Origin of the sequence: Streptomyces sp. CA-249302 (assembly GCF_050936785.1) — a bacterium.
Classification (GTDB): Bacteria; Actinomycetota; Actinomycetes; order Streptomycetales; family Streptomycetaceae; genus Streptomyces.
The window spans coordinates 4,782,783-4,838,159 of record NZ_JBNJMG010000001.1 but is presented as its reverse complement, the minus strand read 5'-3'; the positions used below and the strand labels follow the sequence as shown (position 1 = coordinate 4,838,159).

At 71.0% G+C, this 55,377-nt stretch carries 54 protein-coding genes (1 of these 54 cut by a window edge); 28 read left to right on the top strand and 26 right to left on the bottom strand.

Annotated elements, in window-relative coordinates:
* The first annotated feature begins 24 nt into the window (after nt 1-24).
* Nucleotides 25-894, top strand: a complete 870-nt coding sequence (gene purU, locus ACQEWB_RS21535; protein WP_432833403.1) for a formyltetrahydrofolate deformylase — start codon at nt 25-27, stop codon at nt 892-894.
* Nucleotides 895-916: 22 nt separating this feature from the next.
* Here the strand turns inward: purU and ACQEWB_RS21530 are convergent, their stop codons facing one another.
* Together ACQEWB_RS21530 and ACQEWB_RS21525 are read right to left on the bottom strand one after the other, a co-directional pair.
* Nucleotides 917-2,218 (bottom strand): MDMPI N domain containing protein, encoded by a 1,302-nt coding sequence (locus ACQEWB_RS21530; RefSeq protein ID WP_432843931.1) that lies wholly within the window; start codon nt 2,216-2,218, stop codon nt 917-919.
* 665 nt (nt 2,219-2,883) lie between these two features.
* A complete protein-coding gene (locus tag ACQEWB_RS21525; protein WP_432833401.1) occupies nt 2,884-3,450 on the bottom strand; it encodes a sigma-70 family RNA polymerase sigma factor in 567 nt (188 codons plus the stop codon).
* Nucleotides 3,451-3,759: 309 nt separating this feature from the next.
* Here ACQEWB_RS21525 and ACQEWB_RS21520 point away from each other — a divergent pair, with 309 nt between their 5' ends.
* Together ACQEWB_RS21520 and ACQEWB_RS21515 are read left to right on the top strand one after the other, a co-directional pair.
* Nucleotides 3,760-4,140: an STAS domain-containing protein gene (locus tag ACQEWB_RS21520; RefSeq protein ID WP_432833399.1), complete on the top strand. Its 381-nt coding sequence runs from the start codon at nt 3,760-3,762 to the stop codon at nt 4,138-4,140.
* 155 nt (nt 4,141-4,295) lie between these two features.
* The gene (locus ACQEWB_RS21515) at nt 4,296-4,808 is read left to right on the top strand and encodes an EF-hand domain-containing protein (protein WP_432833397.1); all 513 of its coding nucleotides are present in this window, start codon (nt 4,296-4,298) and stop codon (nt 4,806-4,808) included.
* Here ACQEWB_RS21515 and ACQEWB_RS21510 read toward each other — a convergent pair.
* Nucleotides 4,787-6,298, bottom strand: a complete 1,512-nt coding sequence (locus ACQEWB_RS21510; RefSeq protein ID WP_432833395.1) for a class I adenylate-forming enzyme family protein — start codon at nt 6,296-6,298, stop codon at nt 4,787-4,789. The two genes, ACQEWB_RS21515 and ACQEWB_RS21510, sit on opposite strands and share 22 nt — an antisense overlap.
* 87 nt (nt 6,299-6,385) lie before the next feature.
* Here ACQEWB_RS21510 and ACQEWB_RS21505 point away from each other — a divergent pair, with 87 nt between their 5' ends.
* From ACQEWB_RS21505 to ACQEWB_RS21490, 4 genes are all read left to right on the top strand, one after another.
* Nucleotides 6,386-7,582, top strand: a complete 1,197-nt coding sequence (locus ACQEWB_RS21505) for an amidohydrolase family protein (protein WP_432833393.1) — start codon at nt 6,386-6,388, stop codon at nt 7,580-7,582.
* On the top strand, nt 7,582-8,700 hold the full coding sequence (locus tag ACQEWB_RS21500; RefSeq protein WP_432833391.1) for an acyl-CoA dehydrogenase family protein: 1,119 nt from the start codon (nt 7,582-7,584) through the stop codon (nt 8,698-8,700). The genes ACQEWB_RS21505 and ACQEWB_RS21500 overlap by 1 nt, the downstream gene beginning before the upstream one ends.
* Before the next feature lie 8 nt (nt 8,701-8,708).
* Nucleotides 8,709-9,641 (top strand): acyl-CoA dehydrogenase family protein, encoded by a 933-nt coding sequence (locus ACQEWB_RS21495; protein WP_432843929.1) that lies wholly within the window; start codon nt 8,709-8,711, stop codon nt 9,639-9,641.
* Between the two features lie 393 nt (nt 9,642-10,034).
* Nucleotides 10,035-10,499: an ATP-binding protein gene (locus ACQEWB_RS21490; RefSeq protein WP_432833389.1), complete on the top strand. Its 465-nt coding sequence runs from the start codon at nt 10,035-10,037 to the stop codon at nt 10,497-10,499.
* 390 nt (nt 10,500-10,889) lie between these two features.
* On the opposite strand, the gene ACQEWB_RS21485 is transcribed toward ACQEWB_RS21490, so the two are convergent.
* Nucleotides 10,890-11,816, bottom strand: a complete 927-nt coding sequence (locus ACQEWB_RS21485; protein ID WP_432833387.1) for a cyclase family protein — start codon at nt 11,814-11,816, stop codon at nt 10,890-10,892.
* Between the two features lie 84 nt (nt 11,817-11,900).
* Here ACQEWB_RS21485 and ACQEWB_RS21480 point away from each other — a divergent pair, with 84 nt between their 5' ends.
* From ACQEWB_RS21480 to ACQEWB_RS21465, 4 genes are read left to right on the top strand one after another with little or no spacing between them, the layout of a single operon-like run.
* Nucleotides 11,901-12,815 carry an SDR family oxidoreductase gene (locus tag ACQEWB_RS21480; RefSeq protein ID WP_432833385.1) on the top strand — a complete coding sequence of 305 codons (915 nt, stop codon included), beginning with the start codon at nt 11,901-11,903 and terminating at the stop codon, nt 12,813-12,815.
* An 11-nt stretch (nt 12,816-12,826) separates the two neighbouring features.
* Entirely contained in the window at nt 12,827-13,975 is a 1,149-nt protein-coding gene (locus ACQEWB_RS21475) for an acyl-CoA dehydrogenase family protein (protein ID WP_432833383.1), read from the top strand.
* Nucleotides 13,975-15,024 (top strand): Zn-dependent alcohol dehydrogenase, encoded by a 1,050-nt coding sequence (locus ACQEWB_RS21470; RefSeq protein ID WP_432833381.1) that lies wholly within the window; start codon nt 13,975-13,977, stop codon nt 15,022-15,024. Before ACQEWB_RS21475 ends, ACQEWB_RS21470 begins: the two co-directional genes overlap by 1 nt.
* Before the next feature lie 30 nt (nt 15,025-15,054).
* The gene (locus ACQEWB_RS21465) at nt 15,055-16,323 is read left to right on the top strand and encodes an MFS transporter (RefSeq protein ID WP_432833379.1); all 1,269 of its coding nucleotides are present in this window, start codon (nt 15,055-15,057) and stop codon (nt 16,321-16,323) included.
* Here ACQEWB_RS21465 and ACQEWB_RS21460 read toward each other — a convergent pair.
* Nucleotides 16,216-17,259, bottom strand: coding sequence for a GlxA family transcriptional regulator (locus ACQEWB_RS21460; RefSeq protein ID WP_432833377.1), 1,044 nt, complete (start codon nt 17,257-17,259; stop codon nt 16,216-16,218). The genes ACQEWB_RS21465 and ACQEWB_RS21460 overlap by 108 nt on opposite strands.
* Before the next feature lie 71 nt (nt 17,260-17,330).
* On the opposite strand from ACQEWB_RS21460, the gene ACQEWB_RS21455 reads away from it, so the two are divergent.
* Nucleotides 17,331-18,650 (top strand): MFS transporter, encoded by a 1,320-nt coding sequence (locus tag ACQEWB_RS21455; protein WP_432833375.1) that lies wholly within the window; start codon nt 17,331-17,333, stop codon nt 18,648-18,650.
* Between the two features lie 10 nt (nt 18,651-18,660).
* On the opposite strand, the gene ACQEWB_RS21450 is transcribed toward ACQEWB_RS21455, so the two are convergent.
* Nucleotides 18,661-18,966 (bottom strand): helix-turn-helix domain-containing protein, encoded by a 306-nt coding sequence (locus ACQEWB_RS21450; RefSeq protein WP_432833373.1) that lies wholly within the window; start codon nt 18,964-18,966, stop codon nt 18,661-18,663.
* Between the two features lie 68 nt (nt 18,967-19,034).
* The gene (locus ACQEWB_RS21445; protein ID WP_432833371.1) at nt 19,035-19,808 is read right to left on the bottom strand and encodes a helix-turn-helix domain-containing protein; all 774 of its coding nucleotides are present in this window, start codon (nt 19,806-19,808) and stop codon (nt 19,035-19,037) included.
* A gap of 321 nt (nt 19,809-20,129) precedes the next feature.
* Between ACQEWB_RS21445 and ACQEWB_RS21440 the strand changes: the two genes are divergently transcribed.
* From ACQEWB_RS21440 to ACQEWB_RS21425, 4 genes are all read left to right on the top strand, one after another.
* On the top strand, nt 20,130-20,627 hold the full coding sequence (locus ACQEWB_RS21440) for a glycine-rich domain-containing protein (RefSeq protein WP_432833369.1): 498 nt from the start codon (nt 20,130-20,132) through the stop codon (nt 20,625-20,627).
* A 75-nt stretch (nt 20,628-20,702) separates the two neighbouring features.
* Nucleotides 20,703-21,332, top strand: coding sequence for a class I SAM-dependent methyltransferase (locus ACQEWB_RS21435; RefSeq protein ID WP_432833367.1), 630 nt, complete (start codon nt 20,703-20,705; stop codon nt 21,330-21,332).
* A gap of 403 nt (nt 21,333-21,735) precedes the next feature.
* Nucleotides 21,736-23,271 carry a caspase, EACC1-associated type gene (locus tag ACQEWB_RS21430; RefSeq protein ID WP_432833365.1) on the top strand — a complete coding sequence of 512 codons (1,536 nt, stop codon included), beginning with the start codon at nt 21,736-21,738 and terminating at the stop codon, nt 23,269-23,271.
* Between the two features lie 355 nt (nt 23,272-23,626).
* The gene (locus ACQEWB_RS21425) at nt 23,627-24,166 is read left to right on the top strand and encodes a hypothetical protein (protein WP_432833363.1); all 540 of its coding nucleotides are present in this window, start codon (nt 23,627-23,629) and stop codon (nt 24,164-24,166) included.
* Nucleotides 24,167-24,210: 44 nt separating this feature from the next.
* Here the strand turns inward: ACQEWB_RS21425 and ACQEWB_RS21420 are convergent, their stop codons facing one another.
* The 8 genes from ACQEWB_RS21420 to ACQEWB_RS21385 all read right to left on the bottom strand — a co-directional run bounded on the left by ACQEWB_RS21420 (nt 24,211) and on the right by ACQEWB_RS21385 (nt 34,924).
* Nucleotides 24,211-24,807, bottom strand: a complete 597-nt coding sequence (locus ACQEWB_RS21420; RefSeq protein WP_432833361.1) for a flavin reductase family protein — start codon at nt 24,805-24,807, stop codon at nt 24,211-24,213.
* 41 nt (nt 24,808-24,848) lie between these two features.
* Entirely contained in the window at nt 24,849-25,637 is a 789-nt protein-coding gene (locus ACQEWB_RS21415) for an enoyl-CoA hydratase/isomerase family protein (protein WP_432833359.1), read from the bottom strand.
* A complete protein-coding gene (locus ACQEWB_RS21410) occupies nt 25,634-27,859 on the bottom strand; it encodes an acetate--CoA ligase family protein (protein WP_432833357.1) in 2,226 nt (741 codons plus the stop codon). Before ACQEWB_RS21410 ends, ACQEWB_RS21415 begins: the two co-directional genes overlap by 4 nt.
* A 135-nt stretch (nt 27,860-27,994) precedes the next feature.
* Nucleotides 27,995-29,485 carry a flavin monoamine oxidase family protein gene (locus ACQEWB_RS21405; RefSeq protein WP_432833355.1) on the bottom strand — a complete coding sequence of 497 codons (1,491 nt, stop codon included), beginning with the start codon at nt 29,483-29,485 and terminating at the stop codon, nt 27,995-27,997.
* Nucleotides 29,486-29,654: 169 nt separating this feature from the next.
* The gene (locus ACQEWB_RS21400; protein WP_432833353.1) at nt 29,655-30,842 is read right to left on the bottom strand and encodes a flavin-containing monooxygenase; all 1,188 of its coding nucleotides are present in this window, start codon (nt 30,840-30,842) and stop codon (nt 29,655-29,657) included.
* A 132-nt stretch (nt 30,843-30,974) separates the two neighbouring features.
* Nucleotides 30,975-32,789 (bottom strand): caspase family protein, encoded by a 1,815-nt coding sequence (locus ACQEWB_RS21395; RefSeq protein ID WP_432833351.1) that lies wholly within the window; start codon nt 32,787-32,789, stop codon nt 30,975-30,977.
* A complete protein-coding gene (locus tag ACQEWB_RS21390) occupies nt 32,782-33,186 on the bottom strand; it encodes an effector-associated constant component EACC1 (RefSeq protein WP_432833349.1) in 405 nt (134 codons plus the stop codon). Before ACQEWB_RS21390 ends, ACQEWB_RS21395 begins: the two co-directional genes overlap by 8 nt.
* A 79-nt stretch (nt 33,187-33,265) precedes the next feature.
* The gene (locus tag ACQEWB_RS21385; RefSeq protein ID WP_432833347.1) at nt 33,266-34,924 is read right to left on the bottom strand and encodes a subtype B tannase; all 1,659 of its coding nucleotides are present in this window, start codon (nt 34,922-34,924) and stop codon (nt 33,266-33,268) included.
* 194 nt (nt 34,925-35,118) lie between these two features.
* Here ACQEWB_RS21385 and ACQEWB_RS21380 point away from each other — a divergent pair, with 194 nt between their 5' ends.
* The 4 genes from ACQEWB_RS21380 (at nt 35,119) to ACQEWB_RS21365 (ending at nt 37,648) form a co-directional block, all read left to right on the top strand.
* Nucleotides 35,119-35,568 carry a DoxX family protein gene (locus ACQEWB_RS21380; protein WP_432833345.1) on the top strand — a complete coding sequence of 150 codons (450 nt, stop codon included), beginning with the start codon at nt 35,119-35,121 and terminating at the stop codon, nt 35,566-35,568.
* Nucleotides 35,569-35,598: 30 nt separating this feature from the next.
* Nucleotides 35,599-35,994 carry a Zn-ribbon domain-containing OB-fold protein gene (locus ACQEWB_RS21375; protein ID WP_432833343.1) on the top strand — a complete coding sequence of 132 codons (396 nt, stop codon included), beginning with the start codon at nt 35,599-35,601 and terminating at the stop codon, nt 35,992-35,994.
* A gap of 23 nt (nt 35,995-36,017) precedes the next feature.
* Entirely contained in the window at nt 36,018-36,620 is a 603-nt protein-coding gene (locus ACQEWB_RS21370; RefSeq protein WP_432833341.1) for a GNAT family N-acetyltransferase, read from the top strand.
* A gap of 149 nt (nt 36,621-36,769) precedes the next feature.
* Nucleotides 36,770-37,648, top strand: a complete 879-nt coding sequence (locus ACQEWB_RS21365; protein WP_432833339.1) for a GNAT family N-acetyltransferase — start codon at nt 36,770-36,772, stop codon at nt 37,646-37,648.
* Nucleotides 37,649-37,667: 19 nt separating this feature from the next.
* Here ACQEWB_RS21365 and ACQEWB_RS21360 read toward each other — a convergent pair whose 3' ends face one another.
* Entirely contained in the window at nt 37,668-38,333 is a 666-nt protein-coding gene (locus ACQEWB_RS21360) for a pyridoxine/pyridoxamine 5'-phosphate oxidase (protein ID WP_432833337.1), read from the bottom strand.
* Between the two features lie 66 nt (nt 38,334-38,399).
* The gene (locus tag ACQEWB_RS21355) at nt 38,400-38,825 is read right to left on the bottom strand and encodes a pyridoxamine 5'-phosphate oxidase family protein (protein WP_432833335.1); all 426 of its coding nucleotides are present in this window, start codon (nt 38,823-38,825) and stop codon (nt 38,400-38,402) included.
* Between the two features lie 58 nt (nt 38,826-38,883).
* On the opposite strand from ACQEWB_RS21355, the gene ACQEWB_RS21350 reads away from it, so the two are divergent.
* Nucleotides 38,884-40,236, top strand: a complete 1,353-nt coding sequence (locus ACQEWB_RS21350; RefSeq protein ID WP_432833333.1) for a hypothetical protein — start codon at nt 38,884-38,886, stop codon at nt 40,234-40,236.
* 30 nt (nt 40,237-40,266) lie between these two features.
* On the opposite strand, the gene ACQEWB_RS21345 is transcribed toward ACQEWB_RS21350, so the two are convergent.
* Nucleotides 40,267-41,448: a thiolase C-terminal domain-containing protein gene (locus ACQEWB_RS21345; protein ID WP_432833331.1), complete on the bottom strand. Its 1,182-nt coding sequence runs from the start codon at nt 41,446-41,448 to the stop codon at nt 40,267-40,269.
* Nucleotides 41,449-41,524: 76 nt separating this feature from the next.
* Here ACQEWB_RS21345 and ACQEWB_RS21340 point away from each other — a divergent pair, with 76 nt between their 5' ends.
* Nucleotides 41,525-42,715 carry an acyl-CoA dehydrogenase family protein gene (locus tag ACQEWB_RS21340; RefSeq protein ID WP_432833329.1) on the top strand — a complete coding sequence of 397 codons (1,191 nt, stop codon included), beginning with the start codon at nt 41,525-41,527 and terminating at the stop codon, nt 42,713-42,715.
* The gene (locus ACQEWB_RS21335) at nt 42,712-43,182 is read left to right on the top strand and encodes a nitroreductase/quinone reductase family protein (RefSeq protein WP_432833327.1); all 471 of its coding nucleotides are present in this window, start codon (nt 42,712-42,714) and stop codon (nt 43,180-43,182) included. Before ACQEWB_RS21340 ends, ACQEWB_RS21335 begins: the two co-directional genes overlap by 4 nt.
* A gap of 12 nt (nt 43,183-43,194) precedes the next feature.
* Here the strand turns inward: ACQEWB_RS21335 and ACQEWB_RS21330 are convergent, their stop codons facing one another.
* Nucleotides 43,195-43,461 (bottom strand): hypothetical protein, encoded by a 267-nt coding sequence (locus tag ACQEWB_RS21330; protein WP_432833325.1) that lies wholly within the window; start codon nt 43,459-43,461, stop codon nt 43,195-43,197.
* A 68-nt stretch (nt 43,462-43,529) separates the two neighbouring features.
* Entirely contained in the window at nt 43,530-44,144 is a 615-nt protein-coding gene (locus ACQEWB_RS21325; protein WP_432833323.1) for a LysE family translocator, read from the bottom strand.
* 82 nt (nt 44,145-44,226) lie between these two features.
* Between ACQEWB_RS21325 and ACQEWB_RS21320 the strand changes: the two genes are divergently transcribed.
* Nucleotides 44,227-44,679: an Lrp/AsnC family transcriptional regulator gene (locus ACQEWB_RS21320; protein ID WP_432833321.1), complete on the top strand. Its 453-nt coding sequence runs from the start codon at nt 44,227-44,229 to the stop codon at nt 44,677-44,679.
* 82 nt (nt 44,680-44,761) lie between these two features.
* On the opposite strand, the gene ACQEWB_RS21315 is transcribed toward ACQEWB_RS21320, so the two are convergent.
* Nucleotides 44,762-45,409 (bottom strand): TetR family transcriptional regulator, encoded by a 648-nt coding sequence (locus ACQEWB_RS21315; protein ID WP_432833319.1) that lies wholly within the window; start codon nt 45,407-45,409, stop codon nt 44,762-44,764.
* 122 nt (nt 45,410-45,531) lie between these two features.
* Between ACQEWB_RS21315 and ACQEWB_RS21310 the strand changes: the two genes are divergently transcribed.
* On the top strand, nt 45,532-46,266 hold the full coding sequence (locus ACQEWB_RS21310) for a VOC family protein (RefSeq protein WP_432833317.1): 735 nt from the start codon (nt 45,532-45,534) through the stop codon (nt 46,264-46,266).
* Nucleotides 46,267-46,445: 179 nt separating this feature from the next.
* Nucleotides 46,446-48,791 carry a PQQ-binding-like beta-propeller repeat protein gene (locus ACQEWB_RS21305; protein WP_432833315.1) on the top strand — a complete coding sequence of 782 codons (2,346 nt, stop codon included), beginning with the start codon at nt 46,446-46,448 and terminating at the stop codon, nt 48,789-48,791.
* A gap of 73 nt (nt 48,792-48,864) precedes the next feature.
* On the opposite strand, the gene ACQEWB_RS21300 is transcribed toward ACQEWB_RS21305, so the two are convergent.
* The 3 genes from ACQEWB_RS21300 to ACQEWB_RS21290 are packed head-to-tail and all read right to left on the bottom strand — an operon-like array spanning nt 48,865 to nt 51,204.
* Nucleotides 48,865-49,638, bottom strand: coding sequence for an enoyl-CoA hydratase/isomerase family protein (locus tag ACQEWB_RS21300; protein ID WP_432833313.1), 774 nt, complete (start codon nt 49,636-49,638; stop codon nt 48,865-48,867).
* A complete protein-coding gene (locus ACQEWB_RS21295) occupies nt 49,635-50,051 on the bottom strand; it encodes a Zn-ribbon domain-containing OB-fold protein (protein WP_432833310.1) in 417 nt (138 codons plus the stop codon). Before ACQEWB_RS21295 ends, ACQEWB_RS21300 begins: the two co-directional genes overlap by 4 nt.
* Before the next feature lies 1 nt (nt 50,052).
* Nucleotides 50,053-51,204 carry a lipid-transfer protein gene (locus ACQEWB_RS21290; RefSeq protein ID WP_432833308.1) on the bottom strand — a complete coding sequence of 384 codons (1,152 nt, stop codon included), beginning with the start codon at nt 51,202-51,204 and terminating at the stop codon, nt 50,053-50,055.
* Between the two features lie 125 nt (nt 51,205-51,329).
* Here ACQEWB_RS21290 and ACQEWB_RS21285 point away from each other — a divergent pair, with 125 nt between their 5' ends.
* A complete protein-coding gene (locus ACQEWB_RS21285; RefSeq protein ID WP_432843927.1) occupies nt 51,330-52,883 on the top strand; it encodes a FadD3 family acyl-CoA ligase in 1,554 nt (517 codons plus the stop codon).
* Nucleotides 52,884-52,973: 90 nt separating this feature from the next.
* Here the strand turns inward: ACQEWB_RS21285 and ACQEWB_RS21280 are convergent, their stop codons facing one another.
* Nucleotides 52,974-53,156, bottom strand: coding sequence for a hypothetical protein (locus tag ACQEWB_RS21280; RefSeq protein ID WP_432833306.1), 183 nt, complete (start codon nt 53,154-53,156; stop codon nt 52,974-52,976).
* Nucleotides 53,157-53,457: 301 nt separating this feature from the next.
* Between ACQEWB_RS21280 and dnaK the strand changes: the two genes are divergently transcribed.
* Nucleotides 53,458-55,170 (top strand): molecular chaperone DnaK, encoded by a 1,713-nt coding sequence (dnaK, locus tag ACQEWB_RS21275; RefSeq protein ID WP_432833304.1) that lies wholly within the window; start codon nt 53,458-53,460, stop codon nt 55,168-55,170.
* Nucleotides 55,171-55,198: 28 nt separating this feature from the next.
* Here dnaK and ACQEWB_RS21270 read toward each other — a convergent pair whose 3' ends face one another.
* On the bottom strand, nt 55,199-55,377 hold the 3' end of the coding sequence (locus ACQEWB_RS21270) for a BTAD domain-containing putative transcriptional regulator (protein ID WP_432833302.1). 2,782 nt of this gene lie beyond the right edge of the window; the window shows 179 of its 2,961 coding nt (coding positions 2,783-2,961); the start codon falls outside the window, past its right edge — the gene reads right to left on this strand; the stop codon is at nt 55,199-55,201.

Here is a 55,377-nt window from a genome sequence, read left to right as displayed (position 1 = left end):
GGCGGATATGGGACCCTGTCCCGCATGAACGAGCAGTCCGCCCAGTCCTCGCAGTACGTCCTCACCCTGTCCTGCCCCGACAAGCAGGGCATCGTGCACGCCGTGTCGAGCTACCTCTTCATGACCGGCTGCAACATCGAGGACAGCCAGCAGTTCGGCGACCACGACACGGGTCTGTTCTTCATGCGGGTCCACTTCTCGGCCGAGTCGCCGGTGACCGTGGACAAGCTGCGGGCCAGCTTCGCGGCGATCGGTGACTCGTTCCACATGGACTGGCAGCTCAACCGGGCCGAGGACCGGATGCGGATCATCCTGATGGTCAGCAAGTTCGGCCACTGCCTGAACGACCTGCTCTTCCGGGCCCGGATCGGCGCGCTGCCGGTGGAGATCGCCGCGGTGGTCTCCAACCACACCGACTTCGCCGAACTGGTGGGCTCGTACGACATCCCCTTCCACCACATTCCGGTGACGAAGGACACGAAGGCCGACGCGGAGGCGCGGGTGCTCGAACTCGTCCGCGAGAACGACGTCGAGCTGGTCGTCCTGGCCCGCTACATGCAGGTGCTGTCCGACGACCTCTGCAAGGCGCTCAGCGGCCGGATCATCAACATCCACCACTCCTTCCTGCCGAGCTTCAAGGGCGCGAAGCCGTATCACCAGGCGCACACGCGGGGTGTGAAGCTGATCGGGGCGACGGCGCACTATGTGACCGCCGACCTGGACGAGGGGCCGATCATCGAGCAGGAGGTCGAGCGGGTCGGCCACGACGTCACGCCGGACCAGCTGGTGGCGATCGGGCGGGACGTGGAGTGCCAGGCGCTGGCGCGGGCCGTGAAGTGGCATGCGGAGCGGCGGATCCTGCTCAACGGCCGACGGACGGTCGTGTTCGCCTGAGGGCTCCGGTTCGCAGTCCCGGTTACATCCGGCTCAATGACGCCGCCGCGAACAGCACGTCCCTGATCGCCTCCCGGTCACCGACCTGCCCGGCGGCAGCCTCCTGCGGCGGCACATGCCCGGCCGCGAGATGGCAGAACTCGACGCCGTCCAGCGCCACATGGGCCACCTCATGCTCCGCGGAGCCCACCGTGGCAGGGGAGTCCAGCGGAATCAGCCACTCGCCGCCACCGAGCCCCTCGATCTCAAGACGGAGGGTACGACCAGGTTCCCCCGCCGGGACCAGGTGCCGCCCCCGCGAAGGAGCCGCCAACCCGCTCTGGCGCCGCACGGCAAGCGCGGCGGGCAGCATGCGGGCCGCCAGGTCGATCATGCGGTGCAGGTGGCGGGGGGAGGGCGGCTCGTACGGGTAGTCCACCGCCTCGGCGATGTCCTCCGCGTGCACCCAGCACTCGAAGGCCCGGTCCAGCATCGCGTCGTGCAGCGGCAGTTCGAAGTCGCCGTACGGGACGGCCAGGCGGGCCGAGCCGGAGCCGCCGGTGAAGGACACGGTGCGGACCAGGTCGTGGGTCTGCTCGCGCCACGGCGCCCGGACCGAGCGGGTCGGCGGGAAGTACGACGTGCGCCAGTACGCCTCCGTGCGGGCCGTCGGGGTGGGGCGGTCGGCGGTCACGTCGCCCAGCGGGTCGTCGAGGCCGAGGGCGAGCGCGACCAGGCCGTCGACGGTGAGGAGGTGGGCGATGACACCGGCCACTGTCGTACGGCGGCTGGTGGGGCCGTCGCCCTCGAACCAGCGCAGCCGCACGGGGGCGTGCCACTCGGCGTCGCCTATGTCCTGGAGCAGCGCGTCGAGCCGGGCCGTCTCGGCGTCGTAGGGGGCCGCCCACTCCGGCACGGGGATGCGCGGCGGCCGCCGGTCGAGGCAGCCCTCCAGGACGCGGGTGCGCAGGGCCGGGTCCAGGTCGAGGCTCTCCGGCGGATGCAGCAGCCCGACGGCCTCCCGCAGCCGCAGGGCCTCGTCGGCACAGGACCCGCAATCACCGAGATGCTCCTCGACGGCAGCAGTCTCCTCGACGGAACACGCGGCCAACGCCCAGGCCCCGAGCAAGGACGTCAGAACCCGGTGCTCCAGGATCAGCGGGGCGGACGAGGACTCTCCAGGAGCCCGCGGCTCGGCAGGCACCGACTGATCCGGGCCAAGCGGCCGAGCACCCGTCGGCCCTCGCGAGTCCCCCCGCCGGGCAGCCGCCGACCCGCCCGCATCCTCCGATTGGGCGGGCGTCGGTTCGGGTTCGTCCGGGTTCTCCGACTGGGCAGCCGCCAACCCGCCCGGGTTCTCCGATTGGGCGGGGGCCGACCCGCCGGCCTCCTCCGACTGGGCCGACCCGCCGGCCTCCTCCGACTGGGCGGGCTCGTCCGGGTTCTCCGACTGGGCGGGGGCCGGCTCGTCCGGGTTCTCCGACTGGGCGGGGGCCGGCTCGTCCGGGTTCTCCGACTGGGCGGGGGCCGGCTCGCCCGGATCCTCCGACTGCGCGGCAGCCGGCTCACCCGGGTTCTCCGGTGGCTCTCCCGAGTTCGTCAGACGTGTCGGCGCCGGCTCCCCGAGGTTCTCCAGCGCGGGCAGCGGTCCGTCGCCGTCCTCCACGGACGCGCGCGGCATCGGTATGCGGGGCGGCTGGTCGGGGTCCTGGCCGCGCCCGCTGCCGCTCGCCGGACCACCCGGCCCGACGTGGCCCCCGGGCCCGCCCGCGCCGACGGGACCCCCGGGACCGCTCTCCGGCCCACCCGCACCGGCACCCTGTCCACTCGCCATGCCCGGAACGCCGTACCCCTCCCGTCGGTCCCCCGTCTCCCCGCCGCTCTTCTCCTCGCCGTCCCCGAGGCCGTCCCGGCTTCCGGCGCCGTCGCGGCCCAGGTCCTCCCGGCCCCCGGAACCCTCCCGGCCCCCGAAGCCGCCGTACCCCTGCCCCTCGTACGCCTCGAAGCCGCTCACACCGCACCCCCGTATCCGGGTGGTGCTCCCGTGTCGTGGGCGGTGGAGAGGAGTTGGAGGCCCAGGCGGAGGCGGCGGCGGGCCTCGTCCTCCGTGACGCCCAGGTCGGCCGCGGTCTGGCGGTAGTCGCGGCGCTGGAAGTACGCCAGCTCCAGGGCGGAGCGGAGCGGGGAGGGCATGGAGGTGACGATGTAGTCGGCGCGGGCGGCGACGGAGGCTCGGCGGACCTTGTGTTCGAGTTCCTCCGTGGAGCCTCCCGCGGTCAGCGCCGCCGTCTCCGTGGCGCGCAGGCGCTGGACGGCGAGGCGGTGGGTGAGGGCCGCTACCCAGGACCGCAGCGGGCCCTCCTTGGGGTCGTACGTCTCCGGGTGCTCCCAGACGTGGGCGAATACCTCGCGGGTGATGCCGTCGGCGGCGCGCTCGTCGCCCAGGACGCGGTGGGCCAGGCCGTGGACCAGCGAGGCGAAGCGGTCGTAGAGCTCGCCGAGGGCGGCCGCCTCACCGCGGGCCAGTCGCTGCTGCATCTTGCGGTCCCAGCGAGGCGGTGCGTCCTTCTTCGCCATGCGGCCCCCTCACCCGTGCCCGTGCCGTTGCCAAGCCTGCGCCCACCGTCACCTCGAATGTAGTCGGCACGTCCGACAACGCACGCCCCTTTGTCGCAACGCGCGCCCCCGCCGATCCGCAGGTGATAGTGGACCTTCACCGACCTGGCACCTGATCTGATCGAACAGGATCGAAGTCGACTAAAACAAGCCTCTTTCGATCGGTTCCCGTTTCTCACGTTGTGTTTCAGGGAACGGCCGCTGGGCAGCCGCGCTGCAAGGAAGCGTAGGAACGACTTCCGTTTGCGGGGGTTCCGGCGAACGAAGGGCATGGTGGTGGCGTTCTATGTGACCGGCGGCGAGCAGGGCGACTGGACCGTGCTCCAAGTGTCGGGCGAACTGGACCTGGTGACCTCACCGGCGCTGCGCCAACGGGTGCACGACGCGGTGGCGGACGGCCGTCACAGTCTCGTCCTCGACCTCTCCGAGGTCTTCTTCTGCGACTCCAGCGGCGTCGGCGTGCTCATCGCCGCCCGCCGGCTGATCCGCTCCTGCCAGGGCAGCCTGCGCCTGATACTCCCGGCGCAGGGCGCGGTCGACGGATCCCACGTCAACCGGGTCCTCGGCGCCCTCGGCGTCCGCCGCCTCTTCGACGTGTACGGCGACCTGGCGCAAGCCGTCGCCGAGGAGGCCGGACCGCTCTCCGCGTAGCGCAGCCGTGACCGCCGCCGGGGCTTCTGCATCACCGTTGTTCCAAAATTCCCCCGGTCTTGGCACAAGCGACGCTTTACCGCGCCCGCGAGGGGTGGCGCGTCGTACGCTCCGTCGAGATACACCTCCGACGTGAGTAAGGCGGCCAGAGAGACATGGTCAGCAGCGAGTACGAGCGCAGGATCGCCGCCCGGTTCGCCACCTTCGACCAGGACGGCAACGGCTACATCGACCGCGAGGACTTCAGCGGGGCGGCCAAGGCGCTGCTCGCCGAGTTCGCGGTCGCGGCCCGCTCCGACAAGGGGCAGGCGCTGTACGCCGGTGCCGAGGCGTTCTGGCAGGGCATGGCCGGGATAGCGGACCGCGACGGCGACCAGCGCATCACCCGGGACGAGTTCGTGAACGGCGCGGTCAAGCGCCTGCGCGACAACCCCGACCGGTTCGCCGAGATCGCCCGCCCGTTCCTGCACGCGGCCCTCGACCTCGCCGACACCGACGGCGACCGGGCGGCCACCGTCGCCGACACCGCGCGCGTACTGCGCATCCTGGGCGTGCCCCGGGAGGCCGCCGAGTTCGCCGCCGCGGCGCTGGACACCGACGGCGACGGCAAGGTGCGGGAGGACGAGATCGTGCCCGCCTTCGCCCGCTACTTCACGGTTCCCGAGTAGCGCTCGCGCAGCTTGTACTTGAGTACCTTCCGCAGCGTCTCGTTGCGCGGAAGGGCGTCCACCACCTCCAGCCGCTCCGGCAGCTTGTGCACCGACAGCCCTTCCGCGCGCAGATACGCGGTTACGGCGTCCAGGGTCGGCTTCTCGGCACCCGGCGGCCGTTCCACCACCGCGCACACCAGCTCCCCGCGCTCCGCGTCCGGCAGCCCGATCACGGCGACGTCCCCGACCGCGGGGTGCGCGGCCAGCAGGTCCTCGATCTCCTTCGCCGAGATGTTCTCGCCCTTGCGGATGATCACGTCCTTGAGCCGCCCGGTGAGGACCAGATGCCCGGACCCGGTGACGAAGCCCAGGTCACCGGTGCGCAGGAACCCGTCCTCGTCGAAGGCCGCCGCCGTCTGCGCCGGGTCCAGATACCCCTGGCACACGGCCTCCCCGCGCAGCCGCACCTCCCCGTCCCCGGCGATCCGTATCTCCATCCCCTCCGGCGGCCGGCCCTCGGTGGTCGCGAGGTTCTCCACGGTGTCGTCCGGCGCCCCCATGGTGATCATCGGCACCTCGGTCATCCCGTACCCGTGCGTGAGCTGCACCCCCATCTCGCGCACCACGGCGTGGTACACCTCCGGCGGCTTCGGTGCCCCGCCGCCCGCGAGCAGCCGTAGCGAAGGGACGACCTTCACTCCCGGCTGCTTGCGCTGCTCGGTGAGGAACATCGAGTAGAACGCCGTCGACCCGCCGGCGACCGTCACCCCGTGCCGGCGGTACCCCTCCAGCGCGTCCGGCATCGCGAACTGCTCGAACATCACCGCGGGGAAGCCGTACAGCAGCAGCATCACCGTGTAGTCGGGCCCGGCTATGTGCGCGTACGGGAAGGCCATCGAGCCCACGTCGTCCGCCGACAGATGCAGGGCGTGCGCGAGACACGAGCCGCCCGCGATCAGCGAACGGTCCGTGTGCAGGACGCCCTTGGGGTCGGAGGTGGTGCCCGAGGTCCAGTAGATCCAGCGCACCGAGGTGCCCTCCGCGGGCGGCGGGGGCAGCACCGCCGGATCGCCGTCCGGGAGGGTGTCGTACGCCTCGAAGACCCCCTTCGCGCCGAGCCGTCGCGCCATCGCGGTGTGGTCGAAGCCGCGCCACTCGCCGGGGACGGCGAAGTACTCGGCCCTGGACTCCCGCAGCGCGAAGCCGACTTCGCGTTCGCGGTAGAAGGGGATGACCGGCGTCTGTACGGCGCCCAGGCGGGCCAGCGCGAAGGAGAGCAGGGCCGTCTCGATGCGGGTGGGGAGCTGCCAGGCGACCACCGTGCCGGGGCGTACGCCCATGTCGTACAGGCCGGCCGCGACGCGCTCGGCACGCGCGTGCAGGTCGCCGAAGGTCAGGGTGCGGTCGTCCTGGAGGAGCACGGGACGGTCGGGGGTGAGCCGGGCGCGGCGGTCCACCAGTTCCCACAGCGTGCGGCTCGAACCCAGGGAGTGCGGTGTCTCGTTCACGTGTGCCCCCTGCCTTGGCTGACGACTCGTCAGGTGACATGCTATCTGACGGGTCATCAGATACGTATCGTCCGGCGGAGGGGAATCATGTCCACCGAACTGCCCCGCATCATCAGCGTCGACGACCATGTGATCGAGCCGGCGCACCTCTTCGAGACCTGGCTGCCGGCCAAGTACCGCGACCGCGGCCCGCAGCCGCTCACCGCGGGGATCGGCGAACTCGCGTACGTCGCCGGCAAGTACCGGATCACGATGGACCCGGAGGGTCCGCCGACCGACTGGTGGATCTACGAGGACCTGAAGTTCCCGTACAAGCGCAACATCGCCGCCGTCGGCTTCGACCGGGACGAGATGACGCTGGACGGGATCACCCGGGAGCAGATGCGGCGCGGGTGCTGGGACCCGAAGGCCCGGTTGGCGGACATGGACCTCAACCACGTCGAGGCCAGCCTCTGCTTCCCGTCCTTCCCGCGCTTCTGCGGGCAGACCTTCGCCGAGGCGCACGACAAGGAGGTCGCGCTGGCCTGTGTGCGCGCCTACAACGACTGGATGGTCGAGGAGTGGTGCGGGGGGAGCGGCGGGCGGCTCATCCCGCTCTGCCTGATCCCGCTGTGGGACGTGGAGTTGGCGGTCGCGGAGATCCGGCGCAACGCGGCGAGAGGGGTGCGCGCGGTGACGTTCTCCGAGATCCCCACCTATCTCGGGCTGCCGTCCATCCACTCCGGGTACTGGGACCCGTTCTTCGCGGTCTGCCAGGAGACGGGGACCGTCATCAACATGCACATCGGCTCGTCCTCGCAGATGCCGGCCGCCTCCCCGGACGCCCCGCCCGCCGTACAGGCCTCGCTGAGCTTCAACAACGCCATGGCCTCGATGATGGACTTCCTCTTCAGCGGGGTCCTGGTGAAGTTCCCGACGCTCAAACTCGCCTACTCCGAGGGGCAGATGGGCTGGGTCCCGTATGCCTTGGAGCGCGCCGACGACGTGTGGGAGGAGCACCGGGCGTGGGGCGGGGTGCGGGATCTGGTCCCGGAGCCGCCGTCGACGTACTACTACCGGCAGATGTTCTGCTGCTTCTTCCGCGACAAGCACGGGGTCGCCTCGCTGGATGTCGTCGGCCGTGACAACGCCACCTTCGAGACCGACTACCCGCACGTCGACTCGACCTTCCCGCACACCAAGGAGGTCGCCCTCGACCATGTGAAGGGCCTCGACGACGAGACCGTCTACAAGCTGATGCGGGGCAACGCGATCCGCATGCTCGACCTGGACTTCGACAAGTAATGGACCTCGCGTACACGCCCGAGGAGGAGGACTTCCGGGCGCGGCTGCGGGAGTGGCTCGGCAAGGCGCTGCCGACACTGCCGCCGAAGCCGTCGCCGGACGACTGGCCGGGGCGCCGGGCGTACGACATGGGCTGGCAGCGGATGCTGTACGACGCCGGGTACGCCGACGTGCACTGGGACGCGTCGCCGACGGTTCGGCTGATCTTCCTCGAGGAGACCGAGAAGGCGGGCGCGCCTTATGTGGGCGCCGGGTTCGTCGGGCTATTGCATGCCGGGCCGACCATCGCGGCGGAGGGGACGGCCGAGCAGCGGGCGCGGTGGCTGCCGCCGATCCTGCGGGGGGAGTCCGTCTGGTGCCAGGGGTTCAGCGAACCGGACGCCGGGTCCGACCTCGCGTCGCTGCGGACGCGTGCGCGGCGGGAGGGCGACGAGTACGTGGTGAGCGGGTCCAAGATCTGGACGTCGCATGCGGAAGTCGCCGACTGGTGCGAGCTGTTGGTGCGGACCGACGCGGAGGCGCCGAAGCATCGGGGGATCAGTTGGCTTGCGATGCCGATGGACGCTCCAGGGATCACCGTGCGGCCCTTGAAGACGCTTGCCGGGTCCGACGAGTTCGCCGAGGTGTTCCTCGACGAGGTGCGGGTGCCGGTTGCCAACAGGGTGGGGGATGAGAACGACGGCTGGCGCGTGACCATGGTGACGCTCTCCTTCGAGCGCGGTACGGCGTTCGTGGGGGAAGTGGTCGCCTGTCGGCGGGTGTTGGGGGAGCTCGCCACCGAGGCGCGGAAGAACGGCCGCTGGGACGATCCCGGGTTGCGGCGGCGGCTCGGCAGGCTGAACGCGGAGTTCCGGGCGTTGTGGCGGCTTACGCAGTGGAACGTGAGTGGGGTGCCGGGGGTCGGGGGGTCGGTGTTCAAGTTGCGGTACTCGCAGGCGCGGCAGGAGTTGTACGACGCGGCGGCCGAGGTTCTGGGTGTCGGTTCGCTTGATCTCGAACGGGACTGGGTGCTCGACCGGTTGTCCTCGCTGTCGTACACCATCGCTGCGGGGACCTCACAGATTCAGCAGAACATCGTGGCCGAGCGGATTCTCGGGTTGCCGAAGGGGAGGGGGTGAGTGGGGTCGTGCGGTTTCAACTGACGGATGAGCAAGTGGAGTTGCGCGCCACTGTGCGGGGTGTGATTGGTCGTCGGGCGGGTGCGGGTGTGTGGGGGCTGGTCGCGCCCCGCGGCGGAGCCGCTGATCGATGCAGCCCCGCGCCCCCAAAAAACGGCACCGCGCGGCCCGGTGACTTCGAGCCCCGTCTCGATCGGGGTCTGTGGCGGGTTCTCGGTGAGCTCGGGTTCTTCTCGTTGCGCTTGTCGGAATCCGATGGCGGGGCCGGACTCGGTCTTCCCGAAGCCGTGTTGGCGTTCGAGGAGGCTGGGCGGGCTCTGGTCCCCGGACCGCTCGTCGCGACTCATCTCGCGGCCGGGGAAGTCCCGGGGGCGGCCGAAGGGGAGGTTGTCGTCGCCGCTGCGGACGGCAGGCTCGTGGAGTGGATGGATGAGGCCGACGTCGTGCGCAAGGGCGCCGAAGGGGCCGTAGCGCTGAAGTCGGTGGATCCCCTGACGCCTCTGCATCGGGTGCCGGCGCCCGCTCCGGCCGATCCCGTCGCCGTCCTGCTCACCGCTGCCGAGCAGCTCGGTACCGCCGTGCGCGCGTGTGAGCTGGCCGTGCAACACGCCCGGACGCGCGAGCAGTTCGGGCAGCCGATCGGGGCCTTCCAGGCCGTCAAGCACCTCTGCGCGGAGATCCTCGTGCGCGTCGAGGTGGCCCGGGTCGCGGTCTATGCCGCTGCCGTCACCGGGGATCGGGGGGACATCGCCGCTGCCCGGCTGCTTGCCGACGAGGCCGCCGTGCGGGGGGCCCGGGACTGTCTTCAGGTGCATGGCGGGATGGGCTTCACCTGGGAGAGCGAGGTGCATCTGCTGCTGAAGCGGGCCTGGGTGCGGGCACAGCGTGGTGGGGGCGGTAGGGAGGGTGAGGAGCTGCTCGCCGCCGACCTGGTCGGCTAGGGGGATGTCGCGGATTGTGGCATACCGGAATCACTGAGCGTTGATATCGGGTTGTGTCCTATGTGTGACCCGTCACGTCCTGGAGTCGGTGTTCCGCTCCGGTACCTTCTGGGGATGCGAGTGGAACTGGCCTGTTCGACTCCCCGCGTAGAGCGTCGCACAGTATGCCGCACGGGTACTCCTTCGCGCTGGAATATGCCCGAAGCGCTTGTTGGGGTGACTGTACGTCAACCATGCTGTCTCGTAAGGGATTCACGTTCCGTGACCCTTGCTCTGGCCATTGTTCTGGCCATGCAGAAAATGGCTACGATCGTGGCCCTCGCTGCGGCGCGTGCGTGGCGAGAGGTCATGTGTCCGCCGGTTCGGATGGTGTGAGCGGTGCAGGTGCTTCAGGTGCAGCTGGAAGTCCGGCCCGACCCCGCTGAGGTGGGGCGAGCGCGGAGGTGGGCCCGTTCGCGCCTGGCCGGGTCCGGCATAGAGGTCGACGAGCCGCTCGCCGAGACACTGATCCTGCTCGTGTCCGAACTGGTCACCAACGCCGTGGTGCACACCGGCTGTCCGGCCGTGCTGCGGCTCTCCCTGCCCGGCGTCGCGGCCGGGTCGGCCACCGTGCGCCTGGAGGTGGCCGACGCCAGTTCCCGGGCGCCCGTGCCGCGCTGCGCGGACGGCGACGCGACCGGCGGCCGTGGACTCGCCCTCGTCGACGGGCTCGCCGACCGCTGGGGCTGGAGCCCCGAGGGCGCGGGCAAGCGCATCTGGTGCGAACTCGACCGCTGCGACCGCTCCGCGCAGACCGCCTCGGGCTACGCGGGCGGTGGCGCGTCGGCGTACGAGGGGCTGGCCTTCGAGGCGGTGTGACCGGCGGACGGTTGCGGAAAGCGCCGTCACATCCGGGGCACGGTTGCAGAAACCGTTGCCACTCCGCGGCCGGTGAGAGGTGGTGCGCCGGGTGCGTGCTTCCGTGCGCGCCTGCGGCAAATAGGGCGTAAGTAATAAATCCTCGTACGGGTGTTGACGCGCCGTGTCCGTTTGATCACGCTTGTGGTCAGCGATTCGCCGTGAGGGGACGACGAGGGTTTCGGTGACGGAAGCCCTCGGCGAGTGTGGGTCGTGATTCGGCGTCGGCTTCTTGCAGGGCCCAGGGAAGTCGGGGCGGGAGCGCCGGAGTCGGTCGGCGGTGCGCGGTGCCGTGTTCGGGGCGGGCGCCGCGCCGCCGGTCGGCGAGGTCGGGGAGCCGCGGCTTCACGGCTAGAGAACGGCCACCGGTGCCACCGGGGTTCCGGTGCCGCCGACGAAGGGCTCGGGCATCGCCGACAGCAGGAACGCGTACCGGCCGCTTTCTCCACAGGCTGTGGACAACTCCTCCAGATTCCAGTTCTGCCCCTGAAGCATCCCCATCTCCACCAGGTCGAGCGCGTGCACGGGCAGCCACAGGTCCTCGATCTCGGGCGGGAAGATCTCGAAGGTCAGGGTGTCGTTGGCGACCGCGGCCACGTCCCGCGCGTGGAACCACTCCGGGGTGCGGACCGAGAGACCTGGCGACGGATAGCCGTAACCCTCCCTGTTCCCGGCGAGATACACCTGGACCTGGCCGGTCCGCACGAGCACGATGTCGCCGGCGCGCACGCGGGTGCCCGCGAGGTCCTCGGCGGCCTCCAGGTCCTCCGGTGTGACGGCGTGCGAGCCGTCGAGGCGGTCCGTGTGCAGTGCGCGGGCCACGTCGAGCAGGACGCCGCGGGAGACGATGTGCCGCGCCTTGTCGATGCCGCCGAACTCGGCGCCGCCGTGCGGGGTGATGGTGTCGGCGGGGCGGCCGTTGTAGAGCCGTCCCGAGTGCGAGGCATGGCTGAGCGCGTCCCAGTGGGTGCCCGACTGCAGGCTCATGGTCACGGCGTCGTCGCTGCACGCGATCGTGCCCGGGCCGAAGAGCTCCTGGTTGATCTGCACCATCGCGTGCAGCGGGTTGACGCGGCCGGGGACCAACCCGGTCTGCACGCCGTCCTGCTTCAGTGGGAGGGCGAGCGGGACACGGCGGCCGGTGCGCACGGTGGCGGCGGCCTCGCGGACCACCTCGTCGGTGATCAGGTTGAGGGTGCCGATCTCGTCGTCGGCGCCCCAACGTCCCCAGTTGTTCACGCGCTTGGCGATCTCGTGGAATTCGGCGGGCAGCGACATCGGACCTCCCCGGGGCTTGTCTCCTGGCATCTGACGGGTCATAAAATCTAACGGTCCGTCAGAAACCGCGGGAAGGGGCCGGGCGTGGGGAACTTCTTGGCAGGCAAGGTCGTCGCCGTGACCGGTGCCGGGCGGGGGATCGGGCGGGCGGTCGCCCTCGGCGCGGCTGCCGAGGGGGCGAAGGTCGTCGTCAACGACTACGGGGTCTCGATCGACGGGGCCTCGCCGACGAGCGAGATCGCCGACGGGGTCGTCAAGGAGATCGAGGCGGCCGGCGGGGACGCGGTCGCGGTGGCCGACGACGTGTCCACCATGGCGGGCGGCGCGCGGGTCGTCGAGACGGCGGTGTCCTCGTACGGGCGGCTGGACGGTGTCGTGTGCGTCGCCGGGATCCTGCGCGAGCGGATGCTGTTCAACATGTCCGAGGAGGAGTGGGATCCGGTCGTCGCCACTCATCTGAAGGGGACCTTCACGGTCTTCCGGGCGGCCTCGGCGGTGATGCGGAAACAGCGGGCCGGGACCCTGATCGGGTTCACCAGCGGCAATCACCAGGGGTCGGTCTCGCAGGCCAACTACAGCGCGGCGAAGGGCGGGATCATCTCGCTGGTGCGGAGCGCCGCGCTGGGCCTGAACAAGTACGGGGTGAGCGCCAATGCGGTGGCGCCGGTCGCCCGTACCCGGATGTCCGCCAATGTGCCGATGGAGTTGGCGGAGATCGGGGAGCCGGAGGACGTGGCCGCCCTTGTGGTGTACCTGCTGTCCGATCGGGCCAGGGAGTCCGGGATCACCGGGCAGGTCTACACGATCGCCGGGCCCAAGCTGGCGGTCTGGGCTCAGCCCCGGGAGTTGCGGTCCGCGTATGCCTCCGGCGGTTGGACGCCGGAAATGATCGCGGAGTTCCTGCCGGGGTCGGTGGGGGTGGATCCGATGCCGATGCTCGAGCGGTTGGCGGCCATGGAGAGGGCTGCGAAGGAAGGCGCTCGGCCCAACGCCCAGTAGAGGAGATCCGCGTGGACTTTGCATTTACGTCCGATGACGAAGCGTTTCGGGGGGAGGCCCGGGCGTGGCTGTCCGAGCATGCCGACGGCGAGCAGGACCGTCGTACCTGGGAGCGCACTCTTGGCAAGGCCGGGTGGATCGGGCTCGGGTGGAGCGAAGCCGGATACGGGAACCGGATCGCCGGTCTCACCCAACAGGTCGTCTGGGCCGAGGAGTACGCCCGGTCGGGTGCGGCTCCGCGGTCCGGGCACATCGGCGAGAACCTGCTGGCGCCCACCCTTCTCGCGCACGGGAGCGACGAGCAGAAGGCCAGGTTCCTGCCTCCGGTCGCCGGGGGCGAGGAGCTGTGGTGTCAGGGGTACAGCGAGCCGGACGCCGGCTCCGACCTGGCCGGCGTGCGGACCACGGCCGTGCGTGAAGGGGCGTACTACCGGATCACCGGGCAGAAGATCTGGACCTCGCTCGCCCATGAAGCCGACTGGTGCTTCGTCCTCGCCCGTACGGAGCCGGACTCACGGCGCCACCACGGCCTGAGCTTCCTCCTCGTCCCGATGGACCAGCCGGGAAGCATCGAGGTGCGGCCCATTCGGCAGATGACCGGGACCAGCGACTTCAACGAGGTCTTCTTCGACGGGGCACACGCGCGTGCGGAGCATGTCGTCGGGGGCGAGGGGGCCGGGTGGCAGGTCGCCATGAGTCTGCTCGGGTTCGAGCGGGGGGTCTCCACGCTGGCCCAACAGGTCGGATTCGCGAAGGAGTTGGGGGAGGTCGTGCGGGCGGCCCTCGACTCCGGTGTCGTGTCGGATCCGGCCGTACGGGAACGGCTCGTGCGGCAGTGGGCCCAGCTGCGGGTCATGCGGTGGAACGCGCTGCGGACGCTGGGGAGTTCGGGTGACGCGGGCGCGCCCAGCGTCGCCAAGCTGCTGTGGGGCGGATGGCATCAGCGGCTCGGGGAGCTGGCGATGGAGGTGCGGGGCGCCCTGGCGAGCGTGGGGCCCGGGGAGTGGTCGGCCTCGCTGCCGTACGAACTCCACGCCTTCCAGCACCTGTTCCTCTTCTCGCGGGCCGACACCGTCTACGGGGGCTCGGACCAGGTTCAGCGCACGATCATCGCCGAGCGTGTGCTCGGTCTGCCCAGGGAGCCCAAGGGGGTCGTCTGATGCGCGGTGTGGTGTACGACGGGAAGCGGGTCGAGGTCGTCGAGGATCTGGACGTACGGGATCCCGGGCCCGGGGAGGTGCAGGTCGCGATCTCGGCGGCCGGGCTGTGCCACAGCGACCTGGCCGTGGTGGACGGGACCATACCTTTCCCCGTTCCCGTGGTGCTGGGGCATGAGGGGGCCGGGGTGGTGGAGGCCGTCGGGGCCGGGGTCACCCATGTCTCGCCCGGTGACCACGTGTCGCTGTCCACCCTCGCCAACTGCGGTACGTGCGCCGACTGCGACCGGGGGCGGCCGACCATGTGCCGCAAGGCGATCGGGCGGCCGGGACAGCCCTTCACACAGGGCGGGCGGCCGGTGTACCAGTTCGCCTCCAACTCCGCCTTCGCGGAACGGACCGTGGTGAAGGCCGTGCAGGCGGTGCGGATTCCCAAGGACATCCCGATGCCCTCCGCGGCCCTCATCGGGTGCGGGGTGCTGACCGGGGTGGGGGCCGTGCTGAACCGGGCTCGGGTGGACCGGGGGGATTCCGTGCTGGTCATCGGGACCGGCGGGATCGGGCTCAACGTCATCCAGGGGGCCCGGATCGCGGGGGCCTCGCGGATCGTGGCGGTGGACGCGAATCCCGGGAAGGAGGCGGTGGCCCGGCAGTTCGGGGCGACCGACTTCCTGGGGTCGACGGACGGAGTGCGGGAGCTGCTGCCGACGGGGGTGGACCACGCCTTCGAGTGCGTCGGGCGGGTGGAGCTGGTCCGGCAGGCCGTCGACCTGCTGGACCGTCATGGACAGGCGGTGCTGCTGGGCACGGCGCCCGCCACCGCGGAGGCGTCCTTCCTCGTCTCCTCGATGTTCCTGGACAAGTCGATCCTGGGGTGCCGGTACGGGTCCTCGCGGCCGCAGCGGGACATACCGCTGTATGCCGAGCTCTACCGTCAAGGGCGGTTGCTGCTGGACGAGTTGGTGACCGAGACCTATCCGGTGGAGGACTTCGAGAAGGCGGTGGGGGACGCGGAGGCGGGGCGGGTGGCCCGGGGTGTGGTCACCTTCTGATTGTCAGTGGCGGCGCCTAACGTCGATCGCATGACCTACCGTGACGTCGCCACCAAGCAGGTCCTGATCTGGGCCTGCACCTCCGTCGGCGCCCGCATGCCGGTGGCCATGGCTCCGCTGGCCCTGGTGTTCTTGGTGCGGGAACGGGCCGGGGGGTATGCGCTGGGGGCGGTGCTCGCGGCGGTCTATGTGATCGGCGAGATCATCGGCGCCCCGACCCTCGGCATGCGGCTGCGTCCCGACCGGGCCCGCTCCCAGCTCGCCGCGGGCCTCGCCGCCGGAGCCGCCGGTTTCACCGGACTCGGGGCGTTGCCCGACGCGCACCCCGTCGTCCTCGGCGCGTTCGCGTGCGTGGCCGGGGCCGGACCGGCCGCCTCGGCGGGTGCGTTACGGGCGCTGCTCACCGACCTGGTCCCGGAGCGAGCGGCGGCGCAGGCGCTGTCCACCGAGTCGATACTGGTCTCGGGCATCTGGGCGGTCTCCCCGGCCGCCGTCACCGGCCTGGCTCTCGGCGTCGCACCGCGCGTGCCGCTGTTGCTCGCGGCGGGCCTGCTGGCGTCCGCGGTCGTGGGCCTCGGACTGCTGCCGGCCCGCTGGCACACCCAGGGCGCGGAGCAGCCCGGGCAGTCACCACTACGGCTGCTGGCCGCCGCCTGGCCGCTGTTCGTCACCGGCGCGGCCGGCCTCGCCCTGCTGGGTCTCGCCGAACTCGTCCTGCCCGCCCTGCTGGAGCAGCGCGGCATCGGCGTCGGCTGGTCCGGGCCGATGCTGACGGGGCTCGCGGTGGGCGGCGGGCTCGGCGCCTTCCTCTACGGGCTGCGCACCTGGCCGGGGCTGCTGCGCACCCGAAGCCTCGTGCTGATGTGCGCGATGACGGTGTGCGTGACGCTGGTCGCGCTGATACCGGCGCCGGCCGGGATCGCCGCCGCGCTCGCCGTGGGCGGGATGCTGCAGTCGGGCGTGCTGCTCGTCCGCAACCTGTCCCTGCGCGAGACCCTTCCGCCCAGCCTGCTCGCGGCCGGCTACTCGGTCATGTACGCCGCCGCAGGCGCCGGTTACGCCGCCACCGGCTCCCTCGCCGGGGCCCTGCTGAGGGTGACCGCGCCGGCCACGGCGATCCTGGCCGGCGTGGGCCTCACCCTGCTGCTCACGGCGGTCGGCTGGTGGGGCGAGGTGCGTCGGGGTGGGCGGTCAGCGCAGGGTGCCGACACCGTCGTAACCCTGGAGGCCGCTGTCGAGGGTGCCGGCTCGGAAGGTGCGGCGATATGCGGTGGGGGTGACCCCGAGGGCCGTCTGTAGGTGCTGGCGCATCGACTGGGCCGTGCCGAAGCCGGCGTCGCGGGCCACCTGGTCCATGGAGAGGTCGCTGGATTCGAGGAGGTGGCGGGCCCGTTCGACGCGCTGCTGGGTGAGCCACTGGCCGGGGCTGACGCCGACCTCCTCACGGAAGCGGCGGGTGAACGTCCGTACCGACATGGACTCCTGCGCGGCCATGTCCCGCAGCTGGATCGGCTCGTGCAGGCGGCCCAGGGCCCAGGCGCGGGCCGCGGTCGTGGTCGCCACCTGCGGCTGCGGCACCGGACGCTCGATGTACTGCGCCTGTCCGCCGTCGCGGTGCGGCGGTACGACGGTGCGGCGGGCGACCTCGTTGGCGACCGCCGTGCCGTGGTCGCGGCGCACCATGTGCAGACACAGGTCGAGGCCGGCCGCGACGCCCGCCGAGGTGAGGACGTCGCCGTCGTCGATGAACAGGACGTTCGGGTCGACGTCGATCTGCGGGAAGAGGGCCGCCAACTGGTCGGTCTCCGCCCAGTGCGTGGTCGCGCGGCGGCCGTCGAGGTAGCCGGCGGCGGCGAGCACGAAGACGCCGGTGCAGATGGAGGCGAGCCGGGTGCCGGGGCGGATGTGGGCGAGGGCGGCGGCCAGGTCGGGGGTGAGGACGCCCTCCTTGAAGACCGGGCCGAGCTCGTAGGAGGCGGGGACGATCACCGTGTCGGCGGTGGCCAGCAGTTCCGGGCCGTTCTCGACCGTGATCGAGAAGTCGGCGTCGGTCCGCACCGGGCCCGGTGGCCGGATCGAGCAGGTCACCACCTCGTACAGCCGCCGCCCCTGCGCGTCCTTGGGGCGGCCGAAGATGCGGTGCGGGATGCCCAGCTCGAAGGGGAGCAGGCCGTCCATGGCGAGGACGACCACGCGGTGGGGGCGGAACGCCGACCCATGTACGTCACTGTCCATGGCCCGATCCTAGCGAATGCTGTCCTTCGGGCCAGTGGATGCGTATGAATCCGGCCGGGATCCTCTATGTCGTGACCCAGACAACCGAACCCGCAGCGGCCGTCGACGCGGCTCCCGAGTCCCGGCGATCCCCTCGTGTCCACCGAGCCTGGTTCGTCGCCGCCGTCACCTTCGTGACGATCATCGGCGCGGCCGCCTTCCGCTCGCTCCCCGGACTGCTCATCGACCCGCTGCACGAGGACTTCGGCTGGTCGCGCGGCACGATCGGCGCCGCGGTCTCCATCAACCTCGCGCTCTACGGCCTGACCGCCCCGTTCGCGGCGGCCCTGATGGACCGCTTCGGCATCCGCAAGGTCGTCGCCGTGGCGCTGACCGTGATCGCGCTCGGCTCCGGGCTGACGGTGTGGATGACGGCCGCCTGGCAGCTGCTGCTGTGCTGGGGCCTGCTGGTCGGACTGGGCACCGGTTCGATGGCGCTGGCCTTCGCGGCGACGGTCACCAACCGCTGGTTCACCGAGCGGCGCGGCCTGGTGACGGGCATCCTCACGGCAGCGTCCGCCTCCGGCCAGCTGATCTTCCTCCCCCTGCTCTCCTGGATCGTCGAGAAGCACGACTGGAAGCCGGCCGCCGTCACGGTGTCCCTCGCCGCCCTCGCGGTCGTCCCCTTCGTCTGGCTGCTGCTGCGCGACCACCCGGCGGACGTGGACCTGAAGCCGTACGGGGCAAGGGAGTTCGTACCGAAGCCGCCGCCTGCGACCGGGGCCGCCCGCCGCACCCTCAGGGTCCTGGCCACGGCCTCCCGCACCGGCACCTTCTGGCTCCTCGCCGGCACCTTCGCGATCTGCGGCGCCTCCACCAACGGCCTGGTGCAGACCCACTTCGTGCCCGCGGCCCACGACCACGGCATGCCCGTCACGGCGGCGGCCTCGCTGCTCGCGGTGATCGGCGTCTTCGACGTCGTCGGCACGATCGCCTCCGGCTGGTTCACCGACCGCTTCGAACCCCGCCGCCTGCTGGCCGTCTACTACGCCCTGCGCGGCATCTCCCTCCTCTTCCTCCCCATGCTCCTCGCCCCCTCCGTCCACCCCCCGATGCTCTTCTTCATCGTCTTCTACGGCCTCGACTGGGTCGCCACCGTCCCGCCCACCGTCGCCCTGTGCCGCGAGCAGTACGGCGACGACAGCGCGATCGTCTTCGGCTGGGTCCTCGCCTCCCACCAGGTCGGCGCGGCCCTGGTCGCCTTCCTCGGCGGCGTGGCCCGGGACGTCTTCGGCACGTACGACATGGTCTGGTACGTCGCCGGGGCGCTGTGCGCGGTGGCGGCGCTGATGGCGCTGGTGATCCGGCGGCGGCCGGTGCCGGTGCTCGCGGCGGCCCAGATGACGGCCTGAGCGCTGTTCCTCAGCTCGCGCGGTCGAGGGGCTCGAATCCGACGCGCAGACGCATGCCGAGGGCGACGGCGAGCCGTTCGAGGAGAGGCAGGGTGGGCATGGGCATGGTCCCACCTGCCTCGAACCGTGCCACGGCCGGCTGCCGCATGCCCGTGGCCCGCGCGAGCTGATCCTGTGTCATACCCAGTGCCTCGCGCCGCTCGCGTACGGCGTGACCCAGCTCGAAGCGGATCCGCGCGGCGTCGTACGCCTCCCGGGCTTCTGTTGCGGCGAGGACAGGGTCCCGCAGTTCGTGCCAGCCCCGGCACTCACTCATGTCCTACGCTTCGTCCGCTGTGTGCTGTTCCTCGATGCAGCACACCATGGCCCGTCGGGGGCGTCCCCTCATTGCGGCGTGGTCGAGTACCGCTCGATGCTCGCACGGCCGGTCGATCGGTCAAGCAGGCGCAGCTCCCATGGGCCCGTGTTCACATCGAAGTCCTTGCCGAACCCGACCCACTTGCCCGCCATGCGTCGACCCGTCGGCTCGATGAGCAGCTGAAGCGCACCGTGGTACCGGGCACCCTGGTAGTACCCGTCGGCCGCTGTCTGCTCGGTCCACGTACCGGTGACGACATTCCGATCCACGGTGAGATCCAGAGACAACGGACTGTTCGGGTTGGTCGACGCTCCGGGCATGCTCTGAGCTGTCAGCCGGTTGCCGTGCTGGACGATCACGACGTGATGCTTGCAGTCGAACGTCTCGTCACGGCTGGACGAGTAGAACTCGTACCGGGACAGCCAGATGCCCGCGTACTCGCTCTGCGGCTCTGGCTCCGGGCTTGTGGCGGCGTCAACCGTGCCGACTTCCCCAGCTTCCATGTCGTGGCCTCCTGCCCCATCTGAGTGGACGCGTGTCATTGGGATCGCGAACCCCAGTGACTCGGGGGTGCGGCCGGTGAGCTGCTTCAGTGCCCGTGCGTACAGCGGGCGGCATGTCCGGGTATCCCCGGACTCCCAGCGTTGCACGAGTCGCTTGGAGGCGTCGTTCGGCTCTCCCAACTCCTCGCCCGCGCGACGCAGGCCCTGGGCGAACTCGTCCTGGCTGAGGTTCATCGACTTGCGTACGGAGGTGAGCACATCGTTGGGGATTCGCTCACGCTCGGCCGTGGTCGTCATGATCCGAGAGTAGCCGTGTCTCGCCTCCAATGACACCGGTTTGACGCCCTCGGGCCGGCGCCGACATAACGCCCGAGGGACGCCTTGAGCGTCGCCGCAATGGTCGCGACTGGTCCGGAACATGGTCGCCATGTCCATCCACATCAGCGCTTACACGGTGAGAGCCGACGGCACTCGGACCGAGCCACGGACCCTGTACGAGGGTGAGGGCGGGTATCCCTTTGCGACCGGCCTGATGCCGTCGTGCCTGTGCCCCCGGTGCAGGGGTGGGCGAAGTGACCGCAGCACCACGGACCCCCAATTACGTGGAGGCAAGCCAGCATGAGCACGGCAGTAGTGATCCGCGACCCGAAGGCGTACGTCACACCGGACGTGTGGGAGCGGGAGGTAGCTCTCCTCCTCCGCAACCCGGAGAACACGCGCGAACTGGCAGAGGCCAAGTTCGGGCAGGCCATCGCCTACCTAATCACGTGCGGCGAGAACCCGGACCTTCTCATGGGCCCGTCCGAGCAGGTGGACGAGGCATGGCACTCGTTCATGCTCGACTCGATCCCGTACCACCACTTCACCGACCGGCACTTCGGCAGGTACATCCACCACGTTCCGGAGATTCCGGGGCCGATGGGTGTCCAGTGCGTCAGTGACGGCAAGGCGACGCGGGACGGGCACGACCCGAAGACCGGCGGCCCGCTCGTTCTGGAACAGACGATCAAGGCCATCAAGGCGGCCGGGTTCGAGATCGACCCCGACCTGTGGGGCATGGAGGACGCGGCCAGCTGCGGCCAGTGCCACGCCGGGTGCCACGACTCGCCCAAGTAGTCGTGAGCAGCACGTGAGTTGGGGCCCATCGCCGTACGTTGGGGGTGGGCCCCTAGTGACGGAAAGGACCACTGCATGTCATTGGCTGAGTCCTGGGACAGGTACGCGGTCGACAGCAAGCCACGCAGGACCGTGAACGCCAAGGGTGCGACGACCTGGTTGAACTGGACTCAGTACGCCGATCACGGGCCGGACGAGACGGTTCTGGGTCCCGTGGCCGGACGCAGAGTGCTGGAACTCGGCTCAGGGAGCGGCAGTAACCTCGCACACCTGGTGACGCTGGGTGCGACTGGTGTAGGAGTGGACGTAGCCCCCACCCGCGAGACGGTCGCGCGGAAGCACTGGGGCAATCTGCCGGGCCTTGAGTTCCGTACGGCGGAGGCGACGGTGTTCCTGAGCGAGATGGACGAGACGTTCGATGTCGTGCTCTCGATCTTCGGCGCCGCGTGGTTCGTCGATCCGGACGTCCTGCTCCCGCTGATCCGTTCGCGTACGGCGCCGGGCAGCATCCTGGCCTTCTCGCATCTGCCTCCAGGCAGCCAGGGGCCCAAGCCCGCCAAGGGCGGACTCCGGCACGACCACACCCCGGACGAGTGGGAGCGCATCCTGAAAGGGCACGGCTTCTCCGACGTGTGCGTGTCTCTGATCGACCCGCCAGAGGGAAGGGCGGCGGGCACCATGCTCGTACGTGCCTTGGCTGCCTGACCCCGCGGCTGGGCGCCTGTCCAGGGGAGCCCGGATTTCAGGCCGACCGGCTGCCGTGCGTGGCCAACTGACGCCAGACTGTCAGGTACGGCTTCGCGACGACCTGCCCGGGGGACGGACGTATGCAGGACGACTCTTCAACGAGAAGGCATTCAGCGGATCAGCAAGCAGGCGATGTCATGGAGGTGCTGCCGGTCCTCGCGCCCGATCCTGAAGCGAGGGAACGGGTGGCCCGTCGTCTGAGGGTCGAGATCACCGAGTCGGAAGTCGAGGCGGTTCGTCCTGGGCCCAGCGCACCGGCTCCTGACGCCGCGAAGAGCGCGGATGCCGCGACTCAACGTGCCCTGACAGACGCGTGCATCCGTCGCCACCCGGGCAACTAGCGATGGGCCGTCGACTGGCGATGCTCATCGCCACCTACGAGTACCAGGACCGTGCCCTGCGGCAGTTGACCGCCCCGGCGCACGACGCGGAGGCGTTGGCCGCGGTGCTGCGGGATCCTGATATTGCCGGGTTCGAGGTCACCACCCTGGTCAACCAGCCGCATCATCTCGTCGGCGAGGCCATCGGCGAGTTCTATCGCGACCGGCGCCGCGACGACCTGACCCTGCTCTACTTCACGGGCCACGGTCTCAAGGACGACGACGGTCGGCTGTACCTGGCGATGGCCAACACCTGCCACGACGGTCTGCTGTTCACCGCACTGTCCGCCGAGCAGATCGACCAGGCCATGGAGGGGTGTTCCTCCCGGCGAAAGGTGCTGATCCTCGACTGCTGCTACAGCGGGGCGTTCCCAGCCGGACGGATCTCGAAGGCCGATACCGCCGTGCATGCGCTGGAGCGCTTCCAGGGCTGCGGCCGCACTGTGCTGACCGCATCGGACGCGACCCAATACTCGTTCGAAGGGAACCAGGCATATGGCCAGGCGGCGCAGTCGGTGTTCACCCGCTACCTGGTGCAGGGCCTGCGTGACGGCAGCGCGGACCTCGACGGCGACGGCGACATCACCCTCGACGAGCTGTACGGCTACGTCCACGACCGGGTCGTCGACGAGATGCCGCAGCAGCGGCCCAAGAAACAGGACAGCGTCGAGGGCCGCATCGTCATCGCCCGGAACATCAACTGGACCCTTCCCGCCCACCTGCGCCACGCGCTCGGCAGCCCCATCGCCACCGACCGCCTCGGTGCCGTGGACGGGCTCGCTCACCTGCACCGGATCGGTAACGACCTCGTGCGGCGGCGGGCCCTTGATGAGCTCCAGCGACTGGTGGACGACGACAGCCGACTAGTGTCCGCCGCCGCGGCGGCCCGGCTTCAGACCATCCTTCCGCCACCGCCTGATCGTTCGTTCGGCGCGACCGCTGGGCCCGGACCTACCACTGCACCAGCCACGGAGCCGGCTTTCGAAGCACCGGTGATGCCGCCTGACCCTGCTGCCGGGCCATCGCGGTCGAGGACACCAGGATCCGCCTCTGGGAATGACTTCTGGCCTCACCCACTCAACAGCCCAGCCGGGCCCGACCTGCACGCTCCCATCGGGCCCGACCCGACTGCGCCCGGCCGCAGCCAAGCTGCATCCGGCACCAGCGCTGAGATCACCGGCCGGGAACCATCTGTGCGAGGCTTGCAGCGTCACCGGATTGCGGGTTACACCGCACTGGTTGCACTCGTGGCCACCATTGCCTCGTTCGCCGTCCCGCCTCTGTGCCTCCTCTCGGCGCTGGTCACAGTGTCGTTCGCGCTGGAGTATTTCGGCGTCAGGTGGGGCCGCATTTGGCCATGGGTCGTCACCGGCGTCGGCCTGATCACGATCCTGGTCGCGGTGTTGGTGGCTTCCGCCTCCGGACCCGCTGGAGACCACTGGTGGTGGTCACTTGTGATGGCCGCCGGCGCGATCATGGTTACGGTGTCCCAGCTCCTCCTCCGCCGCGCTCGTTGACCCACCTCAGGAGATGCGGTCCCGGCGTAACGCAGGGGAAGCGTCGCTGGCTCCGCCAACGCATCAGATTCTGGGAGTATTTGGGCCGATCCAGCCAGGTGCTGGATCAAGATGGGGGTCTGTCGTGAAATCTGCTCTCAAGCTCCTCATGCTCCCGCTGTCCGCAGTCCTTGTCGCAGGGTGCGGCAGCTCCAGCGGCTCAAGCAACTCGGGTGGTTCGTCAAGGACCCCGACGGCCACCACATCGGCGGGGATCCCGGGCTGTGCACCAGAGTGCCTCTCGGGGGGTTCGGATCCCGGAAGCCTGTCCGCGGGCTCTTATCGGACGTCACACTTCCTCAACGGGCAACTGACGGTGACCTTTACCGGACGGTGGGAGAGCCATGAGGACCAGCCCGTCGAGTTCTCCGTGGCGCCGGACGGCAATTGGGATCTGCATCGGGTCCTGTTCTGGTCCGACCTCATCCCGGTGGGCAAGAACCGGAAACCTGCCGCCGGAGTCAGCAGCACTGCATCGGAGCTGGTGGCGTGGCTCAGAACCCGCCCCAACGTACGGGTCTCCACTCCCCGGAGCGCCACGATCGGCACCGACTCCCTCCCTGCCGAGGTAGTCGACATCACGATCTCCAGCAAGGCGGTCAATGAGGCCTCCGACTGTCCTGTACGGGCCTGCGTAGACTTTCTGACCTGGCCGAACGCTGGAGACAACGTCTATGGCCTCGCCGAGCCCGCGGTGCTGCGGCTGTATCTGTCCGACGTCAGGTACGGAGGCAAGACCCATCTGTTCGCCATCGGGATCGAAGGGAGAGATCAGGCTGACCTCAAGGCCTTCCTCCCCGACGCGGAGCACCTCATCGCCAGTGCCGGCGCCCCGGTCAGCCCGGCGCCCTCATGACTCGCTCGCCCTGCGAGACCGCCGTCCCGAAGCCAATCGACCTGCTACACGAACCGCCCCTTGTGGAACACCAGCGGCGCTCCCTCGCCGTCCCCCGCCCCCAGCGCCTCCACCCGTCCCACCACGATCAGGTGATCGCCGCCGGTGTGCACCGCGTGGATCGTGCAGTCGATCCACGCGACCACCTCCGCCAGCCGCGGCGCCCTCGACATCGGCGCCGCGTCGTACGCCACTCCCGCGAACTTGTCCGCGCCGCTCACCGCGAAGCCGCGGCACAACTCGCCCTGATGGGCGGCGAGGACGTTCACGCAGAAGGCACCGGCGCGGGCGATGCGGGGCCAGGTGGTCGACGTGCGGCCGACCATGAAGGCGATCAGGGGTGGGTCGAGGGAGAGGGAGGAGAAGGACTGGCAGGCGAAGCCGGCGGGGGTGGGCGAGTCGTCGGTCGCGGCGGCGGTGATGACCGTGACGCCGGTCGCGAAGTTCCCGAGGACGCGGCGGAACTCGGTCTGGTCGACCGGTGCCCGCTCGTCCGCGCCGACGCACCGCAGCTCCGGGCGCGGCAGCGCTTCCACGGGGGCCGGGGTCCCGGCCGACCTCAGGTACCGGACGGCGGCCGCGGCCGCTCCTGCGTGTCCCATCACCCCTCCATTGAAGCTGACGGTACGTCAGATCGGAAGGGCTATCGCCCCTTGTACTCGGCGCTTCTGCGCTCCACGAACGCCCGTACCCCCTCCTGCGCGTCCCGCGTGGTCATGTTGATCTCCTGCGCGGCCCCCTCCGCGGCGAAGGCGGTGGCTCGGTCGCTGTCCAGGGAGGCGTTGACCAGCTGCTTGGTGAGGGCGAGGGCCCGGGTGGGGCCGGTGGCGAGGCGGGTCGCCCATTCGCGGGCCGTCTTGTCCAACTCGCCGTCCGGGACGACCCGGTTGACCAGGCCGAGGCGTTCCGCGTCGGCGGCGGACAGGGCGTCGCCGAAGAACATCAGCTCCTTGGCGCGGTGCGGGCCGATCAGGCGGGGGAGGAGGTACGCCCCGCCGCCGTCGGGCACGAGACCCCGCCGTACGAACACCTCGATGAACTTCGCCGATTCCGCGGCCAGTACGAGGTCGCAGGCGAGCGCGAGATGCACGCCGAGGCCGGCCGCCGTACCGTTCACCGCCGCGATCACCGGCTTCTCGCAGTCCAGGACCGCCGCGATCAGGCGCTGCGCGCCCAGCCGCAGCATGCGGGCCACGTCACCGGCGACCCGCTCCCCGCCGGTCCCCGAGCCGCCCCGCAGATCCGCCCCCGCGCAGAACCCCCGCCCGGTCCCGGTGAGGACCACGGCACGGATCTCCGGGTCGGCCGACGCCTCCGCCAACAGCCGTATCAGCAGCTCCCGCTGGTCGGGAGTGATGGCGTTGAGGGCCTCGGGCCGGTTGAGGGTGAGGTACATGACCTGGCCCTCGGTCGTGTGCGTCAGCTCCGTCATCGGCACACCGCCAGCGCGTCCAGTGCCACCGCGCCCTGGCCCCGAGGCAGCACCATCAGCGGGTTGATGTCCAACTCCGCCAGCTCGTCCCCGAGTTCCAGCGCCATGCGCTGGACGCGCAGCACCACCTCCACCAGCGCGTCGACGTCGGCCGGCGGTCGACCCCGGACCCCGTCCAGCAGGGCCCGCCCGCGCAGGTCCGCGAGCATCGCGTGCGCCTGGTCCTCGCCGAAGGGCGGGACGCGTACGGCCACGTCGTGCAGGACCTCCACCAGCACCCCGCCCAGGCCCACCGTCACCGTCGGCCCGAACAGCTCGTCGTGCGTGACCCCGACGACCATCTCCACGCCCCGCTCGACCATCTGGCAGACGAGCACGCCGTCGAGCGTGACGCCCTCGTAACGGGCGATGTCGGTCAACTCACGGTAGGCGTCACGGACTTGGCTGGCCGAGGTCAACTCGATCTTCACCAGGCCCAGTTCGGTCTTGTGGGCGATCTGCGCGCCGGACGCCTTCATCACCACCGGGTAGCCGACCAGCCCCGCCGCGCGTACGGCCGCCGCCGCGCTGGTGACCAGTTGCTCGCGCGGGACCCGGATGCCGTATGCCCGAAGCAGTTGTTTCGCCGCGTGTTCGCTGAGTTGCTGGCCCGGGCGCATCAGTGCCTGGGCCTTGCGGAAGGAGGGGGAGGTGGTGCGGGGGGCCTCGTCGAAGGGGGAGCGGTAGTGGGCGACGAAGCGGTGGTGGTCGAGGTAGGCGCGGACCGCGGTGATGCAGTTCGCGACCGTGCGGAAGGTGGCCACCCGGGAGGAGCCGAGGAGGACTTCGCGGTACGCCGGCTCGGTGCCGACCGGTGAGCCCCAGACCACGCAGACCAGCTTGTCCGTGCGCTCGGCCGCGTCGACCAGGTCCTGGACGAGACGGTCGGAGAGGGGAGGGAAGGGGCCGGTGATCGGGCAGATCAGGACGCCTACGGCCGGGTCGTCGAGGATCGCGTCGATGATCTTCCGGCCGCGTTCGTCGCCGACCGGATGGCCGCCGTTGTCGACCGGGTTGGCCACGCTCAGGTACTCCGGGATCCACTGGTGCAGCTCGGCCTGCCGGGCCTCCGACAGCACCGGCAGCCGTAGCCCCGCCTCCGTCGCCAGGTCGGCGAAGTGCGCGCCCGTGCCGCCGGAGATCGAGTAGACGACCACTCCGTCCGCCCGGGGCGGCCTCGCCCGGGCCAACAAGGCCGCGGTGTCCTGGAGTTCGTCGAGTCCGTCCACCCGGATCACGCCGAACTGCCGCATCGCCGCGTCGACCACCGTGTCCGCGCCGGTCAGCTTGCCGGTGTGCGAGGCGGCCGTACGGGCCCCGGTCTCGGTGCGGCCGACCTTGACGGCGACGACCGGCACCCTGCGCCGGGCCGCCCGGTCGGCGGCCAGCAGGAAGGACCGGCCGTCCTTGAGGCCCTCCACGTAGCAGGCGATCGCGCCCACCTCGGGGCGTTCGGCGAAGTAGGAGAGGAAGTCGGCGGTCTCCAGGTCGGCCTCGTTGCCGGTGGGCGCCCAGTGGGAGAGGCGGATGCCGAGCTCCTGGAGGGAGAAGACGGGGCGGCCCTGGTGGCCGGACTGGGTGATCAGGGCGATGGCCGGTCCGTCGAGGTCGTCCCGGAAGCGCTCGAAGGCGTTGAGGTTGGTGTTGGGTCCCAGGAGGCGGAGCCCGGAGCGGGCCACCGCGGCGGCGAGACGCTCCTGCGCGGCCGCGCCCTCCGCTCCCGTCTCGGCGAACCCGGAGGCGAAGACGACCGCGAACTTCACCTTGGCCTCGGCCAGTTCCTCGACCACCGGGAGGGGGTCGGCGACCAGCAGTACGGCGAGATCGACCTGTTCGGGCAGTTCCGAGACGCGGGGCGTGCAGGGTATGCCGAAGACGGACGGGCGGGTGGGATGGACGGGATGGAGCCGGGCGCCGACCCGCTCGGCCCAGGCCACCAGTTGGCGGGTGATGCCGGTGTTCGGCCGGCCCTCGGTGTCCGAGGCGCCGATGACGGCGACGGACTCGGGCCGGAAGAACCGGTCCAGATCGGGGACGTCCGCATACAACGGCCGCCCGCTGACGTCGAGATCGTCGACCTCGGCGGGCCGGCCGTGTACGGCGGGCCCGGGTTGTTCACCGCAGGCGATGACCCGGGCCCGGCGGGAGTCGGTGGTGAGGGTGCCGTGGGTTGATCCAAGCATCGGTCCGCCCGCTCCTGTGTGACAGCACAATTAACTGACGTAGTGTCAGATTAAGCGAACTGACACAACGTCAGGAACCGCTGTGCACGCAAAGTTGGTGAACCCGCAACCGGACCGGCGCTCGGGACGGCGGGATCAGAGGGCCGCCAGCACCTCCTTCGCCGCCCGCTCGCCCGAGCGCACGGCGCCGTCCATGAAGCCGTTCCAGTACGTCGAGGTCTCGGTGCCGGCCCAGAAGACGCCGCCGACCGGCTTGCGCAGGGCGGCGCCGTACTCGGTCAGGACGCCGGGCGGGGCGTAGGCGACCGGGCCGCCGCGCGAGAAGCCCTCGTTGTCCCAGCGCTGGAGCACGAAGGAGGTCGGTGAAGCGGCCTTGGAGCCGAAGTAGTTGACGTAGTCCTTGAGGACGGCCGTCTTCACCTCGTCGACGCTCGACGCGTCGTAGGCCCGCATCTCGTCGGCCTCGATGAAGCCCATCAGGGCGCCGTAGGAGGCGTCCGGCGGGGAGTTGTCGAAGGTCGAGCGGACCACGCCGGAGTCGCTGACCGCCTGGCCGTTGAGGCCGTCGGCGCGCCAGAACGGGGTGCTGTACACGGCGATCGCCTTGCCGATCGAGCCCATCGGGAGCCGCTGGCTCAGCTGGTCCCGGGAGGCCGGGAGGAGCGGGTCGAAGGTGATGCGGGCGGCCAGCGGCGGGGGTACGGCGACCACGACCTTCTTGGCCGTCACGGTGATGCCGTCGGCCGTGACGACGTACTTGCTGCCGGACTGCACCACCGAGCGCACCGGCGCGCTCAGCACCACCTTGTCGCCGAGCGTGGCGGCCAGCTTGATCGGCACCTGCTGGGAGCCGCCGACGAAGCGGGACTCCTGGGCGCCGTTCGCGGTGTCGGTGAGGCGCTCCAGGGTGCCGACGTTGGACTCGTTGCCGGCGGCCGCGATGTAGAACAGCACGAAGAGCAGGGAGAGTTCGCGGGGCTGGGCCGAGAAGATCGACGTACAGGCCAGGTCGAGGAGGAACTTGGCGGACGGGACCACCGCGTTGGCGTTCAGCCAGCTCTCGAAGGTCTGCTTGTCCCACTCGGCGGCCTTGGCTGCGGTCCAGGGCGCGTCGACCGGGACCGTCTTGGCCATGTCGTCCAACGAGGCCTGCACGATCGCCGCGTTGGCGAGCCCGGCCACGTCGACCGGCGGGACCGAGCCGAGGAGGCCGTCGGTGGCGTAGGGGGTGCGGGTGCCGTCCTTGTAGAGCAGGTTCTTGCCGGTGTTGTACGTCGTGAAGGTGGCCACGCCGAGCGAGTCCGCGAGGGCCTTGATGCGGTCCTGGGTGGGGCCGATGAACTCGCCGCCGCCCTCGGTGACACCGCCGTTGGCCAGCGCGAGGTTGACGACCCGGCCGCCGACGCGGTCGCGGGCCTCCAGGACGGCGACCGTCTTGCCGCCGGCCACCAGGTCGCGGGCCGTGGTCAGCCCGGCGAGCCCGCCGCCGATGATCGCGACGTCCACGTCCCGGGTGGAGGCGGCGGACGCGGTTCCGGCGGCGGTGCCGGTGAGGGTGACGGCGCCCGCCGCGGCGGCGGCACCGCCGAGCAGGGAACGCCGGGAGAGCTGTCTTTCACGTGCCACGTGCGTCCTCCGTATGGAGAGAGTGTGGAGCAGAAAGGTGAGCAGGATTCACATTCTGGCCCCGGAAGACGGCATGGTTCAACGCTCCCGTCACATCTGACACATGAGTAACGGGAGTTCTGATGAAGGGAGTTGAGTTTTTCTACGTCAGCGGGGCGGACGTTCCGCGTCAGGCGGGCAGCCGGGACAGCGCGTCGCCGCCGGTCTTCTCGACCGACTTGGCGATCTTCTCGGCGTCGATCGCCATTTCGCGGAGATTGCCGCTGATCGGGTTGGCGTAGCCCTGGAAGTAGAGGCCGTGCGCGTGCTTCGAGGTGTGGACGCCGTGGACGACCGGTCTGCCCGAGGCGTCCAGTACCTCGAGATGGCCGACGAGGCCTTCGAGCCCACGGACGTAACCGGTGGCGGCGATGACGGCGTCCACCGGGACGCGGTCGCCGTCGGCGAGGACCACCTTGCCGTCCTCGAAGCCGTCGACGGCTGCCACGATCTCGACGCGGCCCCGGCGTACGGCGTCGACGAGGCCGACGTCGAGGACCGGGATCGCCCCCTCCTTGACGCGGCTGTAGAGCCCGGTGTCGGGGCGCGGCAGCCCCTGGGCCGACAGGTCCGGCACGCTGAGCTTCGCCATGGGCCTGGCGAGCCGGTCGACCAGCCCGACCGGCAGCCGCCGTACCAGGATGCTCGTGAACTGTGCGGGCCAGCCCGCGGTGGATCGGCGCACGATGTGCGGAGCCGTCCGCACCGAGAGCCGTACCCGCGAAGCCCCGCCCTCCAGCAGGTCCACGGCGATCTCGGCCCCCGTGTTGCCGACGCCGACGACCAGGACGTCCCGGCCGGCGTACGGCTTGGCGTTGCGGTAGTCGCCGGCGTGCGTGAAGTCGCCCTTGTAGTCGTCGAGGCCGGGCCACTCCGGCACGTACGGCGTGTGGTTGTAGCCGGTGGCGATCACGACCGCCGCGCCGGTCAGCTCGCGGCCGCCGGTGGCGTGCAGCAGCCAGCCGGTGTCGTCGGGGGTGCGCTCGACCTTCGAGACCTCGACGCCGGTGACGATCTCCAGCTCGTGCACCTCGGCGTACTTCTCCAGGTACCGCACCACGTCGTCCCGGGCCACCCAGCGGCCGAAGCGCCGGGGCATCGCAAGCCCCGGAAGGGCCGAAAGCCGCCGCGTGGTGTGCAGGTGCAGCCGGTCGTAGTGCCGGCGCCAGGCCGAGCCCACCCCGTCCGACTTCTCCAGGACCACCGCCCGTATGCCCCGCGCCCGCAGCGCGTACGCGACGGAGAGTCCGCCGGGTCCGCCGCCGATGACGTAGACGGGACGGCCCGAAGGGCTCGTGGACGGAGTGGTGTCGCTCATGTGCGCGAGCGTAATCACGCAGGTGGTTGATGGGTCTCGGTCAAGAGGGGAATTGGTTTCGGATTGATCACGCGTGTAGGAGGAGTGGGTGGGGCTTGTGACGTAGGCCACCTGGTTGTGGAGGGGAGTGGGTCAGGTGGGCTGTTGCTCGTCGGTGCGGGCGGCGATCGGCTCGACGGCCTCGTCGGTCGGCGGTCGCTCGGCCGGTGTGTTCGGCCAGAGCATGCCGTGCGGAGTGCGTACGACCACCCACTGGCCGGGCGCGGGGAGGCCGATGACCTCGACCGGGCGGGGTTCCTTCCCGGCGACAGCGAGGTAGTTCTTGCCGAAGTGGTCGGCGGGCAAGGTCAGCCGGAAGTCCTCGCACCACAGGTCGGCGTACACCTGATCCGGCATTCTCCTGCCCCCACCCCGCCCTCTGACGAATTCCCCGCGCTTGATCCTCACCCTCATCGACATGCGGGTGACCGGGAGCGCGGGGAGCTGGATGAGCCGGCGGAGGCGGGAGAAGGCCCGGACGTCCTTCGACGAGTAGGCCAGTCCCGTGACGCCCCCGGTGGCCAGCACGAACCCGGTGAACAGCGCGATGGTCACCAGCACCGGGCTGTTCCTGGGATCGGTCGCCAGCCAGGAGCCCTCCGCTGCTGCCACGGCACAGGCCGCCAGCGCCGCCCATATCGTCCGGGTCTCCGCCGCCAGCATCCGATAGGTCTCGTCCCGCGACTTCAGGACGATATGGGTCTCCTCGGCGTGGGTCGGGCGCAGTGCCGTGGGCCAGCTCCCCTCGACCCGCGCCCGGTCGAAGGCGGCGAGCCGCTCCACCGGCCAGTCGACTGTCCCCGCCCCGTCGGGCAGGGCGAACCGCACGCCCTCGGAGGCTGTCATCGTGCCGTCGAGCCGTACCGGCTTGCGGCGGGACCCGTAGGGGCCGTACGTGAAGTACCAGCCCTGCGCAGGGTGCTCCGGTCCGGCCGCGACGAGGTCGTCCCGGTGCACGGTCAGCGTCCCCAGGGCGCCGGGCAGCGGGACATGCAGTACGCCCGTGAAGTGGCTCTCGGCGGCGGGGCGTTCGACCCGGCCCTCCGCGTCGGTGAAGACCGGTCGTAGATCCGGGGTGTCCCGCCCGGCCGGGGCCCCGGCTTCCGGCTCGGCCGGCCGCGCGGCCTCCGGCGCGGCAGCCGTCGGCAGTGGCCGCCGAGCCAGTGGTACGTGCCCCGCCCGCCCCTCCGTCTTCATCTCCGGGCGCTGACCCGAGCCGCGCAACCGGTCGTCCACGTACCGGTACACGTCCTCCACCGTCACGTACCCGTCCTCGCCCACCGCCCCCTGCCGCAACCCGGCGACGAGGTGGGCGGTGAAGGGGCTCGGTTCGTCCGGCGTGGGCGCGTCCGCGGCGGTTTCCAGGCGGCCGCAGCTGGTCATCACGAAGCGCCCGCGGCCGCTTCCCGCGGAGTGGCTGCTTCCCGCCGAGTGGCCGCTTCCCATGAACAGGGCCGCCGGGTCGGCCCCCTTGGCCGCCGTCGCGTGACCGCTGAAGCAGCAGTCCAGGACGACGACGATCGAGCGCGCCGCGCACTCGTCCATCAGCTCGGTGACGTACGAGTGCCGTACCGCCCGGGTGCGGAGTCTGTCGACCGTGGTGTCACGGGTGCAGAGGTGGAGCCTGTTCTGCGCGTCGAGGAGCCCGTGACCGGTGTAGTAGAGGAGCAGCCGGTCGCCGCGTACGGCCTGTCCGAAGAAGGCGTCCAGGGCCTCCCTGAGTTCCTGGGACGTCCCCTCCGCCACCACGGTCACGTTCCACGGCAGACCCACCTCGGGGTCCGTGAGGGCGGCGCCCAGCAGCCTCAGGTCGTTCGCCGGGCCCAGGAGCCGCCGTAGCCCCGGCTCGTCCGGGAAGCCGGCGTTGCCCATCAGCAGGGCCCGGCACGCGGGTCCCGGCTCAGTCACCGGAGTCGGCGTCCTGCCGTGGAGCATCGGTCGTCGCGCGCAGGCCCTCTTGCAGGGCCACCTGGAGGGTGGCGTTGTCGACGTTCGTCGAGGTGACGGTGAACTCGCGCGGTTCTCCGCCCTCCTGCCAGGTGAGACGGACGGAGCGGTCGCGGTCGCGCTTGATCCAGGCCCTGATCACCGACGTGACTCCGAGGACGACCGCCGGGGTGAGCCACATGTTCACGTCCGGCAGGCCGCCGCCCTTTGTGCCGGACCGGCCGCCGGTCGCCCTGGCCGCCAGCCTCGCCTCTCTGCCCAGGTCCTGATGCAACAGCCGTACCTGGGAAAGCCACCTGTCGTCGTCGGCGTCGAAGCGGTCGCTCGTCGCCGTGACGGACACCTCTACTTCCTCCACCAGCACATCACCCCCAGTGCGAGAGTACTGGGGGTGATGCCGGTGGTTCATCCAACTACCGTGGTACTTCCGGGCCTTGTTATTTCTTGGGGCCCTTGTAACCCGTCACCTTCGCGATCCAGGTGATGAAGTCGCCCGGGTCCGTGTTGGCGCCGTGGCCCTGGTCCCAGTAGTAGAGGTGGTTGACCTCGTCGCCGAGGCCGCTCGCGGCGGCGGCGAGGTTGGCGGAGATGACGTGCGAGGTGTCCGAGTCGCTGGTGCCGAGGCGGATCCACCAGTGCTTGGAGCGGCTGCCGTTGACCTTGTCCACCAGGTGGTACATCGGGTTCATCAGGCGGAGCTTCTCGGGGATGTCGCTCGCGATCCGCTTGGTGCTGAGCCCGGTGGAGTCGTTCTTGGCGCCGTACGCCGTGAAGTGGCGGGTCTCGGTCGTGCCCGCGCCGAACTCGTTGTTCTCGCCGGCCGACAGGTCGAAGGCGTCGAAGGCCGGGGTGGTCTTCTTGCGGGCGCCGACGTGCGTCAGGAAGTCGGCCCAGGTGAAGGTGGCCTTGCCGCCGGACCAGGTGATGAAGGTGTTCTTGGCGAGGTAGGTCGTGCGGTCGGAGTCCGACAGGGCGGCGAGGTACGTGGTCGCCGAGGGCTCCAGGTACTGCTTGACCAGGTAGTCGTCGTAGTTGCGGGCGGTCAGCGTGCCGAAGCCGGAGCCCTTGAGGCCGCGCAGCCGCAGCTTCGCCTGGTACTCGGCGAACTGGGCCTGGAGCTCCTTCGACACCGTCTGGTCGACCTGCTTGCCGGTGCTGAGGTCGTTGGTGCCCCAGTTCCACTCGTAGGCGCCGTCGGCGTGCTCCAGGTCGGTGATCGGGCACCAGGCGCCGACCGCGAAGATCGCGTCCGAGCTGTCGGCGGCGCCGAGCTCCTTGAGGTACTTGTCGTAGATCGGGCTGTCGCCGGAGGCGCCGAGCAGCGAGGACAGAGCGCCGCCCGCGCTCGTGCCGGCCGAGACGATGCGGTCGACGTTGCCCGGGATCCGGCCCTTGTTGGCCTTCACGTACCGCACGGCGGCCTTGAGGTCGACGATCGCGGCGGGCGCGGTGCCGTAGTACTCGCCGGCGGAGTTCTTGAGGGTACGGCCGCGGGCGCCGGGCTCGACGACGACGTAACCGGCGGCGAGAGCGAGGAGCTGGTTGGAGGCGGTGGCGCCGCCGGTGGCGTTGGTGTTGCCGTTCGCGTTGGAGGCGGAGGCGGAGGCGGAGGCGCTGGGCGCGGCGCTGCCGGTGGGGGCGCCGGAGGGGGCACCGCCGCCGCTCATGCCGCCGGCGCCGATGCCGGTGGCGTCCGCCACGGAGGACGGCATATAGCCGCCGACGGAGTTCGCGAACAGGATCGGGGCGTTGCTCGCGTCAACGGTCTTGCCGTCGATCTCGACCGGAACGCTGACGACGAGCGACTGGTAGGTCTCGTCCACCGGCTTGGCGACGTAGGTGATCGCCTTCCAGAAGTGGTACGTGACGCTGTGCTCGTCGCCGGCCGTGTCGGTGACGGTGGTCGTCAGCTTCTCGTAGCCGTCCGGGTCGAAGACCAGGGAGTCCGAGGAGGACGAGGAGGACGAGGAAGAGGAAGAAGGGGAGGAGTCGTTCGACGCCTGGGCGCTGAGTGCGATGCCCCCGACGGTGGCGGCACCGGCGACGGCGCCGATCCCGATCACGACGTTCCTGCGCTTGACTGCCCTGTGCTTCACGTTCGACTCCCTCGGTGGCTCGGCTTGCGTCTGCGAAGGTAGTAGAGCTGGCGACAAAATTGCCAACAATCTGAAGTCATTCGCAGGGTATCCGTAGGCGACGCACAGTTTGGTGGTGGGTGCACAGATTTCCCTCAGGCTCCTCAGGTTCGCACCGCTTCCCGGATCCCGCCATCTGACGTACCGTCAGATTCATGGACTCGATCTGGCTCAGTGGCGCTGAGTGGCTGGCCGTGCTGCGCATAGGCCTCGGGCTGTGGTGGCTGGAGAGCTGGCGGCACAAGGACCGCAAGGCCTGGTTCGAGCGGGGCACCGGCATCGCGTGGGCGGCCGGGATCGCCGCGAAGCACCGCTGGAACGCGGTCCGCTCCGGCTTCGAGGTCATGGTCGCGCCGCGCCCGCGGACGATGGCGTACGTCGTCGTCTACGCGGAGCTGGCGGTGGGCCTGGGCCTGATCACCGGCTTCCTCACCCCGATCGCCCTGCTCGGCGGGCTGCTCCTGAACGTCCTGTACTTCACCCTCATGATCCACGAGGTGGCCGAGCAGGGGCAGAACTCGATGATGGCGCTGATGTCGGTGGTGGGGTTGTTCGGGGTGTCCTGGCAGGTGTGGTCGGTGGACAGTGCGCTGGGGCTGTTCTGACGTGGGTCCTACGGACAGGGGGCGTCCCTGATGGGCGGCGCGCATTCCGACGTACCGGAGATCGACGCGTTCACGCGGACGTACTGGGACGCGGCGACGGAGGGGCGGCTGCTGATCCGCCGGTGCGGGGCGTGCGGGCGGGCGCATCACTATCCGCGGGAGTTCTGCCCGCACTGCTGGAGCGAGGACGTGCGGTGGGAGCCGGCGAGTGGGCGGGCGGCGCTGTACACGTGGTCGGTGGTCCACCGGAACGACCTGCCGCCGTTCGGGGAGCGGGTGCCGTACGTGGCCGCGGTGGTCGACCTGGCGGAGGGGCCGCGGATGATGACCGAGGTCGTCGGGTGCGCGGAGGGTGGGCTGCGGGCGGGGATGGTTCTTGAGGTCGTCTTCCGGGACGGGGTGGCGGTGTTCCGGCCGCTGGGGTGAGCCGTACGGGCTTGAATGGGCCCATGGCCACAGTCGACGGACCGCACCTGACCACTCCCTTCCCCGAACTCCGAGGTGACGGCCTCCGGTTGCGCCCGTGGGATGCCGACTCCGAGGCGGACGTGGAGGTTTGGCTGCGCGGCCTCACCGACCCGGAGTTCCAGCGGTGGAACACGCCGATCAGGTCGGTCACGGACGTGGAGAGTGCGCGGGAGTCGTTGCGGGGCAAGGAGCTGGGCATGGCCGACGGCTCCGCGGCCTCGTACTGCATCACCGATACGGCGACCGGGGCGCCGCTCGGGCACATCGGGGTCAACGCCATCCACCTCGTGCTGAGCCATGCCCGGATCGGCTACTGGGTACTGCCGGAGTCCCGCGGCCAGGGCGTCGCCACCCGCGCCCTCGGCCTGGCCGCCCACTGGGCGCTGACCGGCCTCGGCCTGAACCGGGTGGAGTTGGATCACGCCGTCGGGCACGACGCCTCGTGCCGGATCGCCGAGCGGTGCGGGTTCCGGTACGAGGGGACGCTGCGGGGTGCGATGTTCGAGGCGGGGCGGCGGGACGCGTTCCGGGACATGCATCTGCACGGGCGGGTGGCGGGGGATCCGGAGCCGGACGGGCTGTAATCCACGTTGGGAATCCACGTTGGGGACTCTCCGCGTCTACGACGACGCGGGGGCGGGGGCGGGGGCGCGGTGGCCGAGCTTCATCCCTGCCTGAAAGCGGGCGCCGTAATTCGGAGGCGGGGACCGTGTGGTGCGCGGAATCATGCGGCATGCACTCCGATGACTGGCACCTCACCGACGACCTGGACGCCTTCCTCACCCGCGCCCGGGACTTCCTCCATTCCCGACCCGCCCTGCACACCGTCCCGCTGACGGTGACCGAGTCGCTGCGGACGCGCGGAATGCAGGTGTACGGCGATGCGGCGGCCCCCTACTTCGGCGTACTGGAGCGGGACGGCGAGGTCCAGGCCGCCTACTTCCGCACCCCTCCCCACAGCCTGGTGGTCACGCCCCTCACTCCCGAGGAGGCCGACTCCCTCGCCGCCCACCTGGCCGGCGTCGGCCACCCCCTGCCGGGCGTCACCGGCGAACACACGACCGCCGCGGCGCTGGCGGACGCCTGGGAGCGGCGCACGGGAGCGCCGGCGACCCTACGCGAGCGCCAGCGGCTGTACCGGCTGGGCGAGTTGACGGAACCGGGACCCGTGCCGGAGGGTCGGCCGAGGATCGCAGGGGCCGCCGATCGCGCCCAACTCGCCTGCTGGTACGACGAGTTCGCACAGGCCGTCGGCGAGCCCCGCGCCTCCCAGGACCCCGGGGAATGGGCCGACGCCCGCATCGCCTACGGCGGCATCACCCTCTGGGAGTCCCTCGACGGCACCCCCCTCTCCATGGCCGGCGTCACCCCACAGGTCGCCGGCCAGATCCGGGTGGCCCCCGTCTACACCCCGTCCCACTTGCGCGGCCGCGGCTACGCCGGCGCGGTCACGACCGAGGTCAGCCGAGCGGCCCGAGCAACGGGAGCCGCCGAGGTCCTCCTCTTCACCGACCTCGCGAACCCGACCAGCAACGCCTTGTACCAGCGAATCGGATACCGGGCGGTGGCGGACTTCGCGGTGTACGACTTCGAAGGCGGCGCCGACTCCTAGCGCAAGCGCCGTCAGCTGATTACGGCCACAGCAGTTCCTTGGTCCAACCGGCCGCTTCCCGCCCGTACTTGAGCCGCACATGCCGCCTCCGTTCATCCCCCTGGAAGAACTCCACCTCGTCCGGCAGCAGGCGGTACAGCGTCCAGGTCGGGACCGGAGCGTCTGGCTCTCGTTGGGCCCGTTCCCAGGCCGCCTGGGACTCCTTGGCCAACTCCTCCAGTGAGCCCAGGACTTCGCTCTGGTGGCCGGTCAGGGCCGCGGCCAGGGCGCCCGTCGAGCGGGCGTGCAGGTCGGACTGGGAGTCGGTGGACGGGGCCGTGGTGACCGGGCCGCGGAGGCGGATCTGGCGGCCCAGGGTCGGCCAGTAGAAGGCGAGGGCGGCGTACGGGTGGGTCGCCAGGTGGGTGCCCTTGTGGCTCGTCGCGTGGGTCGCGAAGGACCAGCCGTCCGCGTCCGCGCCGTGCAGCATCACGATCCGTACGTCCGCGTGGCCCTCGGCGTCCGAGGTCGCCAGCGACATCGTGTGCGGCTCGCGCTCGCCCGCCGCGACCGCCTCCGCGAACCAGGTGGCGAAGAGGGGGAGAGGGGCGGCGGGTGCGGCTGCCGGGTCGAAGGGCGGCAGGCTGGTCACCTCCGGGTCCCACACCCGCAGTGACCTCAGCAGTTCGTGTAGATCCGTTCCCATGCCCCGATTGTCACGTGCGGCGCCGCTCGGACCGTACTCAGGCCCCGACCCTCGTCTCCGCCGCGCTCAGACCGCCCCAAGGTCGGACGACAGCCAGCGCTCCGGCCGCATCCGGATGACCACCTGCTCGCCGTGGTTCTTCCAGGCGAAGTCCACGTATCCGTCCACCTTCTCGGCGGGCAGGTACCGCGCCGAGATCTCCCTCAGCTGCTCGATCGTCGCCGGCTCCGAGCCGATCACCGGCCCCTCCACCGACACGTACCGGATCGTCGGCTCCAACCGGTCGGCCATCAGCGAGAACCGTCCCGCCGCCCGGATCAGCTCGTCCTTGCGTGAGTCCCGCACGATCAGGATCCACACCGTGCCGTCGGACTCGTACACGTACCAGATCGGCAGTGTGAGCGGCGCCCGTCCCTCGCCCGCGTCCACCGCCAGCGCGGCGACATGCGGCTCGGCCAGGAACTCTGCGCGCTCTTCACGGGTCAGCGCCATACGGGTCTCCTCCGATGAATACGACTGGGCGGTACGCTGCGGCCGGGAGGGGTTCAGTTTGCAGCGTACGACCCGTACGGCCGGCGTCGCGTTCACCGGTGCCCTCGTCCTGCTCGGCGCCCTCACCGGCTGCGGCACCGGCAGCAGGGAAGCGACCTCCCTCTCCGCCCCGTCCGTCTTCTACCTCCGCCCCTACGGCGAGAAGTCCACGCCCGAGGACTTCCTGCGCTTCGCCGTCGAAGTGAACGGCGGGTCGCCGTATGTCCGAAATGAGCCTCGGCGGGTGACCGTGGTGGTGCCGCCCGGCTCCCGGGACGTCGTGCGGCTGCGGGAGAGCGCCCCGGACTGTTCCGGCACCGGCACCCGTGTCACCTGCGACATCGCGGGCGACAACATCAACGGCCAGGGCCAGGCCCGCATCCTGCCGCTCGCCGTGAAGGGCGGCCGGATCGGGCAGTCGGGGTACGTCGACCTCACCTACGAGACGAAGGGCGGCAAGAAGCTCACCGCACGGACGCGGGTGGTGGTCGGTACACCGGTCGTGCAGGCCTTCGTTCCCAAGGCGTTCGAGGGGGTCCGGCCCGGCGGTGAGCTGCGCCACCCGCTCGTCGTCCGGAACACCGGGGACGTGCCGGTCGTCGGGCTGGGGCTCCGACTGCAGCCCGGTGAGGGCGAGTTCGCCGACCGGAGCCGCAGCTGCCGGTACCCCGACCCGAAGTCCCCCCTGGGCAACGCCGTCACCTGCACCTTCCCCGACCTGCGGATCGCTCCCGGCGAGACCGTCACCCTCCGCCCCGCCCTGCGCCTGCGCGCTCCGAAGACCCGGATGTACGACACCGTCGGCACCGAGGTCTGGGCGCTGGACACCGACCCCGCCTCCGACACCCGCGCCCGCCGCGGGGACCCCGGCGACGGCCCCGCCCTCGCCGCCGTCACCGGAACCGCCGCGGGGCTTCCCGCGGGCACCTTCCGGGAAGGCGGCGGCACCACCCCCGTCTCCCTCGACCTCCACGCCGACTACCGGGTCACCGGCGCCACCCTCCACGGCAACCCCGACGACATCCGCAAGCTCCGCCTCACCGTCCGCAACGACGGCCCCGGCAACCCCGGCGCCGCCGCCGAGCTGGTCTTCGAGCCGCCCCTCGGCACGGGGGTGGTGAAACAGCCCACGACCGAGATCGACGACGGCGAGTACGGCCCCTACTGCGACTTCAACGGCTACTCCTACACCTGCCCCGTCCGGCAACTCGCCCCCGGCAGGTCCCGCACCTTCGAGTTCACCCTCCGCCTGGGCGACCCGGCCACCGGACGCGTGCTCCTCCAGGACACCGACCAGGCCACCAAGTACCACTTCGGCCGCCACGACCCGGACAACGACAACGACGAGGCCCGCATCGCCGTAGAAAGGTGACGGCTCCTCACCCCCGCCCCAGCATCACGATCAGCCCCGCCCCAGCACCACCGTCCCCGACGAGCAGAACCACCCGCCCGTCCCGGACGCCACCCCCAATCGCGGCAATTCCCCGTCCCGCGCCCGCACTTGACGGCTCCCCGCCTCCCCCCGCAACTGCCGCACCGCCTCCACCAGCAGGAACAGCCCCCGCATCCCGGGGTGTTGGGCCGACAGCCCGCCCCCGTCCGTGTTCACCGGCAGCTCCCCGCCCTCGACCCTGAGCCGCCCCTTCTCCACGAACGCCCCGCCCTCCCCCTTCCCGCAGAACCCGAGGTCCTCCAGGGTCACCAGGGTCATGTAGGTGAAGGCGTCGTAGAGCTGGGCGAAGTCCATCTCCTCCGGGCGCACTCCGGCCCGTTCGAAGGCCAGGCGGCCGCTCACCGCCGCCGGTGACACCGTGAAGTCCGGCCACTCGGACATCGCCGCGTGCGAGACGTGCTCCCCGGTGCCGAGCACCCAGACGGGGGCGGTACGGCAGTCCCGTACCAACTCCTCGGCCGCGAGCAGGATCGCCGCGCCGCCGTCCGAGCGGATGCAGCAGTGCAGCTTGGTGAAGGGGTCCGCGATCATCGGGCCGGACAGGACCTCGTCGACCGTGATCGGGTCGCGGAACATGGCGTCCGGGTTGAGGGCCGCGTTCGCCCGGGCCTGCACCGCCACCTCCGCCAACTGCTCGATCGTCGTGCCGTGTTCGATCATGTGGCGGCGGGCCGCCATCGCGTACTTGGCGATCAGCGTGTGTCCGTACGGGACTTCGAATTGCAAGGGGCCGCGCGCGCCGAAGGACAGGTTCCCCGTGCGGCGGCCCGCCTTGATGTCCGCGCGGGCCGTCGAGCCGTAGACCAGGAGGACGGCGTTCGCGTGGCCCGCGGCGATCGCGTCCGCCGCGTGCGCCGCCATCACCTCCCAGGTCGAGCCGCCCACCGACGTGGAGTCGACCCAGGTGGGGCGCAGGCCCAGGTACTCGGCGACCTCGACGGGTGCGAGCGTGCCCAGGCCCGCCGAGGCGAAGCCGTCGACCACCGCGCGGTCCAGGCCCGCGTCCGCGAGCGCGCGGCGGGCCGCCTGGGCGTGCAGGGTGTACGGCGTCGCGTCGTCCACCCGGCCGCAGTCGGACAGGGCCGCGCCCACCACGGCGACTTTCCGGATCCCGGTGATCCTGGTGGTCATGACCCCTCGCTTCCCTCTGTGCATATCGTCCCGGCGCTCCTAATATGACGGACCGTCAGATCGGGAGGGAAGACTCATGGACGCAGGCTTCACCGCCGAACAGGACGAGATCCGCCGCACGTTGCGCGAGCTCCTGCACCGGCGCTGCGGATCCGAGGAGCTCCGCGCCGCCCTCGACACCCCGGGCGGCCACGACACCGCCCTCTGGTCCACCCTCGCCGAACAGCTCGGCCTGCCCGGGCTCGCCCTTCCCGAGGCGTACGGCGGTGTCGGCTGCTCTGTCACCGAACTCGCCTTGGCAAGCGAGGAGTTGGGGCGGGCGCTGGCGCCGGTGCCGTTGCTGGCGACGGCCGTCCTCGCCGGGCCGGTCGTACGGGCCCTCGGGACCGGGGCCCAGTGCGCCGAACTGCTGCCCCGGCTCGCCTCCGGCGCCCTCACCGGCGCCCTCGCCGTACCCGGCACCGCACTGGCCACCGCCCTCGCGCTGACCGGCGGCAACGGCGGGGAGTGGGCGGGCGGCGGGCGCGCCGGGGGCGTGCAGGCCCGGCGGGTGGGGGAGGGGTGGCGGCTGTACGGGGAGGTGGGGCAGGTGCTCGACGGGCACAGCGCCGGGCTCCTGGTGATCGCCGCCCATGCCGGCGGGTTCGCCCGGTCTCGGACCCTCTTCTTTCTCGTGTCCGGCGACGCGGCGGGGCTGGTGCGGTTGCGGCAGACCGCGCTTGACGCCACCCGGCCGCAGGGGCGTCTCCAACTGCGCGACGTGGAGGCCGAGTTGCTGGGTGGCGAGGACGGACGCGGCGTCCTCGGCGCCCTCTCCTCCGTCGGCGACTCGGCCGCCGCGGTGCTCGCCTGCGAGGCCGTCGGGGCCGCCGACCGGGCGCTGGAGCGGACCGTCGAGTACGTGCGGCAGCGGGAGCAGTTCGGGCGGGCGATCGGGTCGTTCCAGGCGGTCAAGCACCGGCTGGCCGACGTGTACGTGCAGCTCCAGGCGGCGCGTTCGGCGGCGTACTACGCGGCCTGGGCGGCCGGGCAGGGCGGCGAGCGGGCCGGCGGGCTCGCGCTCGCGCAGGCCCTGGAGGCGCTGCGGTGCGCCGCCGCCGAGGGGATCCAGCTGCACGGGGGCATCGGCTTCACCTGGGAGCACGACGCCCATCTCTACTTCAAGCGCGCCTCGGGCGACGAGCTGCTGTTCGGGCCGGTGCACCGGCTGCGGGCGCGTGCCGCCGACGCGGCGCGACTCTTCGAGGGCCGGGAGGTGTCGGTGTGATCGGCGAACGAGTGGTGCAACGGGTGTCGTCCACGAAGGGCTTCGCGAAGGTGGCCCCGCATGTCATTCCGGCGCTGGACCGCGCCGTCCACCGCCTCACCCGGGGGAAGGTGCTGGTCAGCGCCCAGATGCTGCCCGGCGTGATCCTCACGGCGAAGGGCGCGCGCAGTGGAGTGGCCCGCCGTACTCCGCTCGCGTGCATGCCGGAGGAGGGCGGGCGCAGCTGGATCCTGATCGGCTCCAACTTCGGGCGTACGGACCATCCGGCCTGGACCCACAACCTCCTCGCCCACCCCGACGCCGAGGTCAACTGGAAGGGCACGGACATCCCCGTCCGGGCCCGGCTCCTGGAGGGCGAGGAGCGGGCGGCGGCCTGGAAGCGGCTGCTCGTGTTCTGGCCGCCGTACGCCACCTACCAGGCCCGGGTGGAGCGGGAGATACGGGTGTTCAGGATCGTCCGGAGGTGAGCGGTGCCGGTGTCAGTGCGACTGGTTCCGGGTGCAGGCCACGTCGTACTGGGAGACCGAGTGCGGGTTCTTGGAGTTCTGCGGCTGCTCGCCGGCGTACTTCGTGCCGGCGACGCCGTCCGGGTTGAAGGCGGAGCCGGGGGCGCTGACGGAGTGTCCGGGTTGGTTGGGGGTGTCCTCGCAGGACGCGCCCGGCTGGGCCGCGAAGGCGACGCCCGCGCCTCCGGTGACCAGGGCGGCCGAGGCCACGGCGAGGGCCGCACGCTTCAGGAGGTTCATGATCGCCTCTCCTTTCGCGAATTCTTTCCCTATATGTACGGAAAAGGGGCGTCGGCCGTTCAGCGGCGTCACAGCGTGGCCAGCCGCTGTACCAGCAGAAATGCGCCGATCCCGAGCATCGCCGCCCCCGATGTCCGGGTGACCGCCCGGGCGGCTGTCGGGCGGGCGCCCAGGACGGCCCGGGCGCCCAGGCCCACCGCCAGGTACACGGCGGCGCAGCAGGCCATGTGGAGGAGGCCGAGGGCGGCCGTCTGGACGGGGATGGGCAGGTGGTCGCCGGTCGTCACCAGGAACTGGGGGAGGACCGAGAGGTAGAGCAGCAGGCCCTTGGGGTTCAGGCCGCTGATCGTCGCGCCGCGCAGGAACAGGCCGGAGTGCGATCCGGTGCCGTCCGCCCCTGGTGGAGCGGGCCGGCGCAGGACACCCCACCCCAGCCACACCAGATACCCGGCCCCCGCCAGCGTCAGCCCCGTCAGCAGCCCCGGCGAGCCCGCCACCAGTACCGCGAGCCCGGCGACCGCGAGCACGGTGTGCAGCGCGTACCCGGCGACCAGGCCCGCCACGGCCCGTACCACCGGACGGCCGCACACCCCGGTCGCGATCGCGTACGCCCAGTCGGCGCCCGGTACGCAGACCAGGAGCAGGTCGAGGGCGAGGAAGGAGAGCAGCAGTCCGGTGTCCATGAGGGGGACATTAGGCGCGGATGGCCCGAAAGTGTTCCTGAAGTTTGCCCATGATCGCGTTCTTGGTAGAAGAATCTTCTCCATGGACGACGTGGACCGGAAAATCCTTGCCGAGCTCCAGCAGGACGGGCGGCTGACCGTGACCGAACTGGCCGGGCGGGTGCGGCTGAGCGTCTCGCCGTGCCACCGGCGGCTGCGCGAGCTGGAGCGGTCCGGGGCGATCAGCGGTTACCGCGCGGTGGTGGACCCGGGGGCGGTCGGGCTGACCTTCGAGGCGCTGGTCTTCGTCTCCATGCGGCAGGAGGACCGGGACACGGTCGCCGAGTTCGAGCGGGCGATCGCCGAGATCCCCCATGTGCTGGACGCCCAGCGGCTGTTCGGGGAGCCCGACTACCTGCTGCGGGTGACCACCGCCGACCTCGCCGCCTTCCAGCGGCTGTACGACGAGAAGCTCGCGACCCTGCCGGGGGTGCAGCGGCTGACCTCGACGCTGGTGATGAAGCACGTGGTGCGGGACCGCCCGCTGCCCGCGTGAACACCCCCGCGGAGCGCGGCAGGCGGTGGCCCACCCGAGTGGACCACCGCCTGCCAGACAGGACTTGAGCCGGAGCAGGGACCTACTTCGTCGGCTTCTTGCCGGTCACGCCCAGATGCACCAACAGCGCCAGGTTCGGCTTGAGTTCAGCCTGTTTGACACCCCAGGTCTGGAAGCCCTTCTGGTGCGAGGCGACGGCCGCGAGCATCGCGACCAGCGAACCGGCGACCGCCGCCGGGTTCACGTCCTTGTCGACCTTGCCCTTGGACTGAAGTTCGGTGATCGAGTCGGTGAGGGAGTTGTTCACCGAGTTCAGGATCTTCATGCGGATCTTGTAGAACCGCTTGTCGCCCTCGGCCGCCCCGAGGTCGACGACCCTGAGGATCGCGTCGTTCGTGCGCCAGAACTCCAGGAACCCGTCGACGAGTTCCTGCGCGGTCGTCCAGCCGGCCTTGCCGACCCACGACCGGCCCTCGAGCAACGCCGTCAACTGCCCGCCCTCGGTGGCCATTTGCTCGGCGATCTCCAGTACGGCCCCCTCGACGTCCGGGAAGTACTGGTAGAAGGTCGCGGGTGAAGTACCCGCCTTCCGGGCGACATCAATGACTTTGACGTCCCGGTAGGGCGATGAGCTGAGCATCTCACTGAGGCAGTCGAGCAGCTTCTGCCGGGTCGCCTGCCCACGCCGGCCGGCCACGCGGCCGTCGACGGTACGCACTTGTCCTGTCATGCCGTCAGCTTACCGAGGGGTGATCGGAGCGCGATTCGGCCGACTGCAAATGGGGTGCACGAGCATCAGGGGGCGGGTGAGCTGGTCCTGCGCGGTGCGTGAGTCGCCGTTACTTTTGCCGCATGGCCGAACACGCCGAAAACATTGCATCCGCGTACGGAGAGGGCGTCCCCTGCTGGGTGGACGCGCAGCTTCCCGACGTGGAGGCGGGCAAGCGCTTCTACGGTGAGCTCTTCGGGTGGACCTTCGAGGAGCAGCGGTACGGCGGCTCCGTATGGGCGCTGCAAGGGGGCGAGCCGGTGGCCGCGCTCGCGCACAAGACGGACGGCCGGATGCCCACCGTCTGGACGGTGTACTTCGCGACCCCGGACGTGGAGGCCCTCGCCGACCGGGTCTGGGCGGCCGGCGGACAGGTCGTCACGGCCCCGCTGCCGGTCGGCGACCTGGGCACGACCGCGCTGGTCACCGACCCGGAGGGGGCCGTCTTCGGCCTCTGGGAGCCGGGCAGCCACCCCGGCTTCGGCAAACGGCACGAGACCGGCGCCTTCGCCTGGGCCGAGCTGTACGCCCGGGACACCGAGGCCGCCAACGACTTCTACGGCGGGCTCTTCCACGACGCCCTGTTCGGGCCGGACGCGAAGCCCGACTTCGGCCGGGCGGCCGTGTCGGAGGTTTTTCCGGCCGAAATGCCGCCCCACTTCGTCGTCCACTTCCAGGTCGAGGACTGCGAGGCCGTCCTCGGGACGGTGAACCGTCTCGGTGGCCGGGTACAGGCGCCACCATTCGAGACGTCGTACGGAAAGGTGGCCGTCGTCACGGACAATCAAGGGGCGTCCTTCGCGGTGCTCCAGCGCTGACCGGGGCTTTTTGACCGTAAATATCCCGGAACATCCCGTTTCGGCCCCGGGTTCGCAACCAGGGTCCGGTACAGGAAGAATCAGCTTGCGCGCCGCCAGGGGTGGTGCGGTGGTGAGACGCTGCACGGGGTCGCGTACATATGTGGGTGACGGGGCCCGTACGGGGAGGTGGCAGGCAAGTGGTGGATCAGCTGACGCAGCACGATCCGCGGCGGATCGGGCCGTTCGAGGTGCTGGGACGGCTGGGTGCCGGCGGCATGGGGCTGGTCTATCTCGCGCGCTCGGCGTCCGGCCGGCGCGTGGCGATCAAGACCGTTCGTACGGAGCTCGCCGAGGACCAGCTCTTCCGCGTCCGCTTCACTCGTGAGGTGGAGGCGGCCCGCGCGGTCTCCGGCTTCTACACGGCGGCCGTCGTCGACGCCGACCCGCGCGCCGCGGTGCCGTGGCTGGCCACCGCGTACGTCCCCGCGCCCTCCCTCGAGGAGATAGTGAACGAGTGCGGGCCGCTCCCGGCCCAGGCGGTGCGCTGGCTGGCGGCGGGCGTCGCGGAGGCGCTCCAGTCGATCCACGGCGCCGGGCTCGTCCACCGCGACCTCAAGCCCTCGAACGTCCTCGTCGTGGAGGACGGCCCGCGGGTCATCGACTTCGGCATCGCGTCCGGAGTTTCGAACACCCGTCTGACCATGACGAACGTGGCGGTGGGCACCCCCGCCTACATGTCCCCCGAGCAGGCCAAGGACTCCCGGTCCGTCACCGGTGCCTCCGACGTCTTCTCGCTCGGCTCGATGCTGGTCTTCGCGGCCACCGGCCACCCGCCCTTCCACGGCGCCAACCCGGTCGAGACGGTCTTCATGCTGCTGCGCGAGGGCCCTGACCTGGAGGGCCTGCCGAACGAGCTGCGCCCGCTGATCGAGTCGCTCATGCAGATGGAGGCGACCGGCCGCCCCAACCCCGCCGACCTCCAGGCGCAGCTGGCCCCGCACCTCTTCGGCTCCGGCTCCGACGACAGCGGTACGGCCTCGGCCTGGCTGCCCGAGCGGGCGGTGAGCCTGATCGAGGCGCGGCGCAACGGCCGTCCGGCCGCCAAGCCCGGCCCGCAGGGCGGCGGCCGCAGCGGAGGCGGTCGCGCTCCCGTCCCGCCGCCCCAGCCCTCGTACGACCCCGCGGTCCCCTCGCCCGTCCCGGTGGGCGCCCCCGACACCGGCCCGGTCCGCCTCGCCGGCGCCCAGGTGCCGATCGGCCCCGGCCCCCGCGTCTCCGACGTGCGCGCCGCCGCCGTCAAGGCGCCCCCGCCGGAGGCCGCCCTGGCCGCCTCCTGGGCCAAGCCCCGCCCCGGCGTCAACGGCGCCGACCCCGTCCTGCCCTCCGCCCCTCCCGCGCCCCCGGAGACGGCCACCGGCTGGCGCCCCTGGCGTTTCCGCATGTCCAACGACGTCTGGGGCACGCCGTCGGTCGCCGGGGACCTCGTCTACGTCACCTCCTTCGAGGTGCACGCCCTCGACGTCGCGACCGGCCGCCGGCGCTTCAAGACGCGGGACGTGGCCTGGTCGATGGCGGTCTCGGACGGCCGTATCCACGCCTCCGACGGGCCGACCCTGTTCGCCCTGGACGCCCGCGGAGGCGCGGATCTCTGGCGCCTCTCCACGGACGCCTGGGTCTACTCCCTGCACGCCGACCGCGGCACCGTCGTCACCGGCACCCGCGGCGGCGGCGTCCAGGCCTGGGAGGCCTCGACCGGCCAGAAGCTGTGGGAGCTGAGCGGCGCCCAGACCGACTTCGAGTCGCCGGAGGCCGGGCCCGCCGTCCACGAGGGCACGGTCTTCGTCTGGCAGGACGCCCGGCTGCGCGCCCTGGACGCCCGCACGGCCGAGGAGCGCTGGTCCTACCCGATCGGCGACGCGGCCTCCTGCGGCGGCGTCCCGGTACGCCTGACGCACGCGCCGGACGGCTACGTCTACGTCTCCGCGGGCACCCGCGTCCTCGCCCTCGACGTGGCGAGCGGCCACGTGAAGTGGCACTTCGAGGCCCCGGCGGTCTTCCTCTCCCCGCCGACCTTCGCGCCCGGCCCGGCCGTCACCGGCGGTGGCGTCTACCTCGCCGACTACCTCGGCACGGTGTACGCCCTCGACGCCGCCGACGGCCGCGACCGCTGGCGCATCGCCACCGAGTCCCGCGCCTCGGTCGACCCGGTCCTGGTGGCCGCCGGTCACGTCCACGTGGGCAGCGGCAAGGGCCTCTACACCCTCGACGCGGTCACGGGCACGCCCAAGTGGCGCTTCCAGGCGGGCGGCGACATCGTGGGCGCCCCGGCGGTCGCGGAGGGCCGTATCCACTTCGGCTCGACCGACCACCTGCTCTACACCCTGAAGGCCGACGACGGCCGCCTGCGCTGGAAACTCGCGACCGGCGGCGAGATCACCGGCTCGCCGGTCGTCCGGGACGGGGTCGTGTACGCGTGCAGCAAGGACCGCTGCGTGTACGCCCTGGACGCGGAGAAGGGCACCGGAACGGCCCGTACCTCCTGAACATGCAGGTGACGGCCGTCGTACCAAGCGCACGGAAGGGTGTGGACGGCGGCCGTCCCACCTAGACGCTACGTCAGCGCGTGCGATATGTCCTGTTCCGCCCGGCGAACAGCTCCGCCTGCCGCTCGTCCGGCAGGTTGCCCAGCGAGATGAGGTGCGGCGCCTGCGCGTACCCGGCGGCGAGGCTCGCCTCCTTCGCCGCCCACAGGGCGCGGACCGTGCCCTGGACGCCCTCCGGCGGGTAACCGGCGATCACCGTGGCGCACTCCGTCGCCGCCGCCAACGCCCCGCCGGGCTCGGTGAGTTCGGAGACGAGCCCGAGCTCGTACGCCCGCCGGGCCCCGATCCGTTCCGCCGTGCCCATGAGCATCATGCGGGCGACCTCGCCGTACGGCATCCGGCCGCTCAGCAGCACCGACTCGTACGCGCTGACCATGCCGTACGTGGTGTGCGGGTCGAAGAAGGCGGCGCTCGGGTCGGCGATCACGAAGTCCGACTCGCCGAGGAGGTAGAAGGCGCCTCCGCAGGCCATGCCCCGCACGGCGGCGACGACCGGCTTCCAGAGGTCGTTCGACTTGGGGCCGACGTGGAGGAGCGGATCGTCCGCCATGTAGGGGGAGTTGGGCTGCGGGACCACCGCGTCGCGGTCGAGGCCGGTGCTGAAGGCCCGGTCGCCGGCGCCGGTGAGGACGACCGCCCGTACCGTGTCGTCGAAGCGCAACTCGCCCCAGACCTCGCGGAGTTCGTCGCGCATGGTGAGGTCGATGGCGTTGAGGCGCGCGGGCCGGTCGAGGGTTACGGTCGCGATGCCGGAGTCCTTGTCGGCGGTGACGGTGAGGGTTTTCACGGGCGCTCCAGGACCCACTGCGGAAGACCCTCCTCGGTGAAGACGACCTGCACCTTCGCGCCGATCCTGAGGCGCTCCGGCGGCACCGAGTCGAGGCGGGCGCCGGGGGCGGCGACCAGGTTGCCGACGAGGCGGACACGCGGCGCGTCGGCGAGCTCGACGACGATCACGTTGTACGGCGCCTGCTCCGCGTAGTCGGGCAGGAGCGGGGGATGGGGGACGACGTAGGACCAGATGCGGCCGTGCCCGGAGACCGGCCGCCACTCGGCCGCGAAAGACTGGCAGTGCGGGCAGCAGGGGCGGGGCGGGAAGCGGGGTTCGCCGCAGTCGGCGCAGGCCTGTACGCGCAGCTCGCCCGCGGCGGCGTACCGCCAGAAGGGGGCGCCGTCGGGGTCGATGACCGGGTCCAGCATGTCAACTCCTGTTGGTCAGCAGCAGCGCGGAGGTCGGGACGCCCTCGCCGGCGGTGACGAGGCAGGTACCGGCGTCCGGGACCTGGGCGGTGCTGGTGCCCCGCAGCTGCCGTACTCCTTCGTTGATGAGGTTGAACCCGTGGACGTAGGCCTCGCTCAGCCCGCCGCCGCCGGTGTTGACGGGCAGCCGCCCGCCGATCTCCAGGGCGCCCTGCTCGGTGAACGCGCCGCCCTCGCCCCGCTCGCAGAAGCCGTAGCCCTCCAGGGAGAGCGGGATCAGCGCCGTGAACGCGTCGTAGATCTGGGCGACATCGACGTCCTGGGGTGTGAAGTCGGCGTGTTTCCACAGGTGTCGGGCGGCGGTCCAGGCGGGGCCGGTGAGCGGGTCGTCGTTCCAGTAGTTGACCATGCCGTGGTGCTGCGCGGGCAGGCCCTGCGCGGCGGAATGGACGTAGACGGGCGTACGGCGGCAGTCGCGCGCCCGCTCCCGGCTGACCACGACACACGCCAACGCCCCGTCCGTTTCAAGGCAGTTGTCGAAGAGGCAGAGGGGCTCGCTGATCCAGCGGGAGGTCATGTACATCTCGCGGGTCAGCGGGCGCTCGTACATGATCGCGGCGGGATTCTGGTTGGCGCGGTTCCGGCAGGCGAGGGCGACGTTGAAGAGGTGATCCCTGGTGGCGCCGTACTCGTGCATGTAGCGGCGTGTCAGCATCGCGATCTCGTCGGCTGGGCGGAGCAGGCCGAAGGGGCGGGTCCACTGGGCCGGGGTGGGGAGCTGGACGGCGGTGTTCCTCCAGGGGCGGGGGCCGCTCCCGCGCTTCCGGGACCGCCAGGCGACGCCGACCGTGGCCTGCCCCGCGGCTATCGCGGCGGCGAGGTGGGCGACCGTGGCGCACGAACCACCGCCGCCGTAACCGACCTTGCTGAAGAAGGTCAGGTCCCCGAAGCCGACCGCCTTCGCCAGCTCGACCTCGTCCGTCTCCTCCATCGTGTACGAGGCGAGGGCGTCGACCTCGCCGGGGGCGATCCCGGCGTCGTCGAGGGCGGCGAGAACGGCCCGGCAGGCCAGGGTTCTCTCGTCCTCGGCGAGCTGCTTGGCGAACGGCGTCTGTCCTATCCCCACGATCGCCGTCGCGTCCTTGAGGGTCACGCTGCACGCACCTCCGCACGCTGTGAGGCCTGCTGACAGCCCGTCAGGTTACAGCTAATCTGACGGGTAGTCAGCTACTGCGGTCGGGGAGGAGGCCGGTTGTGCCCAGTGACATGGAGTGGGACATGGAGTGGGACAGCATCCCGGGGCTGGTCCGGTCGGCGGCGGAACGGTACGGGGACGCCGAGGCGGTCGTCGAGGGCCGAATGCGGGTCTCCTACGGCGAGTTGGGCGCCCGGGTGGAACGCGCGGCGGCCGCCTGCATCGCCGCCGGCGTCTCGCCCGGCGACCGGGTGGCCGTCTGGGCGCCCAACTCCCTCGACTGGATGGTCTCGGCGCTGGGCGCGGTGTCGGCCGGGGCGGTGCTGGTGCCGCTGAACACGCGGTTCAAGGGGAGCGAGGCGGCGTATGTGCTGCGCCGGAGCGGGGTGCGGCTGCTGTTCGTGACGGGCATGTTCCTCGGGACCTCGTACGTGGCCGCGCTGCGGCGCGAGATGGCCAAGGAACCGGGGCTGCCCGCGCTGGAGCAGGTGGTGGTGCTCTCGGACGACGCGCCCGCCGACTTCCGTACCTGGAAGGACTTCCTGGCGGGCGGGGACGCGGTGGGGGAGGCGGAGGTGCGGGCGCGGGCGTCCGCGGTGTCCCCGGACGGGCCCTCGGACATCGTCTTCACGTCCGGTACGACGGGCCGGCCCAAGGGGGCGGTGATCACGCATGCCCAGTCGCTGCGGGCGTACGAGATCTGGTGCGACCTGGCGGGGCTCCGGCAGGGCGACCGCTACCTGATCGTCAACCCCTTCTTCCACACCTTCGGCTACAAGGCAGGCGTCCTGGCCTGCCTCATGCGCGGCGCGACGATGATCCCGCAACCGGTCTTCGACATCGACACGGTGCTGGCGAACATCGCCGCGGAACGGGTCTCGGTCCTCCCCGGCCCGCCGACCCTGCACCAGTCGCTGCTGGACCACCCGGCCCGCGACGCGCACGACCTGTCGGCGCTGCGGCTGGTGGTGACGGGTGCGGCGGTCGTACCCCTGCGACTGGTGGAGCGGCTGCGCGGGGAACTGGGCGTGGAGACGGTCCTGACGGCGTACGGCCTCTCGGAGGCCAGCGGCATCGTGACGATGTGCCGGCGCGGCGACGACCCGACGGTCATCGCCTCGACGTCCGGGCGGGCGATACCCGGCACGGAGGTGCGGGTGGCGGCCCCGGCCGGCGAACCCGGCGAGGTCCTGGTCCGCGGCTTCAACGTGATGCGCGGCTACTACGAGGACGAGGCGGCCACGGCCGAGACCCTCACCGAGGACGGCTGGCTGCGGACGGGAGATGTGGGGGTGCTGGACGGCGACGGCAACCTGCGGATCACCGACCGCATCAAGGACATGTTCATCGTCGGCGGCTTCAACGCCTACCCGGCGGAGATAGAGCAACTCCTCGGCCTGCACCCGGCGGTGGCGGACGTCGCGGTGATCGGCGTACCGGACCCGCGACTCGGCGAGGTCGGCAAGGCGTACGTGGTGCGCCGGGCGGACCCGCCCCTCACGGCGGACGACCTGATCGCCTGGGCCCGGCGCGAGATGGCCAACTACAAGGTGCCGCGTGAGGTGGAGTTCGTGACGGAACTGCCGCGGAACGCCGGCGGGAAGGTGGTCAAGGGCGAACTGCGCACCCGCGGTTGACCGCACTCGCCGGTGACCCCGGACACGCCTCGGCCGCGGTGGCTCCCCCTCGGTGCCACCGCGGCCGTCCCCGTGCGGGAAAAAGCCTGGTCAGGCCTTCTCGTCGGTCGCGTGCAGGTTGTCCGGCGTGACCGTGGCGGTGCCGGAGTCCGCCTTGAGCGGGTTCACGCCGGTGAGCGGCTCGCTCGTGGCGTGCAGATTGTCCGTGCTGACCTCGGTGCCGTCCTCGACGTCCGTGGCGTGCAGGTTGTCCGTGGTGTTCTCGTCGCTCATGACGACTGCCTCCCCGTTCGGGTTGCTTGATGTGGCCGCCGGCCCGGCAGCTCCCCCGAGGGCCGCCGGGCCGGCTTCGTGACCGTTCACCGTAGTGCAACGGCCCAGGTCGACCCGTCTGCCCCCCGACGCGACGGAACGACAGGACGAGAGTGCCGGGTGGCGATAAACGAACGATGAACGCCCGCGCGCCGAGTCACTCGGATCGGTCGATTCGTGTACGGACCGGGACGTCAGGGAAGCCTGACCGAGGGGAAGTTCACGCGCGGCAGTGGTCCGCGTCGGCCGGGGGGAGCGCACGGTGGCTCGTGCTGTCGGGATCGATCTCGGGACGACTCATTCCGTGGTGTGTGTGCTCGAGGGCGGTGAACCGGCCGTCATCACCAACGCCGAGGGCGACAGGTCCACGCCCTCCGTCGTCGCCTTCACGAAGAACGGTGAGGCGCTGGTCGGTGAGGCGGCCAGGCGGCAGGCGGTGACCAACGCGGACCGCACCATCTGTTCGGTCAAGCGCCATATGGGCACCGGCTGGAAGGTGGGCATCGACGGCAGGGACTTCACGCCGCAGCAGATCAGCGCCTTCATCCTGCAGAAGCTGAAGCGGGACGCCGAGTCCTACCTGGGCGAGCCGGTCACCGATGCGGTGATCACCGTACCGGCGTACTTCAACGACTCCGAGCGTCAGGCGACGAAGGAGGCCGGCCGGATCGCGGGGCTGAACGTCCTGCGCATCATCAGCGAGCCGACCGCCGCGGCTCTCGCCTACGGCCTGGACCGGGACGACGAGACCGTCATGGTCATCCACTTCGGCGGCGGCACCTTCGACGTGTCGCTGCTGGAGATCGGCGACGGCGTGGTGGAGGTGAGGGCCACCAACGGCGACAAGAAACTTGGCGGTGACGACTGGGACCAGCGCATCGTCGACCATCTGGTCAAGCGCGTCGCCGACGAACACGGCATCAATCTGCGCACGGACAGGACAGCGCTTCAGCGCCTGCGCGAGGTCGCGGAGCGGACGAAGGTCGAGCTCTCCTCGACCACCGAGACCACGATCGACCTGCCCTACCTCGCGCCCATCTCCAAACCCCCACTGCACCTGGCCGAGAAGCTCACCCGGGACAGGTTCCAACGGCTCACCGCCGATCTGCTGCTGCGCTGCAAGACGCCGTTCCACAACGTCATCAAGGACGCCGGAATCAGGCTCACGGACATCGACCACGTCGTCCTCGTCGGCGGCTCGACCCGCATGCCCGCCGTCATCGACCTGGTCGATGAGCTGACCGGTGGCAAGCAGCGCCAACGCGTCCGTTCGGACGATCCGGTCGCCGCCGGCGCCGCCCTCCTCGCCGGCATCCTCAAGGGCGAGATACGGGACCTCATGCTGCTCGACGTCACCCCGCTGTCGCTCGGCGTCGAGTCCGAGGGCGGCGTCATGACCAAGTTCATCGAGCGCAACACCATCATCCCGACCAGGCGCTCCGAGATCTTCACGACGGTACGGGACAACCAGACGGCGCTGGAGATCAAGGTCTACGAGGGTGAGCAGGCGATCGCGGTGTACAACAAGAAGATCGCCACGTGCGAACTGACCGGTCTGCCTCCGGCGAAGGCCGGCAAGCCGCAGATCGAGGTCGCCTTCGACATCGACGCCAACGGCTTCATGGACGTCTCTGCCAGGGACCTGGGCACCGGCACGGAGCAACGCGTGACGGTCACCGGCGGAACCGCCCTGCCGAAGGCCGACATCGAGCGCATGGCGCGTGAGGCCGAGCGGTATGAGGAGCAGGAGCGTGAGCGCCGTGAATCCGCCGACATGCGCGACCGGGCCGAGCAACTCGTCCATTCCACCGAGAAGTTCGTCCGGGACCGCGCGGACACGGTGCCGGACGACGTCAGGGCCGCCGTCGAGGCCGCGGTCCGTGAACTCAGGGAAGCCCTGAGGCACGGTGACGACGCGGCCGTCCGCGAGGCCACCGAACAGGTCGCCGACGCCGTACGGGATCTCCACGGCTGAGGCGCTGACGCCGAGCCGGAGTCAGACGCTACGCCAGCGCCAACGGCGTCAACAGCGGCCGCACAGTCTCCGCCTCCGCCGCGTCCAGCGCCTCGAACAGCTCCAGGGCCTCGCGCCAGCAGACCTGGGCGCGGCCCGGCTGGCCGATGCCGTTGAGGCCGTGGCCGAGGGCTACCAGGACGTTGGCCCGGCGCCAGTCGCCGCCGA

Excerpts from the sequence above, each read along its gene's own strand:
- purU (WP_432833403.1), top strand. The coding sequence starts at position 25 with ATGAACGAGCAGTCCGCCCAGTCCTCGCAGTACGTCCTCACCCTGTCC.
- ACQEWB_RS21525 (WP_432833401.1), bottom strand. The coding sequence starts at position 3,450 with ATGGCGAAGAAGGACGCACCGCCTCGCTGGGACCGCAAGATGCAGCAG.
- ACQEWB_RS21520 (WP_432833399.1), top strand. The coding sequence starts at position 3,760 with ATGGTGGTGGCGTTCTATGTGACCGGCGGCGAGCAGGGCGACTGGACC.
- ACQEWB_RS21515 (WP_432833397.1), top strand. The coding sequence starts at position 4,296 with ATGGTCAGCAGCGAGTACGAGCGCAGGATCGCCGCCCGGTTCGCCACC.
- ACQEWB_RS21505 (WP_432833393.1), top strand. The coding sequence starts at position 6,386 with ATGTCCACCGAACTGCCCCGCATCATCAGCGTCGACGACCATGTGATC.
- ACQEWB_RS21500 (WP_432833391.1), top strand. The coding sequence starts at position 7,582 with ATGGACCTCGCGTACACGCCCGAGGAGGAGGACTTCCGGGCGCGGCTG.
- ACQEWB_RS21485 (WP_432833387.1), bottom strand. The coding sequence starts at position 11,816 with ATGTCGCTGCCCGCCGAATTCCACGAGATCGCCAAGCGCGTGAACAAC.
- ACQEWB_RS21470 (WP_432833381.1), top strand. The coding sequence starts at position 13,975 with ATGCGCGGTGTGGTGTACGACGGGAAGCGGGTCGAGGTCGTCGAGGAT.
- ACQEWB_RS21465 (WP_432833379.1), top strand. The coding sequence starts at position 15,055 with ATGACCTACCGTGACGTCGCCACCAAGCAGGTCCTGATCTGGGCCTGC.
- ACQEWB_RS21460 (WP_432833377.1), bottom strand. The coding sequence starts at position 17,259 with ATGGACAGTGACGTACATGGGTCGGCGTTCCGCCCCCACCGCGTGGTC.
- ACQEWB_RS21450 (WP_432833373.1), bottom strand. The coding sequence starts at position 18,966 with ATGAGTGAGTGCCGGGGCTGGCACGAACTGCGGGACCCTGTCCTCGCC.
- ACQEWB_RS21445 (WP_432833371.1), bottom strand. The coding sequence starts at position 19,808 with ATGACGACCACGGCCGAGCGTGAGCGAATCCCCAACGATGTGCTCACC.
- ACQEWB_RS21440 (WP_432833369.1), top strand. The coding sequence starts at position 20,130 with ATGAGCACGGCAGTAGTGATCCGCGACCCGAAGGCGTACGTCACACCG.
- ACQEWB_RS21435 (WP_432833367.1), top strand. The coding sequence starts at position 20,703 with ATGTCATTGGCTGAGTCCTGGGACAGGTACGCGGTCGACAGCAAGCCA.
- ACQEWB_RS21430 (WP_432833365.1), top strand. The coding sequence starts at position 21,736 with ATGCTCATCGCCACCTACGAGTACCAGGACCGTGCCCTGCGGCAGTTG.
- ACQEWB_RS21420 (WP_432833361.1), bottom strand. The coding sequence starts at position 24,807 with ATGGGACACGCAGGAGCGGCCGCGGCCGCCGTCCGGTACCTGAGGTCG.
- ACQEWB_RS21415 (WP_432833359.1), bottom strand. The coding sequence starts at position 25,637 with ATGACGGAGCTGACGCACACGACCGAGGGCCAGGTCATGTACCTCACC.
- ACQEWB_RS21410 (WP_432833357.1), bottom strand. The coding sequence starts at position 27,859 with ATGCTTGGATCAACCCACGGCACCCTCACCACCGACTCCCGCCGGGCC.
- ACQEWB_RS21400 (WP_432833353.1), bottom strand. The coding sequence starts at position 30,842 with ATGAGCGACACCACTCCGTCCACGAGCCCTTCGGGCCGTCCCGTCTAC.
- ACQEWB_RS21380 (WP_432833345.1), top strand. The coding sequence starts at position 35,119 with ATGGACTCGATCTGGCTCAGTGGCGCTGAGTGGCTGGCCGTGCTGCGC.
- ACQEWB_RS21375 (WP_432833343.1), top strand. The coding sequence starts at position 35,599 with ATGGGCGGCGCGCATTCCGACGTACCGGAGATCGACGCGTTCACGCGG.
- ACQEWB_RS21370 (WP_432833341.1), top strand. The coding sequence starts at position 36,018 with ATGGCCACAGTCGACGGACCGCACCTGACCACTCCCTTCCCCGAACTC.
- ACQEWB_RS21365 (WP_432833339.1), top strand. The coding sequence starts at position 36,770 with ATGCACTCCGATGACTGGCACCTCACCGACGACCTGGACGCCTTCCTC.
- ACQEWB_RS21360 (WP_432833337.1), bottom strand. The coding sequence starts at position 38,333 with ATGGGAACGGATCTACACGAACTGCTGAGGTCACTGCGGGTGTGGGAC.
- ACQEWB_RS21355 (WP_432833335.1), bottom strand. The coding sequence starts at position 38,825 with ATGGCGCTGACCCGTGAAGAGCGCGCAGAGTTCCTGGCCGAGCCGCAT.
- ACQEWB_RS21345 (WP_432833331.1), bottom strand. The coding sequence starts at position 41,448 with ATGACCACCAGGATCACCGGGATCCGGAAAGTCGCCGTGGTGGGCGCG.
- ACQEWB_RS21340 (WP_432833329.1), top strand. The coding sequence starts at position 41,525 with ATGGACGCAGGCTTCACCGCCGAACAGGACGAGATCCGCCGCACGTTG.
- ACQEWB_RS21330 (WP_432833325.1), bottom strand. The coding sequence starts at position 43,461 with ATGAACCTCCTGAAGCGTGCGGCCCTCGCCGTGGCCTCGGCCGCCCTG.
- ACQEWB_RS21325 (WP_432833323.1), bottom strand. The coding sequence starts at position 44,144 with ATGGACACCGGACTGCTGCTCTCCTTCCTCGCCCTCGACCTGCTCCTG.
- ACQEWB_RS21320 (WP_432833321.1), top strand. The coding sequence starts at position 44,227 with ATGGACGACGTGGACCGGAAAATCCTTGCCGAGCTCCAGCAGGACGGG.
- ACQEWB_RS21315 (WP_432833319.1), bottom strand. The coding sequence starts at position 45,409 with ATGACAGGACAAGTGCGTACCGTCGACGGCCGCGTGGCCGGCCGGCGT.
- ACQEWB_RS21310 (WP_432833317.1), top strand. The coding sequence starts at position 45,532 with ATGGCCGAACACGCCGAAAACATTGCATCCGCGTACGGAGAGGGCGTC.
- ACQEWB_RS21295 (WP_432833310.1), bottom strand. The coding sequence starts at position 50,051 with ATGCTGGACCCGGTCATCGACCCCGACGGCGCCCCCTTCTGGCGGTAC.
- ACQEWB_RS21285 (WP_432843927.1), top strand. The coding sequence starts at position 51,330 with ATGGAGTGGGACAGCATCCCGGGGCTGGTCCGGTCGGCGGCGGAACGG.
- ACQEWB_RS21280 (WP_432833306.1), bottom strand. The coding sequence starts at position 53,156 with ATGAGCGACGAGAACACCACGGACAACCTGCACGCCACGGACGTCGAG.